This is a genomic window from Marinomonas posidonica, from assembly GCF_043643765.1.
In the GTDB taxonomy this organism is placed as follows: domain Bacteria; phylum Pseudomonadota; class Gammaproteobacteria; order Pseudomonadales; family Marinomonadaceae; genus Marinomonas; species Marinomonas posidonica_A.
This window is the reverse complement of sequence record NZ_JBHZSP010000014.1, coordinates 1-57,671: the sequence shown is the minus strand read 5'-3', so window position 1 is coordinate 57,671 and position 57,671 is coordinate 1. Positions and strand designations below refer to the sequence as shown.

Here is a 57,671-nt window from a genome sequence, read left to right as displayed (position 1 = left end):
ATTTGATGAAAAAGCCAATCGCATTGGTCAGTCTCAGCAAGAATTTCCGCAGATCTTTCCCAATGATGGTTGGGTAGAGCATGATCCAGAGGACATTTGGTCTTCAACCTTGGCGGTCTGTCAATCTGTGCTTAAGGATACAGGCATCGCTGCACAAGAGATAGCCAGTGTTGGTATCACCAATCAAAGGGAAACCACCATTCTTTGGGACATAGCGACAGGCAAGCCGGTTTACAATGCCATTGTTTGGCAGGATCGACGCACCAGTGTTTATTGCCAGTCCTTGGTCGAGCAAGGTTGGGCGAGCAAGGTTCAAGAAAAAACAGGGTTGTTGATTGATCCCTATTTTTCCGCCACCAAAATACGTTGGGTATTGGAAAATGTAGAAGGAGCGAAACAAAAAGCTAAGGCTGGCCAATTAGCCTTTGGCACGGTCGACAGTTATTTGCTTTGGCATCTAACAAAAGGTCAATCCCATAAGACGGATGCAACCAATGCAGCTCGGACAATGGCGTTCAATATTCATCAGCAAGCATGGGATCAAGAGCTGATTGAATTATTTGGTATTGCGGACGTGATTTTTCCAGAAGTGATGGATTGCAGTGCCGATTTTGGTGACATAGATCCTCAATGGTTGGGCGCCAGCATTCCAGTGAATGGTATCGCTGGGGATCAACAGGCAGCGCTAGTGGGTCAGGCGTGTTTTACCCCAGGTATGGTGAAAAGCACCTATGGGACAGGCTGCTTTATGATTCTCAATACGGGGGATAAGGCACTCAAATCTGAGCATAAGCTACTGACGACAGTCGGCTATCGTCTTAACGGCAAAGTAACGTACGCATTAGAGGGCAGTATTTTTGTCGCTGGTGCGGCGATCCAGTGGTTACGAGATGGTCTAAAACTGTTCAGTGATGCCAAAGAAACGCAAAGCTTGGCGCAAAAAGCGTTGAATGACGATTCGGTTTATCTGGTCCCCGCCTTTACCGGTTTGGGTGCACCTTACTGGGACCCTGATGCCCGTGGTGCCATGATAGGTTTAACGCGTGATACCAGTGTTGAGGATATTGTCAGTGCGGGGTTGCGTTCAGTGTGTTATCAAACACGGGATCTGGTGGATGCGATGGCGCAAGACGGAGCCAACTTTCGTTCCCTGAGAGTGGATGGCGGTATGGTGGTCAACGACATTATGGTGCAGTTTTTAAGCGATCTGTTAGATGTCACGGTAGAACGCCCTTGCGTCACGGAAACTACCGCGTTGGGTGTGGCGTTTTTAGCAGGTATGAAAGTGGGGATTTATTCATCTTTAGAGGGCATCAGTCAATTATGGGAAGCGGATAAAACTTTCCAGCCTGAAATGGATAAGGCATCAGGCGATGCCTTATATAAGGGCTGGCAAAAGGCAGTGAACCGAGTTCGTACAAACACTTAATGTGTGTTTACGTTTTTCTACAAGTGTGCCCTTGTGCCTTGTCATAATTATGGCTAACTTAAAGATATTATAAGTTTTAGAAAAGGTTTTTTGCGATGTCAAAACAGTTTGCCGAAGTGCAACAAGATGATTTTATGAAGTTCGGTGGCGAACGTCCTAGCTATTTACAAATAGAAGATGCCTTAATGGCGCTGGGCGGGCATGGCGTTGCTGGAAATAATTTTAAAAATGAAATGGTTAAGTTAGCGGGTTGGACAGGTGGCGCATTGACTACTTATGCTCAGCGTGCGGAAGTGGCCCAAAATGCGTTTAACCGTATTCGAGCGATCTTACCCAGTGTGAAAACAGCGGATGAGCTGAAAGCCAAGCTAGAAGCGGCTGTGGCGAAGTAGACCTTCCTGCGTTACTTAGAGAGTAAAAAAATGGCGTTGCAGTTACTCTGCAAAGCCATTTTTTGTTCTACTGTCACCTTTAAACTTACTCGGCATCAGCAATTTGGCGGATGTTATATTCTTCGTCAAGAATGCGACCAATCACATTATCGCCGACTAAATGATGGGCGTAATGCATGTGTAGGCAACGTACTTGATCCCAGTTGGCAATGCCACCTATCCCCAATTTATCGAACAAAGGTTTAAAACCTTTCTCTTCAATAATGGCTTTGTGCTCGTCGCTCATGACTTGCCAACGTCGAGTCACATAGTCTTGATGAGAGGCATGATGAGCTTCTCGTAATGCCTCATCTTCTTTGATTCTTTGTTCTAGCTGTTTTACAACGCCTTGGCTTTCAATTTTCGCCAGTGCTTTATCAATGGCTTTGCTTGAAAGCCAATATAAAGTAGGGAAAGGTTGATCGAAAACCCATGTTTCCATTTCAAGCACTTGTGGTGTGCCGTTAGGAGATGAGTGAGCGATTGCGTTTATACCACTTGGCGTACGGCCAAGCTGAGCTGTGATAATGTCAATATCCGCTTGAGAAAGTGTTGCTGTCATAATGTGATTCGTATTGGCTTAGGTTAGGCGGTAAATGCGGGGAAACTGGCGGCAAATTTCTGGATCCATTCGGCCGCGGCTTCGTTATAGTTTAAGCGTCGACCTTGGCTTTTCGCTTGGCGCCGATAATGCTCGATTTGCGAAAGTTGTTCTATCATACGCACACAATAACATTCTTCTTTGGTCGGGAATTCGATCGCAATCAAATAGCCTTCGCTTTCTTTATTGCACCAAGCTATGCGCCCAGAGACACAGAAGTTTGGGTCGATTTCTTCCAATGTTATTTCTACAGAGCAGCCATCGTTATACGGGTTTACGCTCAGGTAGGTTATACCGACAAAGCCATCTCTATTCTCACAAATAGAAGGAAAAGGCTGATCTTCAATTAGGGTGATCTCTAATGGAAGGTCTCTCGGATGTGCTACAAATTCCATCACAAAAAAGCCAGCTTTTAATTCATATAGTCAAGTTATCGGCCAAAATGGCTGAGTGTTTAAAAAAGAATGCGAATTGTACGCTTTTTGCTCTGCCTGTACAGACGGATTTAAAGATGCGTTGAGCCAAATTCATAACTTCTACTTATATACAGTTTGCCTAAGTCGTTTAACTCGATGCTACCCTATTTATTTGCGGATATGAACTTAGTTTTTGCTAACTTGTTGATGACAAAGCTGTCCTAACTCTTTTAGTGCAATATCTGTGTTGTAGTCCCAATTTAGGGCGTAGTTTAGGCGGAAGTGGTGAGCGAATTGACGGTGAAGGCTAAAGGCCAACCCCGGGAGTATGCCAATATTCTTTTCAAGTGCTTGAGCGTGCAACTGCATCGTATCAATATCAGCAGGGAGGCGAACCCATAATAAAAACCCCCCTTTCGGAGTGGATGTTTGAGTGCCGTTTGGGAAATGGTTTTTAATCTGCTCCTGACAACGAATTAAATTTTCTTGATAGGTGGCTCGGGTTTTTCGTAGGTGACGATCGTATGCGCCATTTTCTAAAAAGTTAGCTATGGCGGTTTGAGTTAGGGTGGGAATAGCCAAAGATTGCACGTAGGCGAAGTGCTCGATTGGGGCTTGAAAGCGTCCACCAATAATCCAACCAATACGAAAGCCTGGGGCGATGCTTTTTGAAAAAGAGCTGGTGTAGATGACTCGATTATAGACATCGTCGGCTTTTAAAGCGCGTTCACGTTTATCTTGGTAGCTTAATTCACCATAAACATCGTCTTCAATGAGAATAAAATCATAATCGTTTGATTGCTTAATTAAACGTTGTCGTGCTTGATGGTTTAAGGTGGCACCGGTTGGGTTCTGATTATTAGGGGTCACAATACAAGCTTTAATATCTTGCTGTTGATTGGCCATTTCTAATTGGTCGAGATCAAGACCTGTTTCGGTCGAGCAGGTTATTTCAACCGCGTTTAGTTTGAGTACTTCTATGGCTTGCAACACACCATGGTAAGCTGGACTTTCTATCGCAATGGTGTCACCAGCTTTGGTGACGGCTTGCAGAGCGAGCATTAGAGCATTCTGGCAACCTAACGTGATGGTAATATCACTGGGCTGAAGCTGACAGCCGCTGTCTAACATACGAATGGCGATTTGCCTTCGTAGCGCCAGTGAGCCAGGTGTGAATTCGTAAGCAGCACAAATCTCTGGTTCTAGACGCATTAAGCGACCAACGGAACGTTGCAGTTGTCGAATCGGTAAAAAGTGGCTTTTCGGAATGGCTGCCCCGAATTGAACAATGTTTTCATCTTGGGAAACGTGCAGCAGATGGTGAAGTAAAGCATGGACGCTTTGCTCTTGTTTGACCGAGTTTAATGGTGACTCGGTCTTAAGTTTTAGGTTGTTTTCCTGAACGAAATACCCTTTTTGTGGGCGCGCTTTAATGACGCCTCTGTCCTCAAGTAAGCTGTAAGCTTGAAGTACGGTTGCGACACTGACCTCTAGTTGTTTACTGGATTTGCGAACAGACGGAATTTTAACGCCTGGCAAAAAAATACCTTCTTGGATTTGTTGCTCAATCTGGTTAGCAATCTTTTCGTAAAGAGGAAGGTCCATAATGGCTGCGCAAGGTTCTTAAATCATTGAAAGAGAGTAAATCTAACAGATCGCTAGATCGAAGGAAATGTAAGACGCGGATTAGGCATTTTTATTAAAAAGTCGCAAATGGTCATATATGGATTATTAAAGGATGTCAGTAAAGTGTTATGATTTTGATTAAATGGTCAAATTATGATGTTTTCGCCTTAGCTTGCGAATTCAAAATATACAAAGTGTGAAAAAGAGGGCGTTTATGTCGTTATCTGTGATTCAGAGGATTTTACTTGGCTTCGGGGTGTTGTTGGTTTTGTTACTCACCATTGCTGGAGCGGGTCTTGAAGGCACGAATAAAGTGGAAGATCGACTCAATGTGGTTACCGGTAAAGTGTCGAATATTATGACCAACAGCAATAAGCTAAGAGATGACCTTGCGTTGTCCAATGCGACGGTATTGCAGTATTTATTAAGTAAGTCGCCAGAGTCTCTTGAGGTGCTGTCGCAGCGATTTGTTGACTTGAAAACACAATATCAAGAAGTCTCAAGTAGCTTAGCGGATAATCTACAAGGCTCTCCTTTGATGCAAGATGCCTTGACGAAGATTGATCAAGAAGTTAATGCCTTTATGCAGTTAACGGATGTGGCCTTTTCGAATCACAAAAGAATGCTGGCGTTACAAGCCGCCATTCCAGATGAAAAACTGGATTTAAAAGACGCGATTAACTTCGCAGCGGAAGATTTGGGCTTTTTGCAAGAAGGCGGGGAGACCTCTGAAATTCAGTTTGCCGCTTCCTACATGGTCAGCCAAGCTCAAAGCTTGCAGGTGTCTGTAAATGACTATTTTGATTTGCGTGATTTGACCAGTATGCAAGGTTTACGCGATGACATGGTGAACGTGATTGGTAGTCTGAGAGATAAACAAGCCTACCTCAAAGATGACAGCATTAATGGATTGATTGACGAGGTGGAAGCCAGTGTGCAGTCGGACGATGGTGTTATCAATAAGTATTTTGAAAATACCCGTTTAACGCAAGAATCAGAACGATTGGCGAAACAGCTGTCTGATAGCATGGAAGTTGTGGATGCATCGGTTCAGCTTTTGTTGACCGAAGCCAATCAAATGGCTTCGATTGCGAAAGAAGAAGCAAGCAGTGCAGCGGATTTATCTCGCCTGGTGATTTCTGTGGTGTTTGTGGTGTCCATTGTGATTGCCATTTTAGTGGCGATATGGGTAAGCCGAAGCATTCGTTCTCCTCTGAAAGAAGTGATGCGAGTATTGGGGCTGATTTCAGAAGGTGATTTTACCCAGCGTAGTCAGGTCAAAACCAAAGACGAATTTGGTGAATTGTCTGGTTGGGTAAATGGTTTGGTTGAGCGACTGCAAAAAGTGATGGCTGAGATTGATCAATCATCCACTGAAGTCGCCGCGTCAGCGACTACTAATGTACAGATCGCAGGTGAGTCAAAACGTCTCATGAGTTCGCAAAATGAGCGCACAACAGAAGTCGCGTCGTCTATGTCTGAGATGGCATCAACGGTTGAGCAGGTGGCGAAGAGTTCTGAATTTATCTTGCATCAAATTCAATCTGTTGATCAAAGAGCGGGTCAAAATCGTACCCAGATGGACGCTAATATTGCGAAGATTGAAGATTTGTTAGCGCAAATTGAAGAATCAACCAGCGTGGTTAACCAGCTGAACGAATACTCTAAAAACATTGATAGTATTTTGGATGTGATTCAAGACATCGCTGAGCAAACGAACTTATTGGCTCTGAACGCTGCGATTGAAGCGGCACGTGCTGGCGAGCAAGGTCGAGGCTTTGCCGTGGTGGCCGATGAAGTTCGAACATTAGCGACTCGTACACACAGTTCAACAGAAGAAATTCAGAGTGTGATTGCTCAGTTGCAACAAGGTGTGAAGAAAGCTGTTGGTAGTATGGAAGAAAGCCGACAAAGTGCGACTTCCAGTGTTGGCGAAGCGCGTTCTGTTGGAACCTCCTTATCTGAGCTGCAAAATAATATGGCTGACATTCGAGATTTGAGTACGCAAATTGCCACGGCAGCTGAGCAGCAATCAGCGGTCGCGCATGAAATCAGTGATAATGTCATTGAAATTTCAAACATGTCTGAAGAAGCCGCGTCGGGCGCGGATAAGAGTGCCCGTGATAGTGAAGGCCTCGCCAGCCTAGCGTCTCGTCAAAAAGAATTGCTCAGTCAATTTAAGATAGTTTGATGGTTTTTTATCAGAGGGTTGCGTTAATATAGCGCAACCTTATTCTCTGGAGATAAATAGAATGTCGATTCTTGTTGGTGATATGCTGCCATATGGCTCATTTCAGGTAATGGGAGAAGAGGGTCCTGAGACCATCGATGTAACCGAATTTTTTCAAGATAAAACTGTGCTTATGTTTGCTGTTCCGGGGGCGTTTACGCCAACGTGTAGTAGCAGTCACTTACCTGGTTTCGTGGTCCATTTCGATGCTTTGAAAGAAAAGGGCATAGACGACATTGTGTGCTTGTCTGTTAATGATGTCTTTGTGATGCATGCTTGGGGATTAGCGAATAATGCTGACAACCTCATCATGGCCTCTGATGGGTTAGCTGAATTTACTTGTTCTATGGGCTTGGAATTGGATATTTCCGCGGCGAAAATGGGTGTCCGTAGTCGTCGTTATGCCATGCTTGTCCGCAATGGAATCGTACATGAGTTATGGCTTGATGAGCCAGGTGAGTACAAGGTGAGTTCGGCAGAATATGTGTTAAGCCAGTTGTAATCTTGCTTTGAACGATTTTAAGAGCCGCGTAATGCGGCTTTTTTATGTCTGTCATTTAAAGAGTTCAAAACAGCTATCTCAAAATGCAATACCCTTTCGGCTAAAATGAAATAGCCAAATTCCGTTCGCAAATCAATACTCTCAAACAAATCAAAAAATGAAATAGCGCGTTTATTACGTCAGTCCATTTCAGTTTGTTTGTTACTTTAATAAGAATAGAGAGTTGTAACATGATTATAGATTGCCACGGCCACTACACGACTACCCCACCCGGTGTTGGGGAATACCGAGATAAACAAAAAGATCAAGTTGCGAAAGATCCCGCCTTTGTCGGTGAAAAAGGCAAGGTAGTCGTATCAGATGATGAAATCCGCGATAGTATTGTCAATAATCAACTGAGATTACAGCAAGAGCGTGGCACAGATCTGACCATCTTTTCTCCTCGTGCTAGTTGGATGGGGCATCATATTGGTAATGAATACACCAGCCAATATTGGACGGAACACCAGAACGACTTGATCCGTCGAGTGTGTGACTTGTTTCCTGAAAACTTTGCCCCTGTTGCGCAGTTACCACAATCTCCAGGTGTCGATCCTGCTAAGTCTGTCGCTGAAATTGTGCGAACCGTCGAGCAAATGGGCTTTATTGGCATTAACTTAAACCCAGATCCAAGCGGTGGTTTCTGGCAAGACGCGTCACTGGCCGATCGTTCTTTCTATCCTATTTACGAAAAAATGTGTGAATATGACATTCCGGCCATGATTCACGTATCCGCTGCTTGTAATGATTGCTTCCACACTACAGGTTCCCATTACTTAGGGGCAGACACCACAGGCTTCCAGCAGCTAATGATGTCGGATGTGTTCAAAGACTTCCCTGAATTAAAGATTATTATTCCTCACGGTGGTGGCGCTGTGCCTTACCATTGGGGACGTTTCCGTGGCTTGGCACAAGACCAAGGATTTGATCTGGCGGAGCGTGTTTTGAATAACGTTTACTTTGATACTTGTGTGTATCACCAACGTGGCATTGACTTATTGTTAGACATTATTCCGACGAAAAATATCCTGTTTGCTTCAGAGATGATTGGCGCGGTTCGTGGTGTTGACCCAGAAACGGGTCACTACTTTGACGATACTAAGCGCTATATTGATAACAATACGGTGCTCAGCGCGGAACAAAAACAAGAAATTTTCGAAGGCAATGCGCGTCGCGTGTTCAGTCGTCTGAAAGTATAAGGGGAAGAGGATGCGAGAAAATATCGTAGTTCAACATATCGAGCGTGCAGATCAATCTGTTATTGATGGCTTAGCGGAATGTGGTGTGGCAACCATCCATGAGTCGCAAGGCCGTGTGGGGTTATTGGCGCATTACATGCGTCCAATTCAAATGGATAAGACCATTGCTGGATCAGCTGTGACCATCTCTGGTGCAGCCGGTGATAATTGGATGATGCACGTGGCCATTGAGCAATGTCAGGCGGGAGATGTGATGGTGTTTGCGCCAACGTCACCTTCTAACCATGGTTTCTTTGGTGATTTGTTGGCCACGTCGGCGCAAGCACGTGGGGTCGTCGGTTTGGTGATTGATGGTGGCGTTCGTGATACTCGTGATCTACGTCAGATGGATTTCCCTGTGTGGTCCAAAGCGATCTTTTCGGAAGGTACGATCAAAGAAACCGTTGGTTCTGTCAATGTGTCAATCGTCTGTGCAGATGAAACGGTTCATGCTGGTGATGTGATAGTCGCAGATGACGACGGTGTGGTCGTTGTACGTCGTGAAAAAGCCGCGGAAGTATTAGAGTTAGCACGGGCTCGTATGGCGAATGAAGAAGCCAAAAGAGTGCGTATGGCCAATGGTGAGTTGGGCCTAGATATTTACAACATGCGCCCACGTTTGAAAGAGAAAGGGTTGAAGTATGTCTAACGGCATTGCTTGCATGTGGATGCGTGGTGGCACGTCTAAAGGCGCTTATTTCCTGGCGGGAGATTTGCCTTCTGACGTGGCAGAACGTGATGCTTTGTTGCTGCGTATTATGGGCTCACCAGATGAACGTCAGATCGATGGTATTGGCGGTGCTGATCCATTGGCATCAAAAGTGGCGATCGTCAAAAAAGCCAGCCGAGAAGATGCGGACGTAGAGTATTTATTTCTGCAAGTATTTGTCGATCAGGCGGTGGTCACAGATGCGCAGAATTGCGGCAACATCTTAGCAGGTGTTGGTCCTTTTGCGATCGAAAGAGGCTTAGTTGACGCGTCTGAAGGGGAAACCTCCGTGCGTATTTTCATGGAAAATACCCAGCAGATTGCCGTTGCTCGAGTGTCGGTTAAAAACGGGGAAGTACAGTATGAAGGTGATGCTCGAATTGATGGCGTACCTGGCTGTTCTGCCCCAGTGCCGATTGTCTTTCAGGATACCGCTGGCTCGACTTGTGGCGCCTTGTTGCCCACTGGTAATGTGGTCGATGTGATTGACGGTGTTCCTGTTACATGTATCGATAATGGCATGCCTGTGGTGGTGTTGAAAGCAGCCGATATGGGCATTAGTGGCACTGAAACAAGAGAAGAATTGGAAGCCAATGAGACGCTAAAAGCAAAGTTGGAATCAATTCGTTTACAGGTTGGTCCCATGATGAATTTGGGCGATGTAACGACCAAATCTGTACCAAAGATGTCAATGGTTAGTGAGCCTACTGAAGGTGGGGCGATTTCGACACGTACCTTTATTCCTCACCGCTGTCATGCTTCGATTGGGGTGCTTGGTGCGGTTAGTGTGGCCACCGCGGCCATTTTAGAAGGCTCGCCTGCTCATGAGTTGGCACATTATACCAATGGTGAACGCATGTCACTGGATGTTGAGCATCCGATTGGTGCCATGACCGTTATATTAGACAAAGATTCACTAGGTCAGTTAGACAGTGCGGCGATTCTACGTACTGCTAGAAAGCTGTTTGATGGGCAGGTCTTTGCTCATGCCAACGGTTTGTGAATCGATTGATTAAAACAATGATAAATAAGGCATTCGATTATGATGGACAAAACTTATATACCTTTTCATCCTAACCCAGCGAAGCCGTCCTTCCAAGCACCTGAGGGCGCGGTCGATGCACACTGTCACGTATTCGGTCCTGCGGATAAGTTTCCGTATCACCCAAAGCGTAAATATACCCCTTGTGATGCTTCAAAAGAGCAATTGTTTGCCTTACGTGATCACTTAGGTTTTTCTCGTAACGTTATCGTGCAGGCTTCTTGCCACAGTACGGATAACTCGGCCCTGATTGATGCACTAGAAAGCGCTGGCGATCTGGCTCGTGGGGTGGCGTTTGTGGATGATTCCATTACTCATGAAGAGCTTGAGAAAATGCATGCTGCGGGGATTCGCGGTGTGCGCTTTAACTTTGTAAAGCGCCTTGTTGATAGCACACCAAGAGAAGTGTTTTTCTCTATCGCTGATAAAATTCGCCCTTTTGGTTGGCATATTGTGGTGTATTTTGAAGCGGCGGATCTAGAAGATCTTATTCCTTTCTTGAAAGAGTTAAATACGACGATTGTTGTGGATCACATGGGCACCCCTAACGTTGCCAACGGTGTTGATCATCCGGATTTTCAACGCTTTGTGAACTTCATGGCGGACAACGATAATGTCTGGTGTAAGGTAAGCTGTCCTGAACGCTTAACACAGCATGCGCCGGATTATTCTGATGTTTACCCGTTTGCTCGCACCCTAGTTGAGAAGTTTTCTGATCGTGTATTGTGGGGGACGGATTGGCCGCATCCAAATATGAAAGTTGAAGCGCCAAATGATGGTCATCTTGTGGATGTGATTCCTCACATTGCAACGACGTCAAAGCTACAGCAAGCCTTGCTGGTGGATAATCCAATGCGTCTTTACTGGTCATAATCGGTTACTCAGGTGGCAGAAAAACAAAATAAAAAGGTGTGAATGATGACAGCAAATGATCCGACTCAACCTGTACCAGGCACTTACCTGTTTGATGGCAAGATGGCAAAGAAAGGCTATGGGCTGAATAAAATGTGCTTCTCTTTCAATGAGCAAGCGGCTCGTGATGAGTTTAACAAAGACCCAGACGCTTATTGTGCCAAATTTGGTTTAACTGAAGCGCAGATTAAGGCCATTCATGAGCGAGACATCATTGGACTCTTGCAACAAGGTGGCAGTATTTATTATGTGGCTAAGTTTGCGGGTCTGCTAAAACTAAACATGCAAGACATTGGCGCCATTCAAACGGGTATGAGTCTTGAAGAATTCAAAGCCATGTTAGTGAAACGTGGCTCAGGAGAAGCATAATGGCGAATATTATTGGTGCAGTAACAACGTCCCATATTCCTGCGATTGCCAATGCGATGGCAAACAAGGCAGAAGAAACCCCTTATTGGAAGCCTTTCTTTGATGGTTATCCACCTGTGCGTAAATGGCTAAATGAGAAAAAGCCGGATGTGATCGTACTTTTTTATAACGATCATGGTTTGGAGTTTTTCATCGACAAAAAGCCGACCTTTGCCATTGGTGTGGCGGACGAATATCACAATTCAGATGAAGGTTGGGGCATTGCAACCATCCCTCCTGTAACTGGCGAGTCGGAGCTGTCTTGGCATATTGCCAACAGTTTAGTGGAAGACGGTTTTGATATGACCATTTGCCAAGAAATGAAGGTGGATCATGGTTTAACGGTGCCACTGAGTTTGATGTGGCCAGGCAATGAATATGGTCACGTAAAAGTGATTCCGGTTTGTATTAACTGTGAGCAGCACCCAATGCCACAACCGAAGCGTTGTTATGCTTTAGGTCAAGCGATTGGTAAGGCCATTGAATCTTTTGATTCGGATATGACCGTCGCCATTTTTGGCACCGGCGGCTTATCACATCAATTAGATGGCGAGGCGGCTGGTACATTAAACAGACAGTTTGACCTTGAGTGTATGGACAAGCTTGTCGATAGTCCTGAAGAGCTTACGACCTACTCTAATCTTGATTTGGTAAAGATCGGTGGCGCGCAAACGGTTGAGCTCAATATGTGGATTGCCATGCGTGGTGTATTGCGAGGCAAGGTAACGGAGTTGCATCGTAATTATCATGCACCGATTTCCAATACTGGAGCAGGCTTGCTGCTACTTGAGCATGAAATGCCCAAGTAACACTGACTTATGATGACAAAAAACGCGCCCTGAAGGCGCGTTTTTTTATGCTTGTAAGAAAGGTAATAAGGCTTAGTTATTATTTTCGTGAAGCAATTTGTTCACTGTATTTGCAACGTGTTCTGCCCCGGTTAGAATCTCTTGGATGATGCCCGACGCTTCTTCGATCAATTGCGCACTTTCACCAGAGCGCTCACTGACTTTACTCATACTGGCTTTGGCTTGGCGAGTTAGATCGCTGTTTTGAGCCACCATATTTTCGATTTCGACCGTTGAGGTACTGGTTCGTGCTGCAAGGGTTCGAACTTCATCGGCTACGACAGCAAAACCACGACCATGTTCTCCTGCCCGTGCCGCTTCAATGGCTGCGTTCAACGCCAATAAGTTAGTTTGATCGGCAATGGAGCCAATGGTGGTGACAATCTTAGCAATGTTTTCAGATTGCTGATTTAAGCTTTCAATCAGCTCGGTGGAAGCCTCAATATCGGTAACGATCTGATTTGACGCTTCCACTGTGTTGCGCAAAATCTTCGCGCCGTTTTCAGAGACTTGTGCTGTTTCAACCGACGTTGAGTGAGCGACTTCGGCAGCGTGTTGAATGGCCAATTGTTCGGTGACTCGTTCAGTAATATTGGCGGCGACTTTTAAGACCTTGGCGACTTTGCCATTGTCATCGTAGATTGGGTTGTAGGTGGCTTCTAACCAGATGGTGTCGCCTTGCTTGTTGACGCGTTCAAACCGACCTGATTTGAAGTCGCCATTGGCAAGTTCTTCCCAGAAACGTGGGTTTTGTTGGTAAAACTCGTCCTTACAAAACTTTCTGTGGTGCGTACCAATGATTTCTTGTACTGAGCTAAACCCCATGGTTTTTAGGAAGTTATCATTGGCAGTGATGATGGTGCCATCCGGGTGAAACTCAATCGTTGCACTAGATCGGTCAATGGCATCATAAACGGCTTTATGGCTATCGGCGAGGTGTTTTGCTGCCGTAATGTCCGAAGCAATTTTAACCACTTTGACTATTTTTCCGTCTTGTTCAATCGGGAAATAAGTGGCTTCAATCCATAGGTCTTCGCCATTTTTCTTCTTACGTAAGAAAGTTCCCTGCTGACAACTCCCTGCTGCTAGTTGAGGCCAGAAGTTTTTGTACTCAGCACTGTTTGCGACTTCGCTAGGGCAGAACATAACGTGTTTTTGTCCTTTCACCTCATCGAGAGTATAGCCGACAGCATTTAGAAAGTGCGTATTAGCTTCGATGATGGTGCCATCAGGTAAAAAACTAATGGTGGCACAAAATTTGTTCATGGCTTTAAGGAAAGCCGCATTGTCAGACAATGGTTTCTCATGTGTCTGTGGGGTGCTTTTGTTGGCTTTGTTGAAAAACATAATTACATTCCCTATCTAGTCTCTGGTCTGGCAAACATCTGATCTAGCCTGGATTAACGTTAGAAAGTGACTACATATTTGTAAGTCTATTCCTACACGGTTTTCAAAACTATAGTGTGTTTAAAATAGTTTGAATACAAGCTTCACGTTTTAGAAAGGTAATAATCTGAAACGATGCGTATCTAACTGTATTTATAGGCCTTCAATGTGTAAAAAGAAAGTAGAGTTTGTTTTTTTAACTGATTGATTTTAAAGACGTTTAAAATCTATTTGGACCGTTAGGAGGTTGGCTCTGTTTGTAACCGTCCGTAAGGAAAGATGGCGATATTAAGAAAAGCGAACAAAGAATAACAAAAGCCCCTTTACGGGGCTAAAGAAACGACATTAAAACTCTTCTGTGTCGATCTCTTTTTGTTGTGCCGCATTGTAGCGAGGACCATGGACGGTATTTTGGTTAATCATTTCATCCAGTAGGCGCATTTGAGCCGCATCTAAATTGAGTGGTGTTGCGTCTAAATTTTCCTGCATATGATGAACCGAACGAGTCCCAGGAATGGGGACAATATTTTTGTGTTTACCTTGTATCCAAGCCAAGGCAAGTTGCGCCGGAGTGCATCCAATGTCTTTAGCAAGGGATAAATAGTCGTTTAGCAGTGCGAGATTGTTTTCATAATGTTCTGCTTGAAAACGTGGCATATTGTTACGGATGTCTTTCTCTTCTAAATCATCCGCGTTCATTAGACCACCAGTCAAAAAGCCTCGTGCCAATGGACTGAAAGCCACAAAAGTCACGTCCAATTCTTGGCAGGTCTGTAGAACCGCAATTTCAGGGTTACGAGTCCATAAGGAGTACTCTGATTGGATGGCGGTAACAGGGTATTCTTGATGCGCTCTTTTTAAGGTAGTAGCCGAGACTTCGGATAATCCAATGGCACCGATTTTACCTTCTTTTACTAAGTCACCTAAGGCGCCAGCGCTTTCTTCTATGGCCACATCTGGGTCAAGTCTATGAAGGTAATATAGGTCAATGTGGTCGGTCTGAAGACGCTTTAGGCTGTTCTCACATTGTTGTCGAATCGTTTCGGGGCGACCATTGATTTGTTTTTTGCCATCCACTATTGCCATGCCACATTTACTGGCCAAAAAGAAGGATTGTCGATGCGCTTTTAAGGCTTGGCCAACCAGTTTTTCATTGGCTCCCCCACCATAAAGCGTGGCAGTATCAAAATGTCGATAGCCCATCTCAAAAGCCTCTTGTAAGGCTTTGATCGCATCATCTTGATGTACAGGGGATCCATAGGCATGTGATAGGTTCATACAGCCTAAGCCGATACTTGGATTGGCGAGATGTGGGTGTTTTGACATAACAGGTCCTCGTTATTTTCTCAGGCATATTATAGGGGGAGAACAAAAAACAGGAAGCCGAAGCTTCCTGTTGATAGCAATGGAAAGCGACTTTAATCCTCTAAACATTGCTCTAATCGATGTAGGGTTTCCATCGCGTCAATGGCTTGAGTTACACAAGAGTTCGGATCACGGCCTTCTTGAATGGCAGCGATAAATTCACGGTCTTGGAGTTCAATGCCATTGTTCGAAACCGCCACGCCGGTTAAGTCGATCTTGTTATCGTTACCATCGAACAAATCGTCATAGCGAGCTAGATAGGTGCCGTTATCACAGATGTAGCGGAAGAAAGTGCCAAATGGACCATCGTTATTAAAGGATAAAGATAAGGTACACAACGCCCCATTGGATACTTTCATACCAATGCTCATGTCCATCGCAATGCCCAGCTCAGGATGAATTGGTCCTTGCATGGCTTGTACTTTGGTAGCGGTTTCACCGGTTTGATATTGGAATAAATCCACCGTATGGCAAGCATGGTGCCACAGTAGGTGGTCAGTCCAAGAGCGAGCTTTACCAAGCGCATTTTTATTGGAACGACGGAAGAAGTAAGTTTGCACATCCATTTGTTGGATGGTCAGTTCACCGGCTAAGACTTTATTGTGAATCCACTGGTGGGAAGGGTTGAAACGACGAGTGTGCCCCGCCATGGCAACTAAGCCGGTTTTTTTCTTGATTTCAACGACTTTGCGAGCGTCTTCGATGTTATCCGCCATCGGAATTTCAGACATCACGTGTTTGCCAGCTTCCAAACATTGAATGGTTTGTGCAGCATGCATTTGTGTTGGTGTGGCGAGGATAACGGCGTCGACATCGTCACGTGCCAAACTCTCAGCTAGGTCTGTGGTGAAGTGAGCGACACCGCGCTGTTCCGCAAACTCTTTAATGGCATCAATTTTAGTGCCTACCACGGAAGTGACTTCAGCCCCTTCGATGGCCGCAATGGCATCCATGTGTTTCATGCCAAAAGCGCCGGAAGCGCCCGCAATACAAATTCTCATCAGTCTACTCCTAAAAGTGCGAGTGTTTATTGTTAGAAGGAAAACACACCTTAGTGTTTTGTAATGCTGTTCAATCTAGCACTGGTACTGTTTTAGGGGTAATCCATTCATCGCTTAAGCTATTCATTTTTTGCAATCGAAAAACGCCTTACGTCATCGTACTTGTTCGGAAATTTCCCTTAGCAAGCTCAGAAAGTGAGATTGAGTCACCGTCGGAAGCCAGCTTTTTCGGACACACAAACCAATTGGACGTCGAGTATGCTCCAAAGGAAACTCGATGACTTTTAACAAGCCAATATTGATTTCTCGCTCAACCTGATGTGCTGACATCAAGGTAAGACGATCACTTTCCAATAACAATTCTCGAATTAATATTTGTGAGCTGGATTCGACTAAACGGCTGGGTAAAGGAACATTCGCTTCGTTAAAAATGTCTTCAAACGCCTGTCTTGTTGGTGTGCCTTGAGCAGGTACCACCCAAGAGTATTGGGCCAATTCAGCCGCACTGATGTTTGGCTGATTAAGTAAGGGATGATCTTGACGGGCAATGACGGATAAAGGCGGCGCCCAAAGCTCTTCTTGAATCACATCGTCGGCGGGGGTTGGATAACGTAATGCGCCTAATATGATGTCGATGTCACCTTGGCGCAAGTGATGCAATAGATCCGCATAAGGGCCTTCTGTGACCTTGATATTAACGTCAGGGTGGCGCTCATTAAAACGCAGAATGGATTTGGGTAAGATGGTCATACGTGCCAGTGGCATGCTGCCAATGGTAATGGTACTGACATCTTTAAATTGCAGCGCGTTGATTTCATAAATCCCCTGACGCAATTCATTGAACGCCAATTTAGTGGCTTTCGCCAAAGTTTGAGCCGCTTTCGTTGCGCTGGTGCCTAAGCTGTTTTTTTCAAACAAAGTGACGCCAAGTAAGCGTTCTAAATCTCGGGCCGCACGGTGTACTGATGATTGAGAGACCGCTAGATTGCGGCTGGCGATACTGAAATTTTGTGCTTCACTGACGGCCACTAATGCTCGCAACTGAGTGGTACTAATTAAGGCCACAAGGTTTTTGGGTGAGCGTTCTTTTGTCGATTGATCTTTGACAATGTCTTGGGTGGCCACCTGAATATGGTCAATGGCGCGGCTAACCCGTTTTTGCCAAATCTCTCCCGAGGCGGTTGGATACATACCATCAGAGTGACGCTCAAATAGGGGCGCGCCTAAAGAGGCTTCTAATTTAGCAATGGCTTGAGTAATAGCCGGTTGAGATAAAAATATACTGTCGGACGCTCGTGTAATGCTTTTTAATTCCGTAACAGCAAGAAAAACACGTAAATGTCGTAAGTTTGGAATGGATACTTCCATATGCCCCTCAATTTCTGGTGACTTAGAATGACTATATCAAAATTGAATGACAAAAAAATCAAATTAAAAAAGGTTTTGTTGGTTTTTTGTGTGTGAGAATATAACAGAATCGCCAGTTTTAATTTGATTGATACGCAATCTAAGGTGTTATTAGATGGACGTGGTTTTAAACATTACCGCCCCGATTTTTTTGTTGATTTTAGTGGGTTTTGTCGCTGCTCGTTACGGTTTCATTCCGTTAAATGCATTGGCGGGGTTGAGCCGGTTTGTCTTGTATCTGGCCTTGCCATCGCTGATTTTTGTCAAACTTTCTGCCATGGATTTTTGGCAGGTGTTTCATCCCGATTATATTTTAGTCTACGCGCTTGGTGGCTTAGGAACCTTCTTGGTTACCATGTTGCTGGGTTGGAAACTCATTAAGGCAGACCTTGTCACAGCCGGTGTGTTTGGTGTTGGGGCGACCATGTCAAACAGCGCTTTTATTGGTTTTCCGGTGCTGTTGCAGTTTTTTGATGAGCCAATGACACAAGCCTTTGTCATGGCCCTGATGGTCGAAAATCTGATTCTGTTACCCGTGTGTCTGATTTTTATTGAAACCATGCTAGGACAACAACGTCAGCTACAGGGGGCCAACTCAAAAAGCTTAGGCTGGGTGGTGATCAAACGTATTACGACCAACCCATTGCTGATCGCTTTGACGGCTGGGATGTGCTTTTCAATCTTGTCATTGCCGGTACCTGAGTTTGCTCAACGAGGTTTGTCACTGTTGGCCGATGGTGCGGCGCCAACGGCGTTAGTCGTTATTGGTGGCTCATTAGTCGGCGTGTCCATTCGTGGCCATTTGAGTGCGATTGCTTTGGTGGCCGTGGCAAAGTTGATCTTGTTCCCTGTGTTGGTGATGCTACTGCTGATGCTCACCCCAGAGATGAATCAAGCTCTGAAAGTGTCGGTACTGGTTTTTGCGGCCATGCCGATGTTCAGTACCTATCCTATTGTTTGCGGTGAATATGGCCAGCGAAGCTTTTGCGCCAGCACCTTATTAGTGACAACTGTGTTATCGTTTCTGACACTGAGTATATTGTTGCGTTTTTTAGCCACCAGCTAATTAACGCATTAGACCTGTTTTGGAGTGTGATATGGCGAGTATTATGGTACTTAATGGCCCAAATCTAAATTTACTGGGCACCCGTGAGCCAGCTCAGTATGGCCACGAAACGTTAGCCGATGTGGAAAAGCTGTGCGCGGATGCAGCCGCGGCGTTAGGGCATCAAGTTGTCTGTCATCAATCGAATCATGAAGGTGTATTGATTGATTTGATTCATGAAGCAGGGCAAAAGGTAAAATCCGGAGAGATGTTAGGCGTGGTGTTTAATCCTGGTGCCTACACTCATACTTCTATTGCTCTGCATGATGCGATTAAAGGGGCTGATGTACCGGTGATCGAAGTACACATTTCCAATGTTCATGCTCGAGAATCTTTCCGTCATCATTCTTACATTTCACCCGTTGCGGCCGGTATGGTAGTGGGAATGGGCGTTCAAGGTTATGTCTTGGGAATCCAAGGGTTGGTGAGTAAACGAACATAGCATCCATTTAACTCACATCAACCTTCGAGAATAAGACAACAAGCATGTCGTGTCAGTGCTTGTTGTCTTAGGATATGAGCCTACTTAAATGCATTGCGCGACCATGTTAATTGGTTACGCGGTTGCCTTTGGCGTCTAATATTAACTCGCCATCTTCTTTCTTATAAGGGCCTTGTGGCCATTGCTCGAGTAAATCCAACACGGCTTCACTAGGGCGACACAGTTTGACGCCCTTGGGAGAGCACACAATCGGACGATTGACCAAGATAGGGTGCTCTAACATGGCTTCTAAGAGGATGTCGTCAGAAACATTTTTATTTAATAGTCCTAATTCTTTGGCTGGGGACTTGGTTTCTCTCAAAGCACTTCTTGGCGTCAAATCCGCGGCGGCAAATAAAGCTAACAACTGAGCTTTGCTCCAGCCTTCTTTGAGATAATCAATGACCACAGGGGTATAGCCTGCGTCTTTTATAATGCGTAAAACATTACGCGATGTCCCGCAGTCAGGGTTGTGGTGTATCAAAACCATGTTAATAACTCCTTAAGCAAACCAGTGACGAGTGCGATTCGCGAACCACACAAGTGATAACATGACGGGCACCTCAACCAACACACCGACAACCGTGGCCAAGGCGGCACCAGAATGCAGACCGAACAATGAAATGGCCACTGCTACGGCCAGTTCGAAGAAATTCGAGGTGCCAATTAAGCTCGCTGGAGCGGCTTCGTTGTGAGGCAGTTTGAACTTCAATGCCAACCAATACGCCACGGCAAAAATACCGTAGGTCTGAATGAGCAAAGGAATGGCAATCAGTACAATGGCTTGTGGGTTTGATAAAATGGTGTCGGACTGGAAGCCAAACAACAGAACCACAGTGGCAATCAGGCCTATGATAGACCAAGGCTTCATTTTGCTTAGGAAACCCTCTAATCGAGAGTGATCGTTGGCTTTATCCAATGAATTGCGCGTGATAGCACCAGCAAGCAAAGGGATTAAGACGTACAACAATACGGAGACCAATAAGGTTGCCCAAGGAACATGAATGTCCGTTGCACCTAACAGAAAGCCTGCAATGGGAGCAAACGCAAAGATCATGATGACATCATTGATGGAGACTTGAACCAAGGTGTAATTGGCGTCGCCTTTTGTTAATTGGCTCCACACAAAGACCATGGCGGTACAAGGTGCGACACCCAGTAAGATCATGCCAGCAATGTATTCATTAGCGGTTTGTGGATCGACCCAGTCTGCGAATAGGCCTTTGAAAAAAAGCCAACCAAGTAAAGCCATTGAAAAGGGCTTAATCAGCCAATTAATGACAAGGGTGAGTGCCAAACCTTTGGTTTGTTTGCTTACATTTTTGATGGAAGAGAAATCAATCTGCACCATCATAGGGTAAATCATTAACCAAATTAGAATGGCCATAACAAAGTTTACATTGGCGTATTCTAAGCTAGCGATAGACGCAAAAACATCTGGTACCAAGCTTCCCAATAAAATACCGGCTAATATGGCTAAGCCTACCCAGACAGTTAAATAACGTTCAAATAATCCCATGGTTGTTTCCTAAAGTTCCTTATCCAATGTCAGGTTTAAATCGATTTCTGATTTACTCGTTGGCTTAATTGCTCAGCGCTTTCGACGCGTTCAGAGTAACGGTCCACCATGAATGCGTTGTTATCTCTTAATAACAAGGTGAATTTCATCAGCTCTTCCATCACATCCACGATGCGATTGTAGTAGGGCGAGGGTTTCATTCGACCATCTTCTTCAAATTCCAAGAAGGCTTTCGCGACTGAGGACTGGTTTGGGATGGTCACCATGCGCATCCAGCGACCTAAAATACGCATCTGGTTTACCGTATTAAAGGACTGAGACCCACCGCAAACCTGCATTACCGCAAGGGTTTTGCCTTGTGTCGGTCGAACGCCTCCTAAGCTGAGTGGTACCCAGTCAATTTGGCTTTTAAAAATGCTGCTCATCGAACCGTGACGCTCTGGAGAACACCACACTTGGCCTTCTGACCACATCATCAGCTCACGAAGTTCTTTTACTTTAGGGTGGTTTTCATCTTCTGTGTCTGTTTGTGGCAAACCTTGTGGGTTGAAAATGCGGGTTTCCGCACCGAATTCATTTAACAAACGTGCTGATTCCTCCACCACTAGGCGGCTGTATGAGCGTTCTCGTAACGAGCCGTAGAGCAATAAAATGCGTGGCTTATGCGTGCTTGGCGTTGTGCTGAATTGATCATGGCTGGTTTCACGCCATTGTTCGCGATCGATGTTTGGCAAAGAGGCGTCTTGAGAGTTCATTATTTGGCTCCCAACATCGACAATTCGAATTTGAGTTGCTCAGCGTCAAGATGACGTTGAGCAAGGGTTTTGAGTTGTTCAACGCGTTCTTCAATCGCCTTAATGGTTGCCATGAAAGCGGTTTCTTGTTGTGCTTCACTGCCTTCTAGTTTAGAAGGGTCGCTAAGCCCCCAGTGTACTTTTAGACTCTTGCCAAAATACAGCGGGCAAGCTTCGCCTGCTGCAGAATCGCAGACGGTAATGACTAGGTCTGGCTCAAAATCTTCAAAGTCATCCCATGATTGGCTGATTAGCTCTGTGGTTTGGTAGCCGGCTTGCTCTAGGTATTTCAATGATAATGGGTGTACTTCGCCTGCTGGTTGGCTACCAGCACTTTTTGCGTTAATTAGGCCACCAGCCATGCCATTGGTAATGGCTTCGGACAAAATACTACGACAACGGTTATGGGTACAAATATATAGGATTTTCATATTGGCCTCGTGTTTAACAACAACGGTTTGATGCAACTTGGCAAGCTTTAAGTGTTGCTAATGCTTGCTGATAGTAGTCTGGGTTGTGCTTTGCTGTTTCGTGAATGACCTCTTTTGCCCAATTCGGCAGGTCATCCTGTAATTTGTAATAGACCCATTTTCCTCGACGCTCATCTTGCAAAATGCCACATTTACGTAGCTCTGCAAGATGTCGTGAGGTTTTGGGTTGATCCAATTTCAAAGCGTCCTTTAGATCACACACACAGGCTTCGCCCGTTTGGGAAATTAATAATAGGGACTTAAGTCGAGTATCGTCGGCTAAGCATTTATAAAATTGTATTGGCGTCATAATAAGATTAAATCTTTATATATGTGAAAAATAACATATGTGAAATTTCGTATATATTGAGAGATAAGTCAAGCAAAGAAATGTGCAATTTTCATCAGCGCGATATGGCGTGCAACAAAGCGAGAAGTTTGGTTGTACTAAGAAAGCTAGATTAAGCGTCAACAAAGGACGTTTAATCTAGGGAAGGTGCGAACAAGTCCCTTGCCTCGGCATGTGGATAAAAGCCTGTTAGTCGTACCTTCCCTAGCTTGTGTGACTAATGCTTGGAAACTTGGAACTGACCGACTAATGAGTTGAGCTTTAAGGCAGACAATCCCACTCGTGACGAACGTCGTTGTAAGGCGGCAATGGAGCGTTTCATTTGCTCGGTTGCGGCACCCATTTCTTGCGCGGTATTGGCGTTCTCTTTGTTGCTGTCATTGAGCAGTGACATGGCTTTAAAAAGTGTCTCGACTAACTCGTATAGGTTGTTGTCCTCGCTGCCTGATTGCTCGTTTACTTGCAAGTTACGGTCAACGTTTTCCGCTCCTTTTTCCATGAAGTTCACCGCATTACGAGTTTCCTCTTGGATGCCTTCTAGCATCGCTTGGATCTCTTCTGCGGCCTCAGCGGTTTTGGACGCCAAACTGCGAACCTCATCGGCAACCACAGAGAAGCCACGACCGTGTTCACCAGCCCGAGCCGCTTCAATGGCAGCATTGAGTGCTAATAAGTTGGTTTGGTTCGTAATATCGGAAATGGTGGTGATGATGCCAGCAATCTCATTGGTCTTCTGATCTAAGGATTTAACCGATTCTGCGGTTGTGCGGACCACATCGCGAATTTCTTGGGTGCCTGTTTTGGCATCTTCAAGACGCTTCTGTGCGCCTGCTACCACTTGGTCCATGGTTTGTTTTAGATCGTTTGCGGTTTGAGAAGCGCTTTCAACTTCATTGACTTGCTTTTGGAACATGGTCAGCATGTCTTCTACCGTAGAGGCCAAATAATGTGAAGCGTCTTTGGCCTCTTCATTGGTGTGAACCATGAATTGGTTGGAGTTTTTCACATTGTTACTGGCGGAAATCACCTCACCTATGGTGTTGTCTAAATTATCAATAAAACTGTTCATCCAACGGCCCATGTCGCCCGTTTCATCATTACTAAGGTCGCCTTTTAAGCGCTGTTTTAAATTCCCTTCCCCCTCTGCAATGGCTTGAATGACGGCGGTCATTTGACTCATATTCTGACTGATTTTTCGTGTTCCTAAACGGTTAAACAAAACACCTGCCAGCAATAAGCAGGCAAATGAAATGACTAAATCGCTAGCGACAGAGAGATCAGTAAAGGCCTGTAAAGCAGAGCAGATCAATAAGGGAAGAGTGGAGGCGAAAAGGTAGCCTTTCATTAACTTAATGTTGATGGAGCGACGTCGGTAGACTTCTTCTAAATCCCCTTCACACATCATGCCCCATCTATCGGGACTGCCTTTTAGCTGAAAGGTAACGCCTTTACCAATGACGGGAATATGTCGATAGTCAGAGTAACCAGGATAAGTGACAAACAAGTTTTGGCCATTTTTAATGGTTTCGCGTACACCAGGGTGCAGTTGCTGAGTGGCTGGATCGGTAAAACGAATTTCAAACTCAGTATGCTGTGCTACTTTGACCACCCCCCAGTCTGTGTTTACACCGCTTTTCAGATTCTCGCCATGACTGAAGGTATTGTCTTCAAAGCGTGATCTGGATAAAGCCGTACCAGGAAGAATGCTAGGATCAAAGTTTGGTTTGACCATAAATAAATAGTTGTCACCAGACTCTTTATAGATGTGCCCAGCTTCCCGTTGAATTAAATCCCCCAATACGTCGTTTGGTACACGCGCACAAATGGCGCCTAATGTGTTGCCATTATGCTTAATTGGGAGATAAAACATCAGGGTGACGGCATCATGAAATTTTGAGCTAGAAGGGCCTATTTTAAGAGTGTTTTGATCGATGTAAGGGCCGTGTAAGAAGTAGTCTTTTAACCCTTCCGAGACCGCATTAGCCGGTAGGTCGTTTTGCCCAATGCGACTTTTTTCGGTGGAATTAAGAACCTTACCTTCCGTATCAATGACAAAGTATTCGCTGACGTCGGCGACGATATTGAAGCGTTCTTCAAGAGCGCCTGTTTCAATATTGGGGAAGCGCTCAGAAATAATTTCTAACAATACTTCAAGTTGCGACCACTGATTGTTCACCCAGTTATCAAGTAACTTAACACGCGTATTGGCGATGCCTTCGAAGGTCTGTTCAACACTTTGATAGGTGTCTTTGTTTAAGTAGCAAGATCGAAATAGTGAGAGGCGACCATTTGCACCAAACCAAGGTAACCAACTTAACTCCTGAGGAGAAAGCGCCATATTTTTACTTTTTAATGTCATGCTTTAAATGCTCCGTTGCATTCACTCAACTGCCTCAATGCAGTTGTGCTAGGGGATAAGCTTAAAAAAGCAATAAATTGGCCATAGTTTGGTGAAATGGAAAGTTTAGTTCGATGTTCTGGATACTAAACAAATGTCTAGAAGTTTGTACTGCATTCAATTTTATTTGCAGTAGATTATAAAATAGCCAGATTGATCAAAATAGAAAAAATGCACCGATTTGGTTGGAGATAGATGTAACGCACCAAAGTGGCTCATTCAAAAGAGTGATACTTGACTAAATAGTCAATGAAAACAAATAGTTATATGTTAATAACCGATTATTCAAATTGCACTTAAAATAGTCGCTCCGATGCAACGTGTCACTCTTTGATGCGTGTTGATTTAATAGGCTTTATATCCTTATTTTCTGTCGATCCAATGAAGACCCTTATGCAGCGTTAGGAAGCAATTTCGGCTTGATCACCTTGCTCCAAAGTGGTGTTTTAGTAAATAAAATCAACACTATGGTCATCAATAATATGACAGATAATGGGCTGGTAAACATATGAGCGAATAGATCAATGACGCTGCCTTGTTCGGTCAAAATAGCTCGTCGCCAGTTCTCATCCGTCAAAGAACTTAAGATTACTCCCAAAATAATGGGGCCAACGGGAAATCCGTAAAGACGCATAAAGTAACCAAAGACGCCAAAGGCAAGCATCCACCAAACGTCTGTAATGGCATTGTTGATAGCGTAAGCGCCAACAATAGACAAGAGGAAGATGAGTGGGATTAAAATGCCTTTTGGGCACTCCACTATCTTTGAGAATAACTTGATGCCAGTTAAACCAAAAATGAGAATAAAAATATTGGCCAAGGTTAAATTGCCCACGGTGAACCAGAACATATGCGGTTGTTCAACCATCAATAATGGACCGGGATTCAAACCATGAATGAACAAGGCACCGATGAATACGGCAGTGACGGCATCTCCCGGTATGCCGAGCGTCAGCATGGGAATATAGGCACCACCAACAGCGGCATTATTGGCTGATTCTGGCGCAATAAGGCCTTCTTTCGCGCCTTCACCAAATGCGACATCGGGTTTCTTGGTTGAGCGTTTTGCGTGGTCGTAAGCCATCAAAGCTGCAATGTCGCCCCCTGTTCCAGGTAAGGCGCCAACAATCACGCCAATAAACGAGGTTCTTACGCTTAGTGGTAGATATTTTTTGACATCTGAGAGTCTAGGAATGATACGAGAGATTTTTTGTTTGATGACGGCTTTGTTCATATGTTGCAGTTGATGTAAGGCTTCAGAAATACCAAACAAACCAATCATCACTGCCACAGGATTGATGCCATCCCAAAGTTCGATTACGCCAAAAGTGAAGCGCTCATCGGCTGTCATCGGATCTAAACCAACGGTGCCAATTAATAAGCCAAAGGCACCGGCAAAAATCCCTTTTGCTAAACTGCTACCGGATAATGATCCCACTAGCATGATGCCTAAAATCCCTAACATCATGTAATCACGAGGTTGGAAGGTAATGGCAAAGTCGGCAATAGAGGGGGCCGCTAATGCCAGAACCAATATCCCGATAAAGCCACCCACGACAGACATCACAGTGGATAAGCCGATGGCTTCGCCTGCCAGACCCTTTTTAGCGAGTGGATAACCGTCTAGGGCGGTTGCAATGGCTGAAGGGGCGCCGGGAATATTCAGTAAAATTGCCGTACGAGAACCGCCATAAACGCCGCCCATATACACGCCAACCATTAAGCAAAGCGCGTTGTTCACATCCCATGAGAAGGTAAAGGAAATTAAAATGGAAACGGCCATGGTGACCGACAGCCCAGGAATCGCACCGACATAAATACCTAAAAAAGTACCAAGAGCCGTCAGCGCCAATAATTCAGGTGAAAGCCAAGACATGGCGAAATAGTTCAAAGCGTCCATAAGTCGATTATCTCCATAAGGCGGTTATTGAGGCGATGATATCGCGTTCAGGCACAATGCCTTCAGGCAGCACAACTTGAAAAATGAGACGAAACACAATGTAAACCATGATGAGGGCGAAAAGGCTGATGGCCAGTGTCGTTAACACTCTGCGACGATAGAGACATTGAATGGTGATAAATAAAAAAACAAAACTAGACAGTATAAAACCAAGGCTTTCTAGTACCACAGCATAGACTAAGATTAACGCCATGATCATTGCTACGATAGGCGGAAAACAGTGAGTGAAGAAATGTGTGTTATGGCTGGCAGGCCGTTTTAACGTATTCACGAAGATAAAGCAGGCAGCCAAAATCATCGTCGCGGCTGTTGCCATGGGAAATGCGCCTGCCGAGCTTAGATCACTGAAACCGGCAATCTGATACGCCTGCCAAAACAAGTACACACTGCCGATGACCAGTAAAAAAGTGAAAAGACGTTCACCCGGTTTACGTGTTTTAGGGGTAGGTTCATGACTGGACATGACGTCTCCAGATAAAACAGAATTGAGAAGAGACATCGCTTATTAAAAAAGGATGCCTCTTGAGTGATAGCGAAGAACAATCGCTTATTACGGTTTTTGGATGCCGAACTTCTCAGGAGAGAATTTGCCAACGCCCGCTTTGTAAACCAACCACGATGAAACTGAGCGGTAAGTGTCTAAAAAGTCGACCGCTTCTTGCCCAGAAATGTTCATCACAGAGTAACCGCGATTAGACATCATAGAGGTAAATTCCTCTCTTTCTCCAGCCGTTGAGAAAGCACTGGTTAATTGATTAACCGCTTCATCAGGCGTACCTTTGCGAACGAAAACACCAAAGAAAGGTCCCCAAGGAAGGTAGCTGTTTAGGCCTGGAAGTGTGTCCGTGATCGGAGCCACGTTAGGTAGCATAGGGTTCGCTTGATTATCGATCAGACCGATGGCTTTCATACGACCCGCTTTGATTTGTTCTTTTGTCGCCCCCAATACTGCAGGCATGACATCGATTGCGTTGCCTTGTAGGGCGGTTAAAGCTGGACCGTCACCCTTGTATGGAATGTTGATGTAATCCAGTTTTACTTGCGAATCAATCATCGCCATGATGATGGAAGGCAAGCCGCCTTTCCCTGTGGAGCCGATTTTCACTTCACCTGGGTGAGCTTTTACGTAATCGATAAACTCTTGCATGGTGTTATAAGGCGCATCGTTTCTTGCCACCATCATGGGGACACCACGGGCAAGAATGGCCACCGGTACCATGTCACTGTAGTCGATATTTGATAGACCAAGCACTTTGTGCATTTGAGGGTTTTCAGCCCCCATTAGCAAGGTGTAGCCATCGGCTTTTTTCTTGTTCACGTATTTCATTGAAATCGCGCCAACACCACCACTTTTGTTGGTTAGGATGAGGTCTGTGCCCAATGCTTCTTCTGCATAAGGTGCGACGGAGCGCATGACGGTATCCGTTGAGCCACCGGCTCCCCACATAATGACACCTTGGATGTCTTTATCTGGGTAGGCTGCGACACTGGCAGTTGATGAGAATGATATAGCGGCTAGTAGTGCTATTGTTGTTTTTTTCATGCTGTCTCCGGTTAGCCTTAGTTAAGCACATCAACTAAGGTCGAAATATTATTATAATGTTATGTATTAGAACGAATAGATAATCGGATAGGTCGATTATTTAGCTTATGAGTAGTGAACGTGAAAAGGCACTATCAAGTGTCATATTTTACTCATTTTAGAGGGGGGTCGTCATAGGCTACATTGGGAAAAATGGCATTTCGACACGAAAAAACCATTTTCCCCTCATAATTTGGAGAACAGGGTGGCCTGAAACCGTATTCAAACGAAAGTCTAGATCACGCCTTTCTGTTCTTGCTCTAGTAACGGGCCGTTTTCCTTTGCATTAGTCAGAGTCGATTGCGTGAAAAGCGTCACGGGTTAAATTGACTGAAGACCCAGATTTGATCTGCAGATTATCCTCAATACGGATACCACCATAGGGTATAAAATGTTGGATGCGTTCTAAATCACAACCATGGTGAGCGACGTCGGCTTGCATCTTCTCGATTAACATAGGAATGAAATACAGACCAGGTTCAATGGTGATGACCATGTCTTCTTCTAGGGTTCGAGTGAGTCGTAGAAAGGGAGCCTGATCATCAGGCAAACTCAGCTGTCCTGATGTATCAACTTGATGGCCCCCCACATCGTGTACCTGCAGACCTAGTAAATGCCCCAAACCGTGAGGAAAGAAGACTTGCGGAATGCGTTTTTCAAGTTGCTCTTCCATGCTTAATGAACAGATTTTATGGTCGTTCAGCAGCTGCGCCACACCGACTAAACAGGACTGGTGTAAGTCTCGAAATGCCACCCCAGTTACGGCTTGCTGGCATAGGCTTTGCTCTAAGGCATCTAGTCCTGTTATCAGAGCAGAGAAATCGTCTTGGTGACGTGTATAGGTGCGGGTAATGTCACTGGCATAGCCATGACAGCTGGCACCGGCATCAATCAGCAGGGTACGAGAGTTCGGTATGGCATGACTGGCTTTGTGTTCATAGTGCAAAACGGCGGCATGCTCGTTTAATCCCACAATACCAGGGTAAGGCTCTTGAGCCGAAGTCTGTTGACTCGCTGATAAAAATGCCAGATGTATATCCAATTCGCTTTGGCCTGCCAAAAATGCCTGCTTGGCCGCAAGGTGACCATGGACGGCGGCTTGGCTGGCTCGTTGTAGCGCTTGGATTTCGAACGGTGTTTTTACTGCTTTGGCAAAATCGACGTAGGCGTTTAAGCCATCACAAGAGGCAATATCCCATTTTTCTAAGTCTGGCTTTGGTCCAAGCCAAGCGGATTGCTTAGGCAGACTTTGCCACCATTTATCGTCACGACGTGCAGGGGTAATATGCCAATGATTCTGCCATTCTCCTTCAGGGATGGGATTAGGGGTATGCCAGAAATCGTCCCGAACTGGCCAGACTAAAGTAGGTTTTTGCCCAGGCTGGATAATCAGGAAGGTGTCTGCACTAATGTCAAATGGCAGCCATTGTTGTGCCCCTGAATAGCCGTGAAAGGGATGACTGTGATCGTCTTGGAAATAATAGGTTTTGTGCCCTGATGCAATGACAATTGCGTCTAACTCAAAGTGCGCCATGGCATTCTCATAGCGCTGCATAAGAGAAGAAAGGTGTTGTGGGTATAGTGTGTTCATAGCTAACTCTTGTCGAATGAATCTAAACGACAAGGTGATTCATCCATTGAGCCTATGTCGTGCTGATCAGGGGGTATTGGTTTTACTGTTATTCTGAGTCTGCTTCGTGTGGTGGTTTTTGACGACGTAATAAACCGAGGAAGCTTCGAAAAACCACATGGGCAATAACCACTGAAACGAGCGCCAGGATGAGTGTGTTTTCAACGGCAAAAAAATAGTTCACAGTATAAAAAATGATGATGGTCAGTAGGATGCGAACCAAACTGTCGATAAGGGCAAGGAATGTAGGCGATTTTGACATAATGATTTTTAACCGAATAAAACAACATGGAGCTCAAACTGTCCCATAAAATGAGCCTCAGGCCAATGTTTTAATTGGCAAGCAAATGCGAGTGACATAGTGCTTAGGTTGTTCAGCATGCGCAGGGCCGACTTCAAAAATTTCGATGCCTTCGCGGCGGCGATGAGGCTTAAGCTTATGCAGTCGCATAAATTGGTAGAGTACATGCCAAGCCACAGACAAATGTTGATAACGTCCAGTGTAGCGTAAGGCCAAATAGTCACCGGGTAACACGATGCGCTCAGGACAGAGTTCACAAGGCGTCATGTTTTGCACAGGAATCCCCAAACGGCCAGTAAAGACATGATTGGCTAAGTCGACTTGTCGGTATAACGCAAAGCTGGGACCGGCGGGTGGATTTTCTGGCCCTAAGGTGGTTATTAAATCATGAAACCCTTGATCCATTTTTTGTGACATGGGTTGGTGATTGACAGTAAATGGTCTTGTGACGGCATCCAAATTGTCGAGTTGAGTGTTCGCTAAGAATTCAAAGGGCAGCACATCGTGGTTGTCGTCCAGCATTTTTGTCTGCAGGGCGGCATTGAGCAACAACATCGCCAATTCCGCGTCTTTATCCGCGCGAATCCCATAATCACCCTGTTGCCAGCGCTGAAAAAAAGGCAATTTGCCAGTTACTTGAAAGCTGATTAAGGTGCCGTGTTTTTGCTTTGTTAGGTCTAAGTTGAAGTGAAAATCACAAGGGTAAAAAGCAGGGGCCTCAACCAGAGTGTGGTAATACTGAGCATTAGGCCGAGAGGCTTCTAAAGACACCGAGCCTTGTTTGATCAAATTCCCTCGCCAGACTAAACAAGATGGCAAGGGGGATAATGGGTTGGCGTATTCAAAATCTATCTTCGCTTGTTTTTCAAACAGCAGCCAAGGCAACCAATCTGTCCAGTTATTAAGGTCTTGTAGGTGTTCGTTAACCGTTTCTAGGTCTAAGTCCACCAACAAATGATGGCGTTTGAAAAAACGCCCCTTAAAGATATTGGCATAGAAGGTCAGTAATAGCCCTAAACACACGAGAACAAACACGAATAAAATCATATTGAACTTCAGCCTACTTTTCGTTTCAAACACGTTTTAGTGACAGCGCGTTGGTTAAAAACTGATGGTTAAAGCATGGTGGTCATCATTGGTTTGATCTCTCGCTTTTGACAATAGGTCATGCGGGGATTTTCCTAAGGTGACTTTTGTAGCATAGTGTTTAAGGAAGGTGTGAACAAGCTCTCTTGCCTCAGCATCTGGATAAAAGCCTGTTATTCGAGGCGAGCACCGAATGTGAATAGTAGACTTATTCGTACCTTCCTTAATCTAATTGTTTTACAAATATAAAGATGGGACTTTCAAAACGGGCAGGGGATGAAAATGAAATCAACATTGGTTTGGGATTGGCCAGTACGACTAAGTCATTGGTTAATGGTGGTGTTATTTACGGGCTTGATCATCACAGGCAAGGCGGAAGAAGATTACCTTCAGTACCACTTCTACTTTGGTTATGGCTTATCAAGCGTCATTATCGCTCGGGTGTTATACGGTTTTTTGGGTTCTCGTTATGCCTTATTTCAACAATTTGTAAGAGGGCCAAAGCGGGCGTGGCAATTCGCTAAATCCTTATTGCAAGGGCAACCAAAGTCGTATCTTGGCCACAATCCATTAGGCGCCTTGATGGTGGTGACATTACTGACGGTGTTATCTGTGCAATGGGGAACCGGGCTCTTTAGCAGTGATGATATCTTCTGGTTTGGGCCTTTTAATGGCTTGGTGTCCGAGGAAGTAGCGAGCTTTTTAGTGTCGATACATCGCTTTTTGCCCAATTGGTTGTTGGGGCTGGTGGCGGTGCACATTTTGGCCGTGCTTTATCATGAGGTGCATTTAAAAGAGCGACTCATTGACGCCATGGTTCGTGGTCGCAAGAAACAAGCAGGATTATCGGCAACCACGCCGAGATGGGGCGTGATTTTTTCCTTGTTAATGGGATTATCATGGTTAGCAGCTCTATGGATGATGCCAATATAATGTTGTTGTAATTGTTTGTTTTGGTTGACTAACGGTATAATTTGCACACATTCATGTGCTAACTGGAACGCCTTGTGTCTGAGCCAACTACAATCAATGTCGCGAATCTGTTTGATGATCTGCCTGATGTATCGCAGCCAATATACGCCAAGTTAAAACAGGCGATTGTGCTAAAGATTACTTCTGGTGAATGGTCAGTGAATCAGCGTGTTCCGTCGGAACTGGAAGTGGTCAAAGCCTTGGGCGTGAGCCGTATGACGGTGAATCGTGCGTTGCGTGAATTAACGGCAGAAGGCTTCTTAGTACGTCACCAAGGTCTGGGGACCTTTGTGGCAGAGAAAAAAGCGCATTCGGCGTTATTTGAAGTACATAATATCGCCGAAGAAATTGCCGCTCGGGGTCATCAGCATCAGTCAGAACTTTTGGTTTTGGAATCCGCTAAAGCCAGTGTGGAAGAAGCGGTTAGCTTGGGCGTCAGAACCAATCATAATATTTTTCGTTCGGTTATTTTGCACTTTGAAAACGATTTACCCATTCAAATCGAAGAGCGCATCGTCAACGCCAGTTTGGCGCCGGACTATGATCAGCAAGATTTTTCCACCCATACCTCTTATGAATACTTGATGAGCGTGGCGCCCATGACGGAAGGCGAACATTTGGTGGAAGCCATTTTGCCTAATCAGGAAGAATGCCAGCGCTTGCAAGTCTCCCCCCAAGAACCTTGTTTGCAGATCAAACGTCGTACTTGGTCTGGAGAAGACATTGTCACGGTGGCACGTTTACTTCACCCAGGATCTCGATTCCAATTGTTTGGTCATTTCGGACGTTAGTGAATCTGGGCGCTCATTAAGATCATGCCTGCTACGACGATTTGATGATGTGGATCTGAATGACTTGACCTTTGAGCAAGTTAAAGCGCTTTTTATTGAGGGCTTTTGAGGCCTTCTCAATATCGACGAGAGAGATAAAACAGTGAGCGGGAATTGCATGCAAGTGATCCGTGTGAGCATCATACAGTTCACACGCCTCAGCACAGTAAATAGCGTGCAGTAACGTATTTGATTGAATGGGATCAAACATTAGCTTCGTGGGCGAATGCAGTGCGATGACTTCGGCCTGAGTATCGGCTTCTCTAGTCATAATATTCACATCTTCAATGGGACCTTCTGTGAGTGAGGCAAAGGTTTGGTCACCGCCTGAAAAGTGCGCCATCTCTAATATTTTAGTTAGCTGAACATGCTGCATACCTTGCTCATTCTGGTGTGTCATGGCGAGTCCATGACCCGAAAGCAGCACCAGTGTTCGGTGTAAACCACGAAAGTCTGAGAATAAACCATTCTCTACCACAGACGCTTGACTGATGCGGTATCGTAAACCTTGCTCATCCGATAGGCTGGCAATGTCTCGGGTCTGCCCTAAACCATTTTTCCAAGGCACGATTGGGAAATCTGCTTGTTGTAGCATCGCGAAGATCGACGTGTCATTCAGCATTGTAAATCACCTTTTTAATGACCTTGATAAAGTCGGCTTTGTGCTGTTCTTCTTGTTCATGATGAAAATTCTTAATGGTGTGTTGTCCCGCCACAAAAACATCCTTGATTAGGTTTTCGTTAGTGGCGAATAGCCAACGGTTGATCAAGTCTTTTGGTTGACTGGCCGCGACAAAGGGCGAGTTTGGATCGAGCACAATAAAGTCTGCGCGGTGTTTGGCTTGCAAGCCCAAAGACACATGACACGCTTGATTGCCGCCCAGCAAAGCTTGTTGGTAGAGGTGGTCACCAACTCGGTTTTCCTGTTGACGATAAAGTCGATTGCGCTGCTGATCTCGTAATCGTTGGCTGTACTCCAACACGCGTAGTTCTTCCACCAATGACAAGCTGACATGACTGTCTGAGCCAATGCCCCAACGTCCATTGGCTTGTTCAAACGCTGTGGCGGGAAAAATACCATCCCCTAGATTCGCTTCTGTGGTTGGGCATAGTCCTGCAACGGCACCCAGCTGAGCGATCGCAGTGAGTTCGTCATGGTTTAGATGAGTGGCGTGGACTAAGCACCAGCGTTCGTTTAAACCGATTTCATCGTGCAGCCATTCAACCGGTCGTTGACCACTCCATGCCAAGCTGTCATTCACTTCTTTTTGTTGCTCGGCAATGTGGATATGAATGGGGTAGTGTGAATCCAATGCAGGCAGAACCTGTTGTATTTGTTCTTTGGTTACCGCTCTTAGTGAATGGAAACAAACTCCCATCTGGTGCAAGGGATGTGATTTTAAGCTGTGTTCACATTGTTGAAAAAGCGCGAGGTAGTCGTCGGTGGAATGGACAAAGCGTGCTTGTCCAGCATTTGGTTCTTGTCCACCAAAGCCTGAGTGAGCATAGAGGACGGGCAATAAGGTGAGCCCGATGCCGGACTCGTCCGCAGCGGCCAGTATCTGTTTCGACATTTCGGCTGGGTCGGAATAAGGCTGTCCATCGAGATCATGATGCAAATAATGAAATTCCCCCACTTGTGTATAACCGGCTTTTAGCATGTCGATATAAAGCTGGCTGGCGATGATTCTTGCGTCCTCAGGTGAGAGCTTTCGTACGATCTTATACATCAGGTCACGCCAACTCCAGAAGCTGTCATCAGGGTTCAAGCAGACTTCCGCCATGCCTGCCATGACTCGCTGAAAGGCGTGGGAGTGCAAATTTGGCATGCTGGGTAAGACTGGGCCAGACAATAAGGTGCTGTCTGCTGTCGCCTGACTGTTTGCCGTGACCGACAGAAAGTGACCCTCTTGGACGGCAAACAGCACATTTTCAGCCCAGCCAGTTTGTAGCAACGCCTGTTTGGCAAAAAAGTGTTGGATCGGTTGAGTGTGGTGCATCGTCTTTAGCCTAGTTAATGTTAACCCTTCAAGTCTAATTCAAAAAATATTGTATATACAAGTTGTAATTTTATCTTCAATACTGGATGGTTTTTATCCTCTTGATATGTCACTGATTTTATTTGGTTTGTCTGGTTCTGGGTTTTTAATGGCTCTGTTTATGTGAAGGTTTTCGCAGATTTGCTCGAAAAATTACTTGCATCTTAAAAACGAACTCACTATCTTTGCTTTAAGTTGTATATACATTTAAAGAATCAAATGACTAAAATGACCAAAAGGTGATTAACATGGCTCATTCTAATACTCCTCATAAACGTTACCGAGCTGGCGTAGTAAAAGCCGCGACTGGGAGCACCATAACGGCAAAGTCCTGGTTTACCGAAGCGCCCATGCGCATGCTCATGAATAACCTTGATCCGGATGTGGCTGAAAACCCAGAAGAGCTTGTCGTGTATGGCGGTATTGGTCGTGCGGCGAGGGATTGGGAATGTTATGACAAAATTGTTGAGTCATTAACGAGTTTGGAAGAAGACGAAACCCTATTGGTGCAATCGGGTAAACCTGTCGGGGTATTTAAGACCCATTCAAATGCGCCGCGAGTGTTGATTGCCAATTCTAACCTAGTGCCTCATTGGGCGAACTGGGAACACTTCAATGAGTTGGATGCCAAAGGTTTGGCAATGTATGGTCAGATGACAGCAGGTTCGTGGATCTACATTGGTAGCCAAGGCATAGTGCAAGGCACTTATGAGACGTTTGTTGAGGCGGGCCGTCAGCATTATGATGGTGACCTAACTGGTCGTTGGGTGTTAACCGCAGGTTTAGGTGGCATGGGTGGCGCACAACCCTTGGCAGCGACCTTGGCGGGTGCTTGCTCATTGAACATCGAATGCCAGCAAAGTCGTATCGATTTTCGTTTGCGTACTCGTTATGTGGATGAGCAAGCAACGGATTTAGACGATGCGATGGCGCGCATTAAAAAATACACAGCGGAAGGCAAGGCCGTGTCTATCGCGCTTTGCGGTAACGCCGCCGAGGTGTTACCGCAAATGGTAAAACGTGGTATTCGTCCAGATATGGTCACTGACCAAACCTCAGCCCATGATCCATTAAATGGCTATTTGCCATTAGGCATGAGCTGGGAAGTGTATCGCGAGAAGGCACAAACCGAGCCACAGGCTGTGGTGAAAGCGGCAAAACAGTCGATGGCGAAACACGTGGAAGCCATGTTGGCGTTCCAGAAAATGGGCATTCCGACCTTTGACTATGGTAATAATATTCGTCAGATGGCGATGGAAGAAGGGGTAGAAAACGCCTTTGATTTCCCAGGTTTTGTACCAGCTTATATTCGTCCGCTGTTTTGTCGTGGCATTGGTCCTTTCCGTTGGGCCGCTTTGTCAGGTGACCCAGAAGACATTTACAAAACCGATGCTAAAGTAAAAGAGCTGATTCCAGATGACGCGCATTTGCATCACTGGTTAGACATGGCCCGTGAACGTATTCAATTCCAAGGTTTACCAGCGCGTATCTGTTGGGTTGGTCTTGGGCAGCGGGCTAAGTTAGGTCTAGCTTTTAATGAAATGGTCAGATCAGGCGAATTGTCAGCGCCGATTGTGATTGGTCGAGATCATCTTGATTCCGGTTCTGTGTCCAGTCCGAACCGGGAAACCGAAGGCATGCAAGATGGCTCGGATGCTGTATCGGATTGGCCTTTATTGAACGCCATGTTGAATACGGCTTCGGGTGCCACTTGGGTGTCTTTACATCATGGTGGAGGTGTCGGCATGGGCTTTTCCCAACACTCGGGCATGGTGATTGTGTGTGACGGCAGCGACGACGCTGCGGCACGTATCGCCCGTGTATTGACCAATGACCCAGCAACGGGCGTGATGCGACATGCGGACGCGGGTTACGATATCGCGATCGATTGTGCCAAAGAACAAAACTTAAATCTGCCAATGATTACTGGCAAGTAATCACACACAAACAGACACCGAGTAAGGGGGAGCCTCTTGCTCGGTAGGTTTTTTATTTGCGGCTAAGGACCTGTGATAACAGGTGTTTCGATATGGAGACGCAGATGAAAAACTAACAATACAGATTGAGGAACACCATGTTTGAATTAAAAATAAAGCCAGGTCAATTGAGCCTTCATGAGCTACGCCAAATTAGCCGCCAGTCAGTTCAACTGAGTTTAGATGAGCAGGCTATCCCCGCCATTCATGCCAGCACACAAGTGGTGAATGATGTCATTGCCGAAGACAGAACGGTCTACGGTATTAATACGGGATTCGGTCTACTGGCGAATACCCGTATCGCGCCAGACGATTTGGAAGAACTGCAACGCAGTATTGTCTTGTCACACGCCGCCGGTATTGGTGAGTTAATGGATGACAGCACGGTGAAGCTGATCATGACTTTGAAAGTGAACAGTTTGGCTCGTGGCTTTTCTGGTATCCGTTTGCAAGTCATCGAAGCCTTGATTACCTTGATCAATAAAGAAGTGTACCCATGTATTCCGAAAAAAGGCTCTGTTGGCGCATCGGGTGATTTGGCACCATTGGCGCACATGAGCACGATCTTATTGGGTGAAGGTCAAGCCCGTTACCGTGGTGAGATCATTTCAGGTCAAGCAGCGTTGGCAGTGGCGGGTTTGTCGCCCATTACCCTAGCGCCAAAAGAAGGTTTGGCACTACTGAATGGTACGCAAGCGTCGACGGCCTTTGCATTAGAAGGCTTGTTTGAAGCAGAAGATTTGTTTGCGTCCGCTGTCACCTGTGGTGCGCTATCGGTAGAAGCCGCGTTGGGCAGTCGTAGTCCATTTGATGCGCGTATTCATGAAGTTCGAGGTCATCAGACTCAAATAGATGCCGCCGCCGCTTATCGCCATTTATTGGGTGACAGTAGTGAATTGGGGGATTCGCATCAGGGCTGTGAGAAAGTACAAGACCCTTATTCATTGCGTTGTCAGCCACAAGTAATGGGAGCGTGTTTAGAACAAATTCGTAACGCCGCCAAAACCCTATGTGTGGAAGCCAATTCAGTGTCGGATAACCCTTTGGTGTTTGCTGCCGAAGGTGACATCATTTCTGGTGGTAACTTCCACGCGGAGCCTGTAGCCATGGCGGCCGATAATCTGGCCTTAGCAATCGCAGAAATCGGCAGTTTGTCTGAGCGTCGTATGGCGTTATTGATCGACAGTAATCTAAGTAAATTGCCGCCTTTCTTAGTAGACAATGGTGGTGTGAACTCAGGCTTCATGATCGCACAAGTGACAGCAGCGGCCTTGGCCAGTGAAAACAAAACCTATGCTCACCCTGCCTCAGTGGACAGTTTGCCCACGTCGGCAAACCAAGAAGACCATGTGTCTATGGCGACGTTCGCCGCTCGCCGTCTGAAAGACATGGCGGAAAACACGCGTGGTATTTTGGCGGTTGAAATCCTGTCTGCCGTACAAGGTCTGGATTTTCGTGCACCGTTGAAATCAACCGAAAAATTAGAACAGGCTCGCGCGACATTACGTGCTCGAGTGCCGTTTTACGACAAAGACCGTTATTTTGCTCCAGACATTGCCAAGGCCAATGAGTTGCTAAAAGAAGCGGCTCACAATGGGGCGATGCCATCGGGTTTATTACCAAGTGTGGCCTAAAGGAGACCCTATGACTCATGTTGTGGGACACACAGATGGCCCTTTAATGCTAGACAGCCTTTGGTATGGTGCTCATGTAGCGACCATGCAAGATGGGCATTATTCAGTGATTGAAAACGCTGCTATTGGTGTTCGGGACGGGCGCATTGTGTGGCTTGATGACATGACCAAACTGCCCCCTTATGAGGCTCAGCAGGAGCAAGACTTTGCGGGTGGTTGGGTCACACCAGGTCTAATTGATTGTCACACGCACTTAGTGTTTGGTGGCAATCGTGCTGGGGAATTTGAGCAGCGTTTGAACGGTGTCAGCTATCAAGACATTGCTAAACAAGGTGGCGGCATTGCTGCCTCTGTAAAGGCTACTCGTGAGGCCAGTGAAGCGAGTCTATTGTCGTCAGCCAAACGTCGTTTGAGCAGTCTCATTCAAGATGGTGTGACCACGGTCGAAATCAAATCCGGATATGGTTTGTCTCTGCAAAGCGAACTCAAAATGCTACGGGTTGCCGGGCAATTAGAGGAACAATTACCGATACAGGTGAAACGGACTTGTCTGGCGGCTCACGCTATGCCATCTGAGTTTGCTGACAAAGACGCTTACATAGACTATTTGTGCGAAGAGGTTTTACCGCAAATAGCTGACCTAGGGTTAGCGGATGCGGTGGACGCTTTTTGTGAAGGCATTGCTTTTAGTACTGAGCAGGTGGCACGTTATTTTGAAAAAGCCAACGCTTTGGGTTTGCCCGTCAAAATTCACGCTGAGCAGCTGACTTCACAAGGCGGTACTCGCATGGCGGCGTCGTTTCAGGCGTTGTCGGCGGATCACATTGAGTTCATTGAAGAGGCAGATGTCCAAGCCATGGCCGAGTCAGGTACTGTGGCGGTTTTGTTGCCGGGGGCGTTTTTCACCTTAAAAGAAACTCAAAAGCCGCCTATTGCTTGGTTACGTCAATATCAGGTGCCGATGGCCATTGCCACTGATGCGAACCCAGGTACGTCACCTGCGTTATCGTTACGTTTGATGATGAACATGGCCTGTACTTTGTTTGCTTTAACGCCAGAAGAAGCCTTGGCCGGTGCCACTATTCATGCGGCAAAAGCCCTTGGTATCGAAGAGACACACGGCTCTTTAGCGGTTGGCAAAGCGGCGGACTTTGTGTGCTGGGATGTGGAAAGCCCAGGTGAGCTGTGCTATTGGTTGGGCGGTCAGTTATTGAAACAGCGCATTCAGCAGGGGAAATTAACATCATGAGTGAATCTGTGACTTCTATTGAGTCTCCGTTCGAGTTTACCCAAGGAGATTCTCCATTATTGGTCAGCATGCCCCATTCGGGTCTCAATGTAACCCCAGAAGTGGCGGCGGGGTTGACGGATTTGGCCGCTAAACTGCCGGATACGGATTGGTTTATTCCAGAGCTATACGGCAATCTGGCTGACTTGGGCGTCGGTTGCATTAAAGCCAACTATTCACGTTATGTTATTGATTTGAATCGCCCTTACGACGACAAGCCGCTTTATGAGACCAAAACCACGGGCTTGTTTCCTGATATTTTGTTTGTTGATCAAGCTGTTTTTGAAGCAGGGAAAACGCCCTCAGAAGCGCACCGCCAAGCGTGCAAAGAGCAAATCTGGCGCCCTTATCACGCTACCATTGCCAAAGAGTTAGTTCGCCTGAAAGACAAGTTTGGTTATGCCATTTTGTTTGATGCTCACAGCATTGCCGCCGAAGTGCCTATGTTGTTTGAAGGACAATTGCCGGACTTTAATTGGGGTACAAATGACGGTGAATCATGCGATATACAATTGCCCAGTCTATTGACGCAATTACTTGGCCCACATTACACGCAAGTGCTCAATGGTCGTTTTAAAGGCGGCTACATCACTCGCCAATTTGGCCAACCAGAAAACGGCATACACGCCATTCAGTTGGAACTGTCTCAAGCCACTTACCTCGACGAAAGCGCCGCCCAGCAAAACGAATATCACTTGGATCAAAGTAAGTTACCCTTTATCCAACAACAACTTAGGGAAGTGATTGAAGGCATTTTGCAGGTAAAACTCTAATTTTACTGTTCCTTACAGAGAATCCCCATGTTGCAAAACGATATGGGGATTTTAGTTAGTAGGGAATAAAATCAGTTTTTTTAACTATATTGTTATGTTATAACATTGATAGGTTGGGTGGAGATAACGTAATGATTAAAAAGTTGAGTGGTGCTGGTTTACTGGCACTAAGTTTTGGTGTTCCTGTATACGCGGATCATCACAATGAAGACATTACTCTTTATAGGGTGTTTGTGGGAGACCATCAGGCTGGGCAAGTGACAGCATTTAATTTGAATCAACCCGACAAAAAGTGGACGTTTAAAACGGCTGGTCAGGTAAAACTGTATCCCGTTGCGAAAGGCTCGGCTATTGCGGCTATACAGTCTGATGATAATCAGGTGAATTTCATTCGATCAGGAATTAGCTTTCACGACCATGGCGAGCATTCTGATATTGAGATAACTGCTCCTGAAGCGGTTTCATTGAGCTTGAAAGGAGAGCGGCCATTTCACCTGATTGAGCATGATGGTTCTATTTCCATTAATATGAATAAAGGTAGTTACGCAACGATTGTTGATAGTCATGAGCTTTCTGAAGGAAATGTTGAGTATAGGATAATCATGCAAAACAAAGCTCATCATGGAGTGGTTGTTCCATGGGCTAAAGGCTGGATAACGAGTGTGGCCGGTGATGTTGTAGAAGAAGGGAAAGCGCCACCTAGAATCGGTGTGCAGTCTTTGAGTAAAGAAGGGAATCCAACCAGCAAATTAACACAATGTACGAATTTACACGGTGAAGCATTTTCAGGTAAATATTTAGCTTTTGGTTGTAAAAGCGGAGTGCTGGTTGCGAAAAAAAGCAAAGGAGCAACAACGAATTATAGAATGCTAACGTACCCAGATAATTTTCCTGAAGGGGAAATGACAGGGCATTTATTGGGCGTAAAGTCATATCAGGCGTTTTTAGGCAGCTATGGTAAAAATGCAGTAGTTGTGATTGATCCAACAGCAACACCGGCATTTTCATTAATTGAATTACCATTTCGACGTGTTGATTTTATTCTGGACCCTGTCAGGATCCAATACGGTTATGTCATGACAGAAGACGGTCGAATTAATCAAGTAAACCTGATTAATGCAGAGATAGAAAAAAGTTTTCAGGTTACAGAACCCTACAGTATGGATGGACATTGGAATAATCCGAGACCACGCTTAGCAGTAGCGGGTAACGAATTGCTGGTTACGGATCCTAATTCTGGACTGATTCATCGTGTAAACACGGAAACTATGGAAGAAATTGGTTCAATTGAGGTGGATGGTGTTCCTTACAATATTGCTGTTGCTGGTGGCAGCGGGATGACTCACTAGTCTAAAAAAAAGCAGGCCTTATGGCCTGCTTTAAAAAGGGAACGGAATCTTGCTTTGCTTATAGTACTTTGACGACGTCTGCTGCTGCCAAACGTGATTTAGGCAGTGGCGCGTTGTAGTCGTTAGTTTCATCACGGTAGCCCATGGCGAGAGCAACGTCACATTGGTAACCTTCTAGTTCGTCGGCAAACAATTCGCTGATTAGTTCGTGATCCACACCTTCCATCGGCGTAGAGTCGATACCAAGACGCGCTAAGGTGTGCAAGGTATTACCAAAAGCAATGTAGGTTTGTGCTTTAGTCCAAGCGGCATTGTTACCTTGTTCATCTGTGTTCATATCAACAAAGGCAAAAGCACCAAAAGCTTGTTCGCGATTTTCCTCAGAGGTACGACCAATTTTAACGTCCTGATCAATCACTTTGGCGTAATCATCACGGCTGTAATGGGTTTTATGAGCAAATAAAACAATGTGAGACGCGGTTTTGGCGTGCTTCTGATTAAATTGGAATTTGTTGGCAAAGGTGTCATGGAAGCGCTGCTTGGCAGCATCACTTTCAATAACAACAAATTTCCATGGTTGTGAGTTAATGGAAGACGCTGATAGGCGAAGACTTTCGTAAATGACGGCCAAATCGTCCGCTGAAATGCGTTTTTCCGCATCGTATTGTTTGGTGGTGTAGCGTGCTTCTAACTCTTTAATGATTTCATGTGACATGGGGGTTCTCCGTAAATTGGGGCTGGGTCAACAAAAGATGGTGCTATGGTAGGGCTTGTCAGAGAGGGGAAAAAGCGGCTATGGTTTGAATTATTATCAAATAATATTTGATAATAAACATTATTTACAATATTGAGATTAGATAATGCAGCTAGATGATTTGTTGGTGGTAATTAAGGTTGCAGAGTTTCGCAGTATTACCGCGGCCGCAACACACCTGGATATGCAGGTGGCGACGGCCAGTGCGGCGGTCAAACGGATTGAAGCTCAGTTAGGCAGTGAATTGTTTGTTAGAACAACGCGACACTTAAGGTTGTCTAGCGCTGGTGAACGTTATTTACCGCAATGTCAGGAAGCCTTGGCGATGCTGGATCAGGCCAAACAAAGCATGTATCAAGAGACGGATAGTATCCATGGAGAAGTGCGCATTGCGGTATCGTCGGATCTGGGACGGAATCTCGCCCTGCCTTGGATCGATGAGATTATACAGCAACATCCTAAGGTAACGTTGCGGGCTCATATTAGCGATAGCAATATTGATTTTTACCGTGATGCACTGGATATGGCGTTACGTTACGGAGAGCCTACTGATGCCAACTTATATGGATTTAAAATCTGCAATGTGCCTCGTTTTTTAGTCGCCAGTCCTCAGTATGTAGCGCAATATGGTATGCCGACCCACCCTGATGAACTGTCTCAATTCAGCGGTTTGTTTTACCAATTGCAAGATATCTTGAATGACACCTGGGTGTTTTCCGATGGTGGTAAACAGTTTAAAGCGAAGCCTAAAGCGGCTCGATCTGCCAACGATGGTGACATGGTAAGACGCTGGTGTTTAGCGGGTAAGGGATTGGCGGTGAAGTCTGGTTTAGATATCGCAGAGGATTTATTAGCAGGGCGTTTGCTGCCATTGATGCAAGATTATCAAATTGAGCAAGGTGAATTATGGTTGATTTGCCCAAGTCGACAATCCATTACACCAGCGGTGCGGTTATTACGTGATGCTCTACGAGAGCGAAGCCGAAGTCAGTTAATGCAATTAGTGGATAAAAGCTTGGTACCATCCTCCGTGTTGGATTTATAAGCGATTTAATTCGTTTTGCTTGTCTATCTAAGAAGGCGAGTCATTGTCATTTTCGTTTACTTAAAACGTTGATATGACGAGAGAATGAACTACATAAAAAAACAATTAATTTGAGCTCAAGCATCGTATAGTTGAATTAGCCAATAGCACACAGAGAGAGAATATATGAAGCTTTCCAGTAAATTCAATTTGATTGTTTTGGTTGTGTTTTTTGTGATTGTTGGCTTGTCATATTTGTCCATTTATACCTTAAAAGAAAGCCTGATTGATGCTCGAAAACATGAAATTCAGTCAATTTTAAAATTTACGGTGAATCAGGCGAATCATTATATAGAACAAGAAAAGAACCAGACATTGACGCGTGAAGAAGCAGAAGAAAAAGTTGAAGCACTTTTCTCAACGATGCGATTTGATAACTACTATGTTTGGGCAAACGATGCCAATGGCATTGCAAGAGTACATGTTAAAGATTCAGTTGTTGGTGTTTTTCAACCTTCTTATGCTAAGTATGTCAGTTATTTAAATGAACACCCTTTCATGTTTAAAGTGGGGGAAAGCCGTAAAGCCACTTCAAATGCTTTGTATGTAAAAGTCAATGGTATGACGCTGTTGCCAGATTGGCGATGGATGATTGGTATTGGCGTTTATATGGACGAGTTAGATGAGGCCTTAAGTCAATATACTTATCTTGTTATTGCTTTAGCTGTATCGTCGTTTTTGCTTCTAGTATGTATATTACTGTGGGTATATCGAAATACGATTGGCGTGTTAGGTGAGGATCCTAATCGGGCTTTTGATATGATGAAAAAGGTCGAGCGTGATGGCGTTCACTATTTCACCCAGAAAAGGTTTCCGAAAGGCAGTTTGCTCAATCTAGTTGGTGACAGTTTCGAGCACTTCTATCGTGCTTTTGAAGCCTTGCAACAAGATGCTTGTACCTTGGCTGACAGAACAGAAGAAGTAACTCAGGCAATACAGCAAGTGGAAAGAGTCATGCAGCAAGTATTGGTAAAAGGTCGTCAGTTATCCGACGTCATGTCGAAAACTTCTAAACCAGACTTGGCGGTTATTCACACATCTTACTTGGCGTTATTGCAAGATTTTGAAGACGCTTTAGCTCAGCTGAGTCACGCTGTTGAGCAATCATTAAAGGTCAAACAAGATGCGAATAAAATCATTGATGATTTAGACAATCTAGACTTCTAAAAAGCTTATTCCACAACATGAGCTAAAAAAGTAGAGCAAGTAAACGGCTGATTGTTCAGTAATTTACCAATTTTTTTGGCGTCAACCGCTTTCGAATATAACCAACCTTGTCCAATGGCGTTCGGTGTATGTTGTGTTAGATAATCGACTTCCTCAAGTGATTCAATGCCTTCAAAAACCAGCTTCACATCCAAGTTGCTGACCAACTGAAAAATACTGTCTAATGTAATCTGGTTGACGGTTTGTGTACCAATGGATTGAATAAACATTTTATCAATTTTGATTTCATTCGGTTCAAAGGCCGTTAGCCAAGACAGATTCGAAAAGCCCGTGCCAAAATCATCCAGTGAAATTTGATAGCCTTTACGGAGAAAGCGTTTGGTTGCTTGTTTTAATACGTCATTTTGCGCGGCTGAACGTTCGGTCACCTCGAAAATAATTTGTCCAGGATGAATGTCTCTCTGTTTTATTTGTTTTTCAATGAAATGCAAAAAGCTTTGATTTGAAAGGTCTTGGATGGATAAATTGATGCTCAAAGTAAATTCCAAGTCTGCTTGCAAATAGCTTCGCATGTCGTCTAAATTCTTTTTCACAAGCTGCTGAGTCAGAGGTGTGATGAGTTTATTTTGTTCGGCACAAGCAATGAATTCATCAGGAGAAACCGTGCCCAGTTCTTGGTCCTGCCAACGTGCTAGCGCTTCAACACCAATGATTTTACCTGTACTTAATTGGATCTTAGGTTGGTAAAGGGAATAGATTTGGTCGTTTTTTAAGGCGTATTTTAAACGATAAATTAATGAGCGTCGGTTGGATTTAAAAATGGCCCAACTAAATGCTGTAAATAACCCAAAGAATACCCCGACAAGAATGGACCAAAGCCATTGCCATACACTCATGTCGAAATAGCCCGTTTGTTTGTCGATTGCTGTGGCACAGAAATTAAAGCTTGCAGGGCAGATTTTTAATGTTAATAGATTATTCCCAGTAGGGAACAGTGGGACATTATCTTGTGAGTAAGAAATGGCTCTTTGGGCTTCTTCTAATGTGATGTCATCAAAGGTCTGATAGATATAATGTTCTTTTGAAGAATACAGTACGCTCCCTGTTTTTTTGGCGTAACGCGTTAAATCAGCAAAGGTTGCTGGAGAAGGAATCACAAAAGCATCGCCAGAATTAAACACCGATCTCTGCAGGCCTTTTACAAAAAGTCCATTTATAACAGGCCAACTAAGACGAAAATGACTGTCTTGATGGCCTTGGCCGGGGATTTCAATTGGTGGTGTAAAGGTTCCCCATAGGGCAGAACACACGAGTTTATGATCTGCTGTGATACGTCCTATATCTTCAATATAAGGATATTTTAATAGAGCTTTTCGTAAGCTATTAAGGTCGTCGTCAGAGCAGGTCGTTTGGTTGTTGGTGATGGCCAAATTAAGACTGGCTTGCATTTGGAAGACGGATTGCTTGGTACGGTCAATGACACCTTCTAGGTAATTTTGCAGTGAGCGTTTTTCTTGGTAAAGATAGAGAACATGGTGGGCATATAGGCTGATACTGATGGATACCAAAAGGTATATGGTCAGTTTTCGCCATGATGGCAACAGGACGGATGACAATATCATATCGAGTATGATGGACTGCTTGCGAAAATACCTCAGCATGATTTGGCGCTTCTATTTTTATATCTAATGCGTGTCACTTAAAACCTACTGAAAGGTCTTAACAGATTCTTTATTACACATGAAATAGGAAGCATAAAAAAGGGAAGGTCTGTTAATAAACCTTCCTTTTTTGTTATTTAGTGTGAGCTAAGGACTAACGATTTTTTAGATAAGCCAACATTGTGTCGGCATCAGACACTTCAAATGGGTCACTTGGCGCATTGTCTTGGTAGCCAGACTCACTGAACATTTGCTTAATTTCTCCGTCTTCGACGTGCATCGCATAACGCCAGCTACGCATACCAAACCCTAGGTTATCTTTTTTCACCAGCATGCCCATTTGACGAGTGAAATCACCATTACCGTCTGGCAATAAGAAGACATTTTTGGCATTTTGACTTTTGCCCCACTGGAACATAACGAAAGCATCGTTTACTGACACACAAATAACCGCATCCACCCCTTGGGCTTTGAACTCTTCATAAAGTTCTTCATAACGAGGTAAATGTGAGGTCGAGCAGGTTGGAGTGAATGCGCCGGGAAGAGAAAAAACCACTACGCTTTTACCCTTAAATAAATCATCGCTAGACACATCTTTCCATTCAAATGGATTCGGACCACCAAGGTCTTCATTGCGTACACGGGTTTTAAAGGTTACCTGAGGGACATGCTTTAACATGAATTTTCCTTTTTTAGATTAGTTGGGGATTGATTAAAGTATTAGCGTTTTAGAAAGCCACGCGCTTGTAAAAAGTTTAGCATATGCTCACGCTTTTTCTTCTGTACGGCCGCCGCTGTTTGTTCAGACCAATTGCTTTGTTTTTGATTGCTGTCACGACTGGCGTAGTAGGCTTGCATTTGAGTATCATACGCTTCGACGTCAGCCTCACAACGAGAGGTATCGTATTGGCCTTTATGCAAAATACTGGCAACAGGTAGACGAGGTTTACATTCTGGTTGTGCATCTGGGTATCCCAAACATAAACCAAAAATAGGGTACACCTGATCGGGTAAGGCTAATAACTCTGCGACTTGTTGAGGATCATTGCGAATGCCGCCAATAAATACCGCTCCTAGGCCGACGGATTCAGCGCCCAACATCAGGTTTTGCGCCATAAAGGTCGCATCCGTTGTGGCGGCGATAAAGTGCTCAGTTTGGCCTTCTAATTTGCCTAAGCCTTGCTTTTGGCTGCAATACTCAACTCGGGTTAAGTCCGCACAAATAACCAAAAACTCGGCCGCCTGCTCAACCCATTTTTGACCGCCTGCCAAATTCGCGATCTGTTGGCGATGCTTGGGTTGAGTCACTTGAACGATGGAGTAGGCTTGGATAAAACTGGAAGAAGCAGCCCCTTGTGCTGCGGCAATCAGTTCCTCTAATAGTGCGCTGTCGATGTTTTGATCCGTATACTGACGAATCGATTTATGAGACTTTTGAGCCTGTAATATGGGATTCAAGTGCGGATTCCTCCAGTCGATATTTGTCTTTCATACTAGAGGTTGAATCCCATTTCGACAAGACGATACTCATTAACTCCTTGTTTTTTCAAATTAATGATATTTTTTACTGGCCACTTCTCCCCATAGATTTTCGATACGTCGATCACGTCCGCAGCTTGAGCGATAAAAAGCATAGCGAATCGGATTTTTGGTGTAATAGCTCTGGTGGTATTCCTCCGCTGGGTAGAATTTAGCGGCGGGTAATATGGGCGTGACTATGTTTGCTGAAAAAGGCTTGGTCGACTTTACTTTGCCCAGTGATGCATCAAACACTGCTTTTTGCTCAGCATTTTGATAAAACATGGCGGTTCGATAGGGTTCACCCTTGTCACAAAATTGCCCATTCGGATCCGTCGGATCGATGGTTTTCCAAAAGTATTCAGCCAAAGTAGTTAGTGACACTTTTTCATCATCGAACAAGATGGTGACCGCTTCGAAATGGCCGGTATTACCGATGGAGACTTGTTTATAGGTTGGATTGACAGTTTGCCCACCCGTGTAACCCGAGATGACATCAATGACGCCGGGCACCATTTCGAAATCGGATTCCACACACCAAAAACAGCCGCCAGCCACTATCATGCTTTGTTGCTCCGCCTGAGCAGATGGTGTCATAGTTAGAGACAAACTTACCCCTGCGGTTATCGCCAGTTTATGCAACAGAGTAGTCGAATAAAGACGTTTCATTTGTATACCTCATGTGGGTTTCTTATTTTTTACCCATTAAATTGGTGGTTGGTGCTTGTTAAGCTATGAATCAAGCCCATAATAAATTTACTATCTTTTAGACGATTAAGATCCGATATTTATTACAAAGTCATTTGTTACACAGTATTTATGAGGAAGCATTATGAGTGATGAGAATAAGCAGGAATACGTTCCACCTAAAGTTTGGCAATGGCAATCCAAGAGCGGTGGTCAATTTGCTAGCATCAATCGTCCTGTTTCTGGGGCGACACATAACAAGGTTTTAGAGGTAGGTAAGCACCCACTTCAGTTGCATTCATTGGCGACACCGAATGGTCAAAAAGTCACCATTATGTTGGAAGAGTTGCTGGTTATGGGCATTACAGAAGCTGAATACGATGCTTACCTTATTAACATTGGTGAGGGGGATCAGTTCTCTTCAGGCTTTGTAGATATCAATCCAAACTCTAAGATTCCAGCTCTGATGGATCACAGTACCACACCACCAACGCGTGTGTTTGAATCGGGTGCCATCTTGCAATATCTGGCTGAAAAGTTTGATGCTTTGGTGCCAACCGATCACAAAGCGAAAACGGAGTGTCGTAACTGGTTATTCTGGCAAATGGGGGCCGCTCCTTATTTGGGGGGCGGCTTTGGGCATTTTTATGCTTACGCGCCAACTAAAATGCAATATCCGATTGACCGTTTCACCATGGAAACCAAGCGTCAGCTGGATGTATTGGACAAACATCTTGCTGACAATACTTACATGGCTGGTGAAGAGTATTCCATCGCGGACATCGCGATCTGGACTTGGTATGGCAACTTGGTATTGGGTAACTTGTACGATGCTGCTGAGTTCCTCGATGTTGCGAGTTATCAGCATGTCATGCGTTGGGCGAAAGCCATTGAGCAGCGTCCAGCAGTAAAGCGAGGTCGAGTGGTGAATCGCTCCTTCGGTGATGGTGTGCAACTACACGAACGTCATGACGCCAGTGATTTTGATAATCTAGATCTAGATTAAAAAATTTCTGTGTTGAATTGGACAAACTTTTTAGCGTGGTCTAACTTGAAAGAGTGAGTTATTTAACTCGACATATTTGCCTTTTGGCAAAACTTGATGAAGAAAGCCTACTTGAAAAAGAGTAGGCTTTTTTTTGAGGGTTATTTCTATGGCTATGGAAGACGCATTTCAATGCCAGCGTCAGCCATGCGCTGTTTCGCTTGTTGGATGCTGTATTCACCAAAGTGGAAAATACTGGCGGCTAAGACCGCATCGGCTTTGCCTTCAGTGACGCCGTCGACCAGGTGATCCAGATTACCGACACCGCCTGAGGCAATGACAGGGACATGAACCGCTTCGCTGATGGCGCGAGTGACGCCCAAGTCGAAACCATTTTTAGTGCCGTCACGATCCATGCTGGTAAGAAGAATTTCACCAGCACCGTAGTCGACCATTTTTTTCGCCCACTCAACTGCATCTAAACCCGTTGGCTTACGACCACCGTGAGTGAAGATTTCCCATTTGTTTGGTTCGCCATCGGCACTGACCTTTTTCGCATCAATGGCAACGACAATGCATTGCGACCCGAAGCGTTGCGCAGCTTCACGGACAAACTCTGGGTTGAAGACGGCCGCGGTATTGATGCCTACTTTGTCTGCACCGGCATTTAACATGCGGCGAATGTCGTTACAAGTCCGAATGCCACCGCCGACGGTAAGTGGAATGAAGACTTGCGCCGCAATAGCTTCGACCATGTGTACCGTAGTCTCACGATCATCGGAACTGGCGGTGATGTCTAAGAAGGTGATTTCATCCGCACCTTGTTCATCGTAGCGTTTGGCGACCTCAACTGGGTCACCAGCGTCGCGGATATCAACAAATTGTACGCCTTTTACCACGCGACCATTGTCCACATCCAGACAAGGGATAATTCGTTTTGCTAAGCCCATATCGGCTCCTAATCTGTTACGTCGTTCGCTTATTAATTGGAGGGCTAAGGTTTGCCATCCCAATGGATGAAGTTCTTATAAAGTTGCAAACCGTCTTTATGGCTTTTCTCAGGATGGAATTGCACCGCGAAGACATTGTCGCGGGCTAACGCCACGCAGAATTCCAAACCATAGTCGCATGTCCCGGCTACTTCATTTTGATTGCTCGGTACAACGTAGTAACTGTGAACAAAGTAGAAGCGTGCATTGTCTGGAATGCCTTGCCAAAGAGGGTGCGAAATACTCTGTTTGACCTGATTCCATCCCATGTGTGGCACTTTCAGTTTGCTGCCATCGTGGTCTTTGTGATTATCGCCGAAAAACAGGGCATTGCCTTGGAAATGGTTTAGGCAATCCACGCCGCCATTTTCTTCACTGTGTGACATCAAGGATTGAATGCCGACACAGATGGCTAAAAAGGGTTTTTCGCGCATGGCTTTTTGAATGCTAGGCACCAATCCGGTGTTGTGCATTTCACCGATACAATCTCGAATGGCACCAACACCTGGTAACAACACGCGATCAGCGGCATCAATGACGGCTGGGTCACTGGTGACAATCACTTTAGTGTGTTCGTCGGCCACGTGCTCTAGGGCTTTCGCGACGGAGTGTAGATTGCCCATGCCGTAATCAATTACGGCAACCGTTGAAGTGTGAACTTGACTCATATTTTACCTGTCCTAAAACAACTAGAGGCTTACAAGCAGCCCTTTGTCGATGGCATTTGACCTGCCATGCGCTCATCTACTTCCAGTGCCATACGTAGAGCACGACCAAACGCTTTGAATATTGTTTCGGCTTGGTGGTGCGTATTTTTGCCACGCAAGTTGTCTAGGTGCAAAGTGACTTTGGCATGATTGATAAAGCCGTGGAAGAACTCGGAAAACAAATCCACATCGAAACCACCGACAGAAGCACGAGTAAAGGGCACATGCATCTCTAAGCCTGGACGACCAGAGAAGTCGATGACCACACGAGAAAGGGCTTCATCTAAAGGCACATAAGCATGACCGTAACGCTTGATGCCTTTTTTATCACCAACGGCAATGTCAAAGGCTTGACCAAGTGTAATACCTAAATCTTCTACCGTGTGGTGAGCGTCAATGTGAAGGTCACCAACCGCATGAATGTCTAGATCAATAAGGCCATGACGAGCCACTTGCTCAAGCATGTGATCTAGAAAAGGCACGCCTGTGACGCAGTTAAATTTACCGGTACCGTCTAGGTTGATCGACACCTTGATCTGAGTTTCAAGCGTATTGCGCTCGACACTGGCAACGCGATCGGACATTGATTGGATTCTCCACAGTTGATGGCGACTGACCGCCACTTTAATGACATAGTGCGTCCATTATAGAACGAGGGCTCGTTAGCGGCTATGCCTTATAGGGAGGTTTTTTCATGAGTTATGGCTATTGCATCGATTAACCCGTCCTTCGGATGCTATGATAGTGACACCAATTGTGCTCATCATTGGTGTGTTTTTGAACAAAATTGCGCGTTGTTTTGCGCCTATATAGGGAGCGTTTGTGGATGGTTTGGTTTAAGCGATTTATTTACTTTGTCTTGATTCTATTAGCTTTAATCGGTTTGGCTTTGGCTTATGTCGGGTTGTTTGTGAACCCGAACGATTTTAAAGATGAGCTGAAACAGGTCGCAATGGAGAAAGCCAATGTGAGACTGCGTTTAGAAGGTGACATTAGTTGGTCCTTTTTTCCTTGGTTAGGCTTAGAACTGGAAAACATTGGTGTGGCCATTGGCTCGGACTCTGAAATCGTGCAATTTGATCGAGCTGAATTTGGTCTGGCCATTTTGCCTTTGCTGGAACAAACCATTCAGGTGGACAAGGTCAATTTAGTGAACCTGAAGGCCCATCTTCATAAAAATGCTCAAGGTGAAGGCAATTGGCAACTACAGCTGCCGCCTTCTTCAGAAGCGGATGCCAACACAGCGGCGGTTAAAGGCAGCTCGAACGTGAGTGCCTCGACTGAGGAGACTTCTCAAAGCAGCCAGATGAACATTCCAGACATACACCTAGAAGAGTTGCGTATTGAGAATGCACAGATCGTCTATCGAGATGAACAAACTCAGCAGCGAATTGAGGCGGATCTAGATGTACAGTTGCAAGACGTTCAATGGGATCAAGCTTGGCCAATGGTAATGGAGGCGAGTGTGACCCAGAGTGACTTACAAGGAAACCAACCGCTTAAGATGGAAGCGAGTGTAAACAGCCAATTGACCGTGTTTCCTGAACGTGAATCCCTTTTATTGGATGCTTTGGTAGTGCAAGCCAAAATATCGGGTGAGTCAATCCCTGCTAGCCCGCTAGAAGCTAAGCTAAGTGCGGTCAGTGTGGCGATGGATTTGCCCCAAGAAAATCTGCTAATTGATGGTTTAGCGCTGAGCTCGATGGGCCTTAATGTAGACGCCAAAGTACAAGCGTTTGAAGTGCTAAGTAACCCTCAGTTTGCTGCCACGTTATCAGTTGGGACGTTTAACCCTCGTACCTTACTAACTGCTTTGCAGGTTCCATTGCCCGATATGGCCGATGCAACGGCTTTGACGAAAGCCAGTGCCAATGTCGCGCTGGAAGGCAGTTTAGACGAAGTGACCATACAGCCTATTTCTATTGCGTTGGATGATACGAAAATGGAAGCTAACGCCGTATTGTCTCTTGCTCCTTTACGTTGGGATATCAGCCTTGCCGGTGCGAATTTGGATTTGGATCGCTATTTACCCGAGCCCGTTGACACTGAGGTCGAGGCCGTCACAACAAACACAGCCGAGAGCCCTCAAGCTCAAGCCAATGCGGCCGCAACAGACTTGATACCGGTAGAATTGATTCGCGGGCTTAATGGCCATGTGGGGTTGATTTTTGATGACATCAAAATCAAAAACCTCACTATTGATCAACTGGCATTGGATACCACGCAATCTAATGGGGTTGTCAGCATTGCTCCTCTGCAAGCTTCGCTTTACCAAGGTAAAGTGTCGTCTCAATTACGCCTCGACGTTCGTGGTAACACACCTAAAATTGAAATTGTGCCAAGTATTGAGGCTGTGCAGATTCAGCCATTGCTGAACGATTTTATGGCGATGGATAAGATTGCAGGTAGCACTTTCTTAAGTGGTGACTTAACCAGTCAAGGGAACAGTGTTGATGCTCTGATGTCATCATTACAAGGTGACTTGCTGGTGGAAATGAAACAGGGTGCTTTGGTGGGAGCAAACTTAACCAAAAGCGTTTGTGAAGGTATTGCCTCGATTCGTAAGGAGACACTCAATGCCAGTCAATTTGGTGACGATACTCCCTTTGAGACCATGCGTTTTCCTGCTCACATTGTTGATGGACAAATCTCGACGCCAGGTTTAACCATTAGCTCGGCTGGCTTACAAGTGACAGGGGATGGCACCATTTCTTTACCCACACAGTCATTGAATTATCAGGTGAATGTGGGCATTACTGGCAGCCAGTTGGATGATGCATGCCAAGTCAATAAAACCGTGTCACAACTCACTTTCCCGGTTGTTTGTAAAGGCGCATTCAGCGATGATCCAGCAGGCTTATGCCGTCCAGACCTAGCAGGCTTTGGGAAATTGTTTGCGAACTTAGCGAAGCAAGAAGCGGCCCAAAAATTGGCGGAAGAGAAAGCAAAATTAAAAGCACAGCTGAAACAAAAAGAAGCGGATTTGAAGGCGGAATTACAAGCCAAACGTGAAGCTGAAGAAGCTCGATTAAAAGCCGAGTTAGAAGCAAAGCGCGAAGCCGAAGAGGAACGCCTCAAAGAAAAGCTAAAAGATAAATTGAAAAGCTTGTTTTAAATGACATAAAGCAAGCCCTGTTGTGAGAGAAGAATGCAACCAGTCGAACACTTTGCGCCCCGAGTATTAGCTTGGTTTGATGAGCATGGGCGCAAAAACTTGCCTTGGCAGGAAAATAAAACTCCATACCGTGTGTGGATTTCTGAGATCATGTTACAGCAGACTCAAGTCACCACGGTCATTCCCTATTATCAAAAGTTTATGGCTTCTTTCCCGACGGTGGAAGCCTTGGCTGCCGCAGATCAGGACGAGGTCTTGGCTCATTGGAGTGGACTTGGTTACTACGCCCGTGCGCGCAATATGCATAAAGCGGCAAAAAGGCTGGTCGACGAGTTCGATAGTGAGTTTCCGCAAAGCTTGGAAGGTGTGTGCGAATTGCCAGGCATTGGGCGCTCAACAGCGGCTGCTATTTTGTCGATTTCTCGCGGCAAGCAAACGGCGATTCTAGATGGCAATGTGAAACGGGTGTTAGCTCGTTTTCATGCGGTGCCTAATTGGCCAGGTGAAAAGAAAACGGAGCAAGCCATGTGGCATATAGCAGACGCTTACATGCCAAGCCAGCGTTGCGGTGATTACACTCAGGCGATGATGGATCTCGGGGCAACCTTATGCACTCGCTCTAAGCCTCAGTGTTTGATATGTCCTTTAGAAACCGATTGTCAGGCCAGTAAAACCCCCGATCCGACGCAATTCCCCATTCGTAAGCCCAAAAAAGCCACCAAACCTGAGAAGCAAATTCAAATGCTTGTCTTGACCAATGATGAACAACACATTTTATTGGAAAAACGACCTTCAACTGGGATCTGGGGAGGCTTGTGGAGTCTGCCAGAGTTGGCGGTCGATGAGTCCATTGTGTTACACGCAGAGCAAAGATTTGCCACGAATGTGTTGTCTGTCACGTCTTTGTCACCTTTTCGACATACGTTTAGCCATTATCATTTAGACATTGTGCCCAGTCAGGTCAAACTGGCGGCGCTTAAGGGAGTGATGGAGGCCAATAAATATCAGTGGTTTTTACGCTCCGATGCTTTGAACTTGGGGCTACCCACACCGGTTCGACGTATTTTAGAACAAGATCTGAATGAATTGAGTTAACACATCAACAGGACGCTCATTATGTTGGATTCAGCTAAGCAATATTCAGCTTATTTCACTCGTATCGCGGAGGTGTTTTCCGCGTTTTTTTTATTGGGGTGGACAAGTTTTGGTGGGCCAGCGGCGCACCTTGGGTATTTTAATCAAGCTTTTGTGCAACAGCGACAATGGGTTACCGAATCTCAATATGCTCAATGGGTTGCTTTGAGTCAGATTGTTCCAGGGCCGGGGTCGAGTCAGGTGGGCTTTGCGCTTGGCTATCATCGTGCTGGGTTACTTGGAGGTATCGCGGCGTTTATCGCGTTTACCTTACCTTCCTTTGTTGCGATGGTGTTGTTGGCGCAATTTGGTCACCTTTGGCAGGGTGAAGCCATCTTTGATACTGTGGTTCATGCGCTTAAATTACTGGCGGTGGTCGTGGTGGCGGATGCTTGTTTGACCATGTGGCGTTCGTTTTGTCAGTCAAGACTGACGGTGTTTTTAGCACTGTTTAGTGCGGCAATCCTGATATGGGTGCCCATGAGTTACATCAGTCTGGTGGTGCTATTGGTCGCTGCTGTTGTCTCTATTCTGCTCTTGGATACTGAGCCCAAGGCTTACTCGGCGTTGCCAAGTGTGCCACTGGCAGGTGTGTTTTTTGGCTTGGCAATCTTACTGTTTTTACTGAGTTTTTTCTTAACAGAGGGGCTAGGGCAGCTGTTTGCGGACTTTTATCAAGCGGGCGCTTTGGTGTTTGGCGGTGGTCATGTGGTTTTGCCTATGCTGTCGTCGTTCGTTGCGGATACGGTTGCAAACGAGCATCTTCTTATTGGATATGCTGCGGCACAAGCTGTGCCTGGACCTATGTTTACCATGGCAAGTTTTTTAGGAGCGGCGACAGCCCCTGAAGGCGCGAATAGTTGGTTATGGGCTTTGGTTGCGACACTGGCGGTGTTTCTTTGTGGTTTATTGCTCATGCTGAGTGCGCAAGGAGTGTGGCAAAAGCTGTCTGATAATCGTCGTTTTTTGGCCGCGGTGGCTGGGTTAAATGCGGCGGTTGTGGGGATTTTGTTAGCGGCCTTGCATCATCCCATAGGTACTTCTAGTGTACTGGATTGGCAAGATGTATTGATGGTTGTGATCGGTTTTGTTTGGCTTAAGTGGCAACGACCTTCCATTCTGTTTTTAATTGTGGCGTTTGTGTTGCTTGGCGTATTGCGTGCGGCTTTCGGCTGGTGAGTCTTGATGGTAAAGCTTGAATTTTGCGTTTGTAGCGCCATTATGAAGACAAGCAATCGATGACAAGCAATCCGGTTAATCAATCAAGCTAACGAGACAGTCTTATGGCGAATATGGTTTTTTGTAAAAAATATCAAACAGAAATGGAAGCGTTAGACAGAGCCCCTTTGCCTGGAGCGAAAGGGCAAGAGGTTCTGCAAACGGTTTCAAAGCAAGCATGGCAAGAATGGCAACTTCTGCAAACCATGATGATCAATGAGAAACAACTTAACTTGATGCAGCCTGACGCGCGAAAATATGTGATGGAGCAGATGGATAAGTTCTTCAATAACGAAGAAACCGATAAGTTAACAGGGTACGTAACCCCTGATGACATTACAGAGTTGTAAAGACCGCTTTCATGATAAAAAAAGCGCGGCTAAATTAAAGTTTGTGAACTGACCCCATAAAGTTGGACTCTGTTCTAAGCGGCTTTCAAGGCCTGATTCCGATACGCTATCGGACTCAGGCCTTTTAGTTTCTGCTTAATTCGATCGTTGTTGTAATACTCGATGTATTCCTTGAT

56 protein-coding genes (1 of these 56 running past the window's edge) are annotated in these 57,671 nt (G+C 45.3%); 26 read left to right on the top strand and 30 right to left on the bottom strand.

Translation table 11 applies throughout. The features are described 5' to 3' along the window. Both glpK and ACHUFM_RS15600 read left to right on the top strand, forming a co-directional pair. A protein-coding gene (glpK, locus tag ACHUFM_RS15605; RefSeq protein ID WP_394183326.1) for a glycerol kinase GlpK crosses the window boundary here: on the top strand, positions 1-1,429 show its 3' portion. The gene continues 56 nt to the left of window position 1, outside the view; the window shows 1,429 of its 1,485 coding nt (coding positions 57-1,485); the start codon falls outside the window, past its left edge; it ends in the stop codon at positions 1,427-1,429. A 95-nt stretch (positions 1,430-1,524) separates the two neighbouring features. Continuing rightward, a complete protein-coding gene (locus ACHUFM_RS15600; protein ID WP_394183324.1) occupies positions 1,525-1,821 on the top strand; it encodes a hypothetical protein in 297 nt (98 codons plus the stop codon). An 85-nt stretch (positions 1,822-1,906) separates the two neighbouring features. Here ACHUFM_RS15600 and ACHUFM_RS15595 read toward each other — a convergent pair whose 3' ends face one another. The 3 genes from ACHUFM_RS15595 to ACHUFM_RS15585 form a co-directional block, all read right to left on the bottom strand. Beyond that, on the bottom strand, positions 1,907-2,422 hold the full coding sequence (locus ACHUFM_RS15595) for a DUF501 domain-containing protein (protein ID WP_394183322.1): 516 nt from the start codon (positions 2,420-2,422) through the stop codon (positions 1,907-1,909). A gap of 23 nt (positions 2,423-2,445) precedes the next feature. Beyond that, positions 2,446-2,856: an energy transducer TonB gene (locus ACHUFM_RS15590; RefSeq protein ID WP_394183321.1), complete on the bottom strand. Its 411-nt coding sequence runs from the start codon at positions 2,854-2,856 to the stop codon at positions 2,446-2,448. Positions 2,857-3,063: 207 nt separating this feature from the next. Beyond that, positions 3,064-4,482 carry an aminotransferase-like domain-containing protein gene (locus ACHUFM_RS15585; protein WP_394183319.1) on the bottom strand — a complete coding sequence of 473 codons (1,419 nt, stop codon included), beginning with the start codon at positions 4,480-4,482 and terminating at the stop codon, positions 3,064-3,066. Between the two features lie 235 nt (positions 4,483-4,717). Here ACHUFM_RS15585 and ACHUFM_RS15580 point away from each other — a divergent pair, with 235 nt between their 5' ends. From ACHUFM_RS15580 to ACHUFM_RS15545, 8 genes are all read left to right on the top strand, one after another. Further along, entirely contained in the window at positions 4,718-6,694 is a 1,977-nt protein-coding gene (locus ACHUFM_RS15580) for a methyl-accepting chemotaxis protein (RefSeq protein ID WP_394183317.1), read from the top strand. A 61-nt stretch (positions 6,695-6,755) separates the two neighbouring features. After that, complete coding sequence (locus ACHUFM_RS15575) at positions 6,756-7,235, top strand: peroxiredoxin (RefSeq protein WP_394183315.1); 480 nt, start codon at positions 6,756-6,758, stop codon at positions 7,233-7,235. A gap of 230 nt (positions 7,236-7,465) precedes the next feature. After that, positions 7,466-8,473: an amidohydrolase family protein gene (locus tag ACHUFM_RS15570; protein WP_394183313.1), complete on the top strand. Its 1,008-nt coding sequence runs from the start codon at positions 7,466-7,468 to the stop codon at positions 8,471-8,473. Between the two features lie 10 nt (positions 8,474-8,483). Next, positions 8,484-9,161, top strand: a complete 678-nt coding sequence (locus ACHUFM_RS15565) for a 4-carboxy-4-hydroxy-2-oxoadipate aldolase/oxaloacetate decarboxylase (RefSeq protein WP_113872754.1) — start codon at positions 8,484-8,486, stop codon at positions 9,159-9,161. After that, positions 9,154-10,224 (top strand): 4-oxalomesaconate tautomerase, encoded by a 1,071-nt coding sequence (locus tag ACHUFM_RS15560; RefSeq protein WP_394183310.1) that lies wholly within the window; start codon positions 9,154-9,156, stop codon positions 10,222-10,224. The genes ACHUFM_RS15565 and ACHUFM_RS15560 overlap by 8 nt, the downstream gene beginning before the upstream one ends. A 39-nt stretch (positions 10,225-10,263) precedes the next feature. After that, positions 10,264-11,136, top strand: a complete 873-nt coding sequence (locus ACHUFM_RS15555) for an amidohydrolase family protein (RefSeq protein ID WP_394183308.1) — start codon at positions 10,264-10,266, stop codon at positions 11,134-11,136. A 42-nt stretch (positions 11,137-11,178) separates the two neighbouring features. Beyond that, positions 11,179-11,544, top strand: a complete 366-nt coding sequence (locus tag ACHUFM_RS15550; protein ID WP_082825350.1) for a protocatechuate 4,5-dioxygenase subunit alpha — start codon at positions 11,179-11,181, stop codon at positions 11,542-11,544. Further along, positions 11,544-12,392, top strand: a complete 849-nt coding sequence (locus tag ACHUFM_RS15545) for a class III extradiol dioxygenase family protein (protein WP_063331705.1) — start codon at positions 11,544-11,546, stop codon at positions 12,390-12,392. The genes ACHUFM_RS15550 and ACHUFM_RS15545 overlap by 1 nt, the downstream gene beginning before the upstream one ends. A 72-nt stretch (positions 12,393-12,464) precedes the next feature. On the opposite strand, the gene ACHUFM_RS15540 is transcribed toward ACHUFM_RS15545, so the two are convergent. From ACHUFM_RS15540 to ACHUFM_RS15525, 4 genes are all read right to left on the bottom strand, one after another. Further along, complete coding sequence (locus ACHUFM_RS15540; protein ID WP_394183307.1) at positions 12,465-13,778, bottom strand: methyl-accepting chemotaxis protein; 1,314 nt, start codon at positions 13,776-13,778, stop codon at positions 12,465-12,467. Positions 13,779-14,162: 384 nt separating this feature from the next. After that, on the bottom strand, positions 14,163-15,143 hold the full coding sequence (locus tag ACHUFM_RS15535; RefSeq protein WP_394183306.1) for an aldo/keto reductase: 981 nt from the start codon (positions 15,141-15,143) through the stop codon (positions 14,163-14,165). 92 nt (positions 15,144-15,235) lie between these two features. Continuing rightward, positions 15,236-16,183 (bottom strand): Gfo/Idh/MocA family oxidoreductase, encoded by a 948-nt coding sequence (locus ACHUFM_RS15530; protein WP_063331702.1) that lies wholly within the window; start codon positions 16,181-16,183, stop codon positions 15,236-15,238. A gap of 153 nt (positions 16,184-16,336) precedes the next feature. Then, positions 16,337-17,551 carry a LysR family transcriptional regulator gene (locus tag ACHUFM_RS15525; RefSeq protein ID WP_394183304.1) on the bottom strand — a complete coding sequence of 405 codons (1,215 nt, stop codon included), beginning with the start codon at positions 17,549-17,551 and terminating at the stop codon, positions 16,337-16,339. Positions 17,552-17,705: 154 nt separating this feature from the next. On the opposite strand from ACHUFM_RS15525, the gene ACHUFM_RS15520 reads away from it, so the two are divergent. Then, complete coding sequence (locus ACHUFM_RS15520; RefSeq protein WP_394183303.1) at positions 17,706-18,656, top strand: AEC family transporter; 951 nt, start codon at positions 17,706-17,708, stop codon at positions 18,654-18,656. Between the two features lie 31 nt (positions 18,657-18,687). Beyond that, a complete protein-coding gene (aroQ, locus tag ACHUFM_RS15515) occupies positions 18,688-19,137 on the top strand; it encodes a type II 3-dehydroquinate dehydratase (RefSeq protein WP_394183302.1) in 450 nt (149 codons plus the stop codon). A gap of 106 nt (positions 19,138-19,243) precedes the next feature. Here aroQ and arsC read toward each other — a convergent pair whose 3' ends face one another. The 12 genes from arsC to ACHUFM_RS15455 all read right to left on the bottom strand — a co-directional run bounded on the left by arsC (position 19,244) and on the right by ACHUFM_RS15455 (position 31,226). Next, positions 19,244-19,666 (bottom strand): arsenate reductase (glutaredoxin), encoded by a 423-nt coding sequence (gene arsC / locus ACHUFM_RS15510; RefSeq protein ID WP_463514482.1) that lies wholly within the window; start codon positions 19,664-19,666, stop codon positions 19,244-19,246. Between the two features lie 12 nt (positions 19,667-19,678). Further along, complete coding sequence (gene arsB, locus ACHUFM_RS15505; RefSeq protein WP_394183300.1) at positions 19,679-20,695, bottom strand: ACR3 family arsenite efflux transporter; 1,017 nt, start codon at positions 20,693-20,695, stop codon at positions 19,679-19,681. Between the two features lie 35 nt (positions 20,696-20,730). After that, complete coding sequence (gene arsH / locus ACHUFM_RS15500) at positions 20,731-21,450, bottom strand: arsenical resistance protein ArsH (protein ID WP_394183299.1); 720 nt, start codon at positions 21,448-21,450, stop codon at positions 20,731-20,733. Next, complete coding sequence (locus ACHUFM_RS15495; protein WP_394183297.1) at positions 21,450-21,920, bottom strand: arsenate reductase ArsC; 471 nt, start codon at positions 21,918-21,920, stop codon at positions 21,450-21,452. The genes arsH and ACHUFM_RS15495 overlap by 1 nt, the downstream gene beginning before the upstream one ends. A 13-nt stretch (positions 21,921-21,933) precedes the next feature. Then, complete coding sequence (locus ACHUFM_RS15490) at positions 21,934-22,269, bottom strand: metalloregulator ArsR/SmtB family transcription factor (RefSeq protein ID WP_394183295.1); 336 nt, start codon at positions 22,267-22,269, stop codon at positions 21,934-21,936. A 256-nt stretch (positions 22,270-22,525) separates the two neighbouring features. Beyond that, positions 22,526-24,667 (bottom strand): methyl-accepting chemotaxis protein, encoded by a 2,142-nt coding sequence (locus tag ACHUFM_RS15485; protein WP_394183293.1) that lies wholly within the window; start codon positions 24,665-24,667, stop codon positions 22,526-22,528. Positions 24,668-25,097: 430 nt separating this feature from the next. Beyond that, a complete protein-coding gene (locus ACHUFM_RS15480) occupies positions 25,098-26,606 on the bottom strand; it encodes a tripartite tricarboxylate transporter permease (protein ID WP_394183292.1) in 1,509 nt (502 codons plus the stop codon). A 7-nt stretch (positions 26,607-26,613) separates the two neighbouring features. Further along, a complete protein-coding gene (locus ACHUFM_RS15475) occupies positions 26,614-27,129 on the bottom strand; it encodes a tripartite tricarboxylate transporter TctB family protein (RefSeq protein WP_394183290.1) in 516 nt (171 codons plus the stop codon). Positions 27,130-27,216: 87 nt separating this feature from the next. After that, positions 27,217-28,209: a tripartite tricarboxylate transporter substrate binding protein gene (locus tag ACHUFM_RS15470; protein WP_394183288.1), complete on the bottom strand. Its 993-nt coding sequence runs from the start codon at positions 28,207-28,209 to the stop codon at positions 27,217-27,219. A gap of 325 nt (positions 28,210-28,534) precedes the next feature. Continuing rightward, positions 28,535-29,839 (bottom strand): Xaa-Pro dipeptidase, encoded by a 1,305-nt coding sequence (gene pepQ / locus ACHUFM_RS15465; protein ID WP_394183286.1) that lies wholly within the window; start codon positions 29,837-29,839, stop codon positions 28,535-28,537. Between the two features lie 88 nt (positions 29,840-29,927). Further along, positions 29,928-30,140 (bottom strand): hypothetical protein, encoded by a 213-nt coding sequence (locus tag ACHUFM_RS15460; RefSeq protein WP_113872734.1) that lies wholly within the window; start codon positions 30,138-30,140, stop codon positions 29,928-29,930. A 57-nt stretch (positions 30,141-30,197) separates the two neighbouring features. Further along, positions 30,198-31,226, bottom strand: a complete 1,029-nt coding sequence (locus tag ACHUFM_RS15455) for an AraC family transcriptional regulator (RefSeq protein WP_394183285.1) — start codon at positions 31,224-31,226, stop codon at positions 30,198-30,200. A 321-nt stretch (positions 31,227-31,547) separates the two neighbouring features. Here ACHUFM_RS15455 and ACHUFM_RS15450 point away from each other — a divergent pair, with 321 nt between their 5' ends. Further along, positions 31,548-32,198 carry a cytochrome b/b6 domain-containing protein gene (locus ACHUFM_RS15450; RefSeq protein WP_394183284.1) on the top strand — a complete coding sequence of 217 codons (651 nt, stop codon included), beginning with the start codon at positions 31,548-31,550 and terminating at the stop codon, positions 32,196-32,198. A gap of 74 nt (positions 32,199-32,272) precedes the next feature. Continuing rightward, positions 32,273-33,028, top strand: a complete 756-nt coding sequence (hutC, locus tag ACHUFM_RS15445) for a histidine utilization repressor (protein ID WP_394183283.1) — start codon at positions 32,273-32,275, stop codon at positions 33,026-33,028. Positions 33,029-33,059: 31 nt separating this feature from the next. On the opposite strand, the gene ACHUFM_RS15440 is transcribed toward hutC, so the two are convergent. Together ACHUFM_RS15440 and ACHUFM_RS15435 are read right to left on the bottom strand one after the other, a co-directional pair. Then, complete coding sequence (locus ACHUFM_RS15440; protein ID WP_394183282.1) at positions 33,060-33,689, bottom strand: HutD/Ves family protein; 630 nt, start codon at positions 33,687-33,689, stop codon at positions 33,060-33,062. Then, complete coding sequence (locus ACHUFM_RS15435; protein ID WP_394183280.1) at positions 33,679-35,067, bottom strand: formimidoylglutamate deiminase; 1,389 nt, start codon at positions 35,065-35,067, stop codon at positions 33,679-33,681. Before ACHUFM_RS15435 ends, ACHUFM_RS15440 begins: the two co-directional genes overlap by 11 nt. 287 nt (positions 35,068-35,354) lie before the next feature. Between ACHUFM_RS15435 and hutU the strand changes: the two genes are divergently transcribed. The 5 genes from hutU to ACHUFM_RS15410 all read left to right on the top strand — a co-directional run bounded on the left by hutU (position 35,355) and on the right by ACHUFM_RS15410 (position 42,126). After that, complete coding sequence (gene hutU, locus ACHUFM_RS15430) at positions 35,355-37,043, top strand: urocanate hydratase (protein ID WP_394183279.1); 1,689 nt, start codon at positions 35,355-35,357, stop codon at positions 37,041-37,043. A 137-nt stretch (positions 37,044-37,180) separates the two neighbouring features. Beyond that, positions 37,181-38,716 carry a histidine ammonia-lyase gene (gene hutH / locus ACHUFM_RS15425; RefSeq protein ID WP_394183278.1) on the top strand — a complete coding sequence of 512 codons (1,536 nt, stop codon included), beginning with the start codon at positions 37,181-37,183 and terminating at the stop codon, positions 38,714-38,716. 10 nt (positions 38,717-38,726) lie between these two features. Continuing rightward, the gene (gene hutI, locus ACHUFM_RS15420) at positions 38,727-39,965 is read left to right on the top strand and encodes an imidazolonepropionase (RefSeq protein WP_394183276.1); all 1,239 of its coding nucleotides are present in this window, start codon (positions 38,727-38,729) and stop codon (positions 39,963-39,965) included. Further along, a complete protein-coding gene (gene hutG / locus ACHUFM_RS15415) occupies positions 39,962-40,777 on the top strand; it encodes an N-formylglutamate deformylase (RefSeq protein ID WP_394183275.1) in 816 nt (271 codons plus the stop codon). Before hutI ends, hutG begins: the two co-directional genes overlap by 4 nt. A gap of 131 nt (positions 40,778-40,908) precedes the next feature. After that, entirely contained in the window at positions 40,909-42,126 is a 1,218-nt protein-coding gene (locus ACHUFM_RS15410) for a hypothetical protein (RefSeq protein ID WP_394183274.1), read from the top strand. Between the two features lie 58 nt (positions 42,127-42,184). Here ACHUFM_RS15410 and ACHUFM_RS15405 read toward each other — a convergent pair whose 3' ends face one another. Then, complete coding sequence (locus tag ACHUFM_RS15405) at positions 42,185-42,841, bottom strand: nitroreductase family protein (RefSeq protein WP_394183272.1); 657 nt, start codon at positions 42,839-42,841, stop codon at positions 42,185-42,187. A gap of 145 nt (positions 42,842-42,986) precedes the next feature. Between ACHUFM_RS15405 and ACHUFM_RS15400 the strand changes: the two genes are divergently transcribed. Together ACHUFM_RS15400 and ACHUFM_RS15395 are read left to right on the top strand one after the other, a co-directional pair. Further along, positions 42,987-43,925: a LysR family transcriptional regulator gene (locus tag ACHUFM_RS15400; RefSeq protein ID WP_394183271.1), complete on the top strand. Its 939-nt coding sequence runs from the start codon at positions 42,987-42,989 to the stop codon at positions 43,923-43,925. Between the two features lie 165 nt (positions 43,926-44,090). Then, positions 44,091-45,131 (top strand): cache domain-containing protein, encoded by a 1,041-nt coding sequence (locus ACHUFM_RS15395; RefSeq protein WP_394183269.1) that lies wholly within the window; start codon positions 44,091-44,093, stop codon positions 45,129-45,131. 5 nt (positions 45,132-45,136) lie between these two features. Here ACHUFM_RS15395 and ACHUFM_RS15390 read toward each other — a convergent pair whose 3' ends face one another. The 4 genes from ACHUFM_RS15390 to msrA form a co-directional block, all read right to left on the bottom strand. Continuing rightward, entirely contained in the window at positions 45,137-46,792 is a 1,656-nt protein-coding gene (locus ACHUFM_RS15390) for an EAL domain-containing protein (RefSeq protein WP_394183267.1), read from the bottom strand. 154 nt (positions 46,793-46,946) lie between these two features. Beyond that, complete coding sequence (locus ACHUFM_RS15385) at positions 46,947-47,471, bottom strand: peroxiredoxin (RefSeq protein ID WP_394183265.1); 525 nt, start codon at positions 47,469-47,471, stop codon at positions 46,947-46,949. Between the two features lie 41 nt (positions 47,472-47,512). Further along, the gene (nfsA, locus tag ACHUFM_RS15380) at positions 47,513-48,250 is read right to left on the bottom strand and encodes an oxygen-insensitive NADPH nitroreductase (RefSeq protein ID WP_394183264.1); all 738 of its coding nucleotides are present in this window, start codon (positions 48,248-48,250) and stop codon (positions 47,513-47,515) included. Positions 48,251-48,343: 93 nt separating this feature from the next. Beyond that, the gene (gene msrA, locus ACHUFM_RS15375; protein ID WP_394183263.1) at positions 48,344-48,979 is read right to left on the bottom strand and encodes a peptide-methionine (S)-S-oxide reductase MsrA; all 636 of its coding nucleotides are present in this window, start codon (positions 48,977-48,979) and stop codon (positions 48,344-48,346) included. Between the two features lie 163 nt (positions 48,980-49,142). Here msrA and yghU point away from each other — a divergent pair, with 163 nt between their 5' ends. Beyond that, on the top strand, positions 49,143-50,003 hold the full coding sequence (gene yghU, locus ACHUFM_RS15370) for a glutathione-dependent disulfide-bond oxidoreductase (protein ID WP_394183261.1): 861 nt from the start codon (positions 49,143-49,145) through the stop codon (positions 50,001-50,003). Positions 50,004-50,155: 152 nt separating this feature from the next. On the opposite strand, the gene hisF is transcribed toward yghU, so the two are convergent. From hisF to hisB, 3 genes are read right to left on the bottom strand one after another with little or no spacing between them, the layout of a single operon-like run. Next, positions 50,156-50,932 (bottom strand): imidazole glycerol phosphate synthase subunit HisF, encoded by a 777-nt coding sequence (gene hisF, locus ACHUFM_RS15365; RefSeq protein WP_394183259.1) that lies wholly within the window; start codon positions 50,930-50,932, stop codon positions 50,156-50,158. Between the two features lie 44 nt (positions 50,933-50,976). Further along, entirely contained in the window at positions 50,977-51,639 is a 663-nt protein-coding gene (gene hisH / locus ACHUFM_RS15360) for an imidazole glycerol phosphate synthase subunit HisH (protein ID WP_394183258.1), read from the bottom strand. 29 nt (positions 51,640-51,668) lie between these two features. Beyond that, a complete protein-coding gene (hisB, locus tag ACHUFM_RS15355) occupies positions 51,669-52,262 on the bottom strand; it encodes an imidazoleglycerol-phosphate dehydratase HisB (RefSeq protein WP_394183257.1) in 594 nt (197 codons plus the stop codon). A 242-nt stretch (positions 52,263-52,504) separates the two neighbouring features. Between hisB and ACHUFM_RS15350 the strand changes: the two genes are divergently transcribed. From ACHUFM_RS15350 to ACHUFM_RS15335, 4 genes are all read left to right on the top strand, one after another. Continuing rightward, a complete protein-coding gene (locus ACHUFM_RS15350; RefSeq protein WP_394183256.1) occupies positions 52,505-54,793 on the top strand; it encodes an AsmA family protein in 2,289 nt (762 codons plus the stop codon). Between the two features lie 33 nt (positions 54,794-54,826). Continuing rightward, positions 54,827-55,888: an A/G-specific adenine glycosylase gene (gene mutY / locus ACHUFM_RS15345; protein WP_394183255.1), complete on the top strand. Its 1,062-nt coding sequence runs from the start codon at positions 54,827-54,829 to the stop codon at positions 55,886-55,888. 21 nt (positions 55,889-55,909) lie between these two features. Then, on the top strand, positions 55,910-57,106 hold the full coding sequence (gene chrA, locus ACHUFM_RS15340; protein ID WP_394183254.1) for a chromate efflux transporter: 1,197 nt from the start codon (positions 55,910-55,912) through the stop codon (positions 57,104-57,106). A gap of 104 nt (positions 57,107-57,210) precedes the next feature. Next, positions 57,211-57,495: an oxidative damage protection protein gene (locus ACHUFM_RS15335; protein ID WP_063331661.1), complete on the top strand. Its 285-nt coding sequence runs from the start codon at positions 57,211-57,213 to the stop codon at positions 57,493-57,495. A gap of 74 nt (positions 57,496-57,569) precedes the next feature. Here the strand turns inward: ACHUFM_RS15335 and ACHUFM_RS15330 are convergent. Then, positions 57,570-57,671 (bottom strand): IS3 family transposase (locus ACHUFM_RS15330; protein ID WP_394183396.1); only part of this gene is annotated, 102 nt, incomplete at its 5' end.

Coding starts and splice junctions, on each gene's coding strand:
- ACHUFM_RS15335 (WP_063331661.1), top strand. CDS start 57,211: ATGGCGAATATGGTTTTTTGTAAAAAATATCAAACAGAAATGGAAGCG.
- ACHUFM_RS15550 (WP_082825350.1), top strand. CDS start 11,179: ATGATGACAGCAAATGATCCGACTCAACCTGTACCAGGCACTTACCTG.
- arsC (WP_463514482.1), bottom strand. CDS start 19,666: ATGGTTTTGATACACCACAACCCTGACTGCGGGACATCGCGTAATGTT.
- hutU (WP_394183279.1), top strand. CDS start 35,355: ATGGCTCATTCTAATACTCCTCATAAACGTTACCGAGCTGGCGTAGTA.
- msrA (WP_394183263.1), bottom strand. CDS start 48,979: ATGAAACGTCTTTATTCGACTACTCTGTTGCATAAACTGGCGATAACC.
- ACHUFM_RS15385 (WP_394183265.1), bottom strand. CDS start 47,471: ATGTTAAAGCATGTCCCTCAGGTAACCTTTAAAACCCGTGTACGCAAT.
- ACHUFM_RS15400 (WP_394183271.1), top strand. CDS start 42,987: ATGCAGCTAGATGATTTGTTGGTGGTAATTAAGGTTGCAGAGTTTCGC.
- mutY (WP_394183255.1), top strand. CDS start 54,827: ATGCAACCAGTCGAACACTTTGCGCCCCGAGTATTAGCTTGGTTTGAT.
- ACHUFM_RS15440 (WP_394183282.1), bottom strand. CDS start 33,689: ATGCTGAATGACACGTCGATCTTCGCGATGCTACAACAAGCAGATTTC.
- ACHUFM_RS15540 (WP_394183307.1), bottom strand. CDS start 13,778: ATGTTTTTCAACAAAGCCAACAAAAGCACCCCACAGACACATGAGAAA.
- ACHUFM_RS15595 (WP_394183322.1), bottom strand. CDS start 2,422: ATGACAGCAACACTTTCTCAAGCGGATATTGACATTATCACAGCTCAG.
- ACHUFM_RS15475 (WP_394183290.1), bottom strand. CDS start 27,129: ATGTCCAGTCATGAACCTACCCCTAAAACACGTAAACCGGGTGAACGT.
- ACHUFM_RS15575 (WP_394183315.1), top strand. CDS start 6,756: ATGTCGATTCTTGTTGGTGATATGCTGCCATATGGCTCATTTCAGGTA.
- ACHUFM_RS15590 (WP_394183321.1), bottom strand. CDS start 2,856: ATGGAATTTGTAGCACATCCGAGAGACCTTCCATTAGAGATCACCCTA.
- ACHUFM_RS15495 (WP_394183297.1), bottom strand. CDS start 21,920: ATGAAAATCCTATATATTTGTACCCATAACCGTTGTCGTAGTATTTTG.
- ACHUFM_RS15455 (WP_394183285.1), bottom strand. CDS start 31,226: ATGATTTTATTCGTGTTTGTTCTCGTGTGTTTAGGGCTATTACTGACC.
- ACHUFM_RS15530 (WP_063331702.1), bottom strand. CDS start 16,183: ATGAGAATTTGTATTGCGGGCGCTTCCGGCGCTTTTGGCATGAAACAC.
- ACHUFM_RS15390 (WP_394183267.1), bottom strand. CDS start 46,792: ATGCTGAGGTATTTTCGCAAGCAGTCCATCATACTCGATATGATATTG.
- ACHUFM_RS15470 (WP_394183288.1), bottom strand. CDS start 28,209: ATGAAAAAAACAACAATAGCACTACTAGCCGCTATATCATTCTCATCA.
- aroQ (WP_394183302.1), top strand. CDS start 18,688: ATGGCGAGTATTATGGTACTTAATGGCCCAAATCTAAATTTACTGGGC.
- hutH (WP_394183278.1), top strand. CDS start 37,181: ATGTTTGAATTAAAAATAAAGCCAGGTCAATTGAGCCTTCATGAGCTA.
- hisH (WP_394183258.1), bottom strand. CDS start 51,639: ATGAGTCAAGTTCACACTTCAACGGTTGCCGTAATTGATTACGGCATG.
- ACHUFM_RS15395 (WP_394183269.1), top strand. CDS start 44,091: ATGAAGCTTTCCAGTAAATTCAATTTGATTGTTTTGGTTGTGTTTTTT.
- ACHUFM_RS15405 (WP_394183272.1), bottom strand. CDS start 42,841: ATGTCACATGAAATCATTAAAGAGTTAGAAGCACGCTACACCACCAAA.
- chrA (WP_394183254.1), top strand. CDS start 55,910: ATGTTGGATTCAGCTAAGCAATATTCAGCTTATTTCACTCGTATCGCG.
- ACHUFM_RS15555 (WP_394183308.1), top strand. CDS start 10,264: ATGATGGACAAAACTTATATACCTTTTCATCCTAACCCAGCGAAGCCG.
- ACHUFM_RS15600 (WP_394183324.1), top strand. CDS start 1,525: ATGTCAAAACAGTTTGCCGAAGTGCAACAAGATGATTTTATGAAGTTC.
- ACHUFM_RS15525 (WP_394183304.1), bottom strand. CDS start 17,551: ATGGAAGTATCCATTCCAAACTTACGACATTTACGTGTTTTTCTTGCT.
- ACHUFM_RS15520 (WP_394183303.1), top strand. CDS start 17,706: ATGGACGTGGTTTTAAACATTACCGCCCCGATTTTTTTGTTGATTTTA.
- ACHUFM_RS15410 (WP_394183274.1), top strand. CDS start 40,909: ATGATTAAAAAGTTGAGTGGTGCTGGTTTACTGGCACTAAGTTTTGGT.
- hisB (WP_394183257.1), bottom strand. CDS start 52,262: ATGTCCGATCGCGTTGCCAGTGTCGAGCGCAATACGCTTGAAACTCAG.
- arsH (WP_394183299.1), bottom strand. CDS start 21,450: ATGAACTCTCAAGACGCCTCTTTGCCAAACATCGATCGCGAACAATGG.
- ACHUFM_RS15460 (WP_113872734.1), bottom strand. CDS start 30,140: ATGTCAAAATCGCCTACATTCCTTGCCCTTATCGACAGTTTGGTTCGC.
- ACHUFM_RS15490 (WP_394183295.1), bottom strand. CDS start 22,269: ATGACGCCAATACAATTTTATAAATGCTTAGCCGACGATACTCGACTT.
- hutG (WP_394183275.1), top strand. CDS start 39,962: ATGAGTGAATCTGTGACTTCTATTGAGTCTCCGTTCGAGTTTACCCAA.
- ACHUFM_RS15585 (WP_394183319.1), bottom strand. CDS start 4,482: ATGGACCTTCCTCTTTACGAAAAGATTGCTAACCAGATTGAGCAACAA.
- ACHUFM_RS15545 (WP_063331705.1), top strand. CDS start 11,544: ATGGCGAATATTATTGGTGCAGTAACAACGTCCCATATTCCTGCGATT.
- ACHUFM_RS15580 (WP_394183317.1), top strand. CDS start 4,718: ATGTCGTTATCTGTGATTCAGAGGATTTTACTTGGCTTCGGGGTGTTG.
- ACHUFM_RS15485 (WP_394183293.1), bottom strand. CDS start 24,667: ATGACATTAAAAAGTAAAAATATGGCGCTTTCTCCTCAGGAGTTAAGT.
- ACHUFM_RS15535 (WP_394183306.1), bottom strand. CDS start 15,143: ATGTCAAAACACCCACATCTCGCCAATCCAAGTATCGGCTTAGGCTGT.
- hutI (WP_394183276.1), top strand. CDS start 38,727: ATGACTCATGTTGTGGGACACACAGATGGCCCTTTAATGCTAGACAGC.
- pepQ (WP_394183286.1), bottom strand. CDS start 29,839: ATGAACACACTATACCCACAACACCTTTCTTCTCTTATGCAGCGCTAT.
- ACHUFM_RS15350 (WP_394183256.1), top strand. CDS start 52,505: ATGGTTTGGTTTAAGCGATTTATTTACTTTGTCTTGATTCTATTAGCT.
- ACHUFM_RS15560 (WP_394183310.1), top strand. CDS start 9,154: ATGTCTAACGGCATTGCTTGCATGTGGATGCGTGGTGGCACGTCTAAA.
- ACHUFM_RS15480 (WP_394183292.1), bottom strand. CDS start 26,606: ATGGACGCTTTGAACTATTTCGCCATGTCTTGGCTTTCACCTGAATTA.
- arsB (WP_394183300.1), bottom strand. CDS start 20,695: ATGGGATTATTTGAACGTTATTTAACTGTCTGGGTAGGCTTAGCCATA.
- hisF (WP_394183259.1), bottom strand. CDS start 50,932: ATGGGCTTAGCAAAACGAATTATCCCTTGTCTGGATGTGGACAATGGT.
- yghU (WP_394183261.1), top strand. CDS start 49,143: ATGAGTGATGAGAATAAGCAGGAATACGTTCCACCTAAAGTTTGGCAA.
- ACHUFM_RS15570 (WP_394183313.1), top strand. CDS start 7,466: ATGATTATAGATTGCCACGGCCACTACACGACTACCCCACCCGGTGTT.
- ACHUFM_RS15450 (WP_394183284.1), top strand. CDS start 31,548: ATGAAATCAACATTGGTTTGGGATTGGCCAGTACGACTAAGTCATTGG.
- ACHUFM_RS15435 (WP_394183280.1), bottom strand. CDS start 35,067: ATGCACCACACTCAACCGATCCAACACTTTTTTGCCAAACAGGCGTTG.
- ACHUFM_RS15565 (WP_113872754.1), top strand. CDS start 8,484: ATGCGAGAAAATATCGTAGTTCAACATATCGAGCGTGCAGATCAATCT.